49 protein-coding genes and 2 pseudogenes (2 of these 51 cut by a window edge) are annotated in these 57,384 nt (G+C 62.1%); 27 read left to right on the forward strand and 24 right to left on the reverse strand.

Annotation, left to right across the window (positions count from 1 at the left end):
• The 5 genes from CLU85_RS11410 to phbB all read left to right on the forward strand — a co-directional run.
• Positions 1-1,326: the 3' portion of an alpha/beta hydrolase gene (locus tag CLU85_RS11410; protein WP_100412493.1), read on the forward strand. 375 nt of this gene lie to the left of the window's left edge; the window shows 1,326 of its 1,701 coding nt (coding positions 376-1,701); its start codon lies beyond the left edge, outside the window; the stop codon is at positions 1,324-1,326.
• Between the two features lie 70 nt (positions 1,327-1,396).
• The gene (locus tag CLU85_RS11415) at positions 1,397-2,575 is read left to right on the forward strand and encodes an acetyl-CoA C-acetyltransferase (protein WP_100410364.1); all 1,179 of its coding nucleotides are present in this window, start codon (positions 1,397-1,399) and stop codon (positions 2,573-2,575) included.
• A 259-nt stretch (positions 2,576-2,834) separates the two neighbouring features.
• Entirely contained in the window at positions 2,835-4,226 is a 1,392-nt protein-coding gene (locus CLU85_RS11420) for a methyl-accepting chemotaxis protein (protein ID WP_100410365.1), read from the forward strand.
• Positions 4,227-4,289: 63 nt separating this feature from the next.
• A complete protein-coding gene (locus tag CLU85_RS11425) occupies positions 4,290-5,072 on the forward strand; it encodes an EAL domain-containing protein (protein WP_100410366.1) in 783 nt (260 codons plus the stop codon).
• A 275-nt stretch (positions 5,073-5,347) separates the two neighbouring features.
• Entirely contained in the window at positions 5,348-6,085 is a 738-nt protein-coding gene (gene phbB / locus CLU85_RS11430; protein ID WP_100410367.1) for an acetoacetyl-CoA reductase, read from the forward strand.
• 500 nt (positions 6,086-6,585) lie between these two features.
• On the opposite strand, the gene CLU85_RS11435 is transcribed toward phbB, so the two are convergent.
• From CLU85_RS11435 to dapC, 6 genes are all read right to left on the reverse strand, one after another.
• Positions 6,586-8,625, reverse strand: a complete 2,040-nt coding sequence (locus CLU85_RS11435; RefSeq protein WP_100410368.1) for an ABC-F family ATP-binding cassette domain-containing protein — start codon at positions 8,623-8,625, stop codon at positions 6,586-6,588.
• A gap of 99 nt (positions 8,626-8,724) precedes the next feature.
• The gene (prmB, locus tag CLU85_RS11440) at positions 8,725-9,660 is read right to left on the reverse strand and encodes a 50S ribosomal protein L3 N(5)-glutamine methyltransferase (protein WP_100410369.1); all 936 of its coding nucleotides are present in this window, start codon (positions 9,658-9,660) and stop codon (positions 8,725-8,727) included.
• Positions 9,657-10,850, reverse strand: coding sequence for a succinyl-diaminopimelate desuccinylase (gene dapE / locus CLU85_RS11445; protein WP_100410370.1), 1,194 nt, complete (start codon positions 10,848-10,850; stop codon positions 9,657-9,659). The genes prmB and dapE overlap by 4 nt, the downstream gene beginning before the upstream one ends.
• 26 nt (positions 10,851-10,876) lie before the next feature.
• Positions 10,877-12,040 (reverse strand): PilT/PilU family type 4a pilus ATPase, encoded by a 1,164-nt coding sequence (locus tag CLU85_RS11450; RefSeq protein ID WP_100410371.1) that lies wholly within the window; start codon positions 12,038-12,040, stop codon positions 10,877-10,879.
• Positions 12,041-12,111: 71 nt separating this feature from the next.
• Entirely contained in the window at positions 12,112-12,945 is an 834-nt protein-coding gene (gene dapD / locus CLU85_RS11455) for a 2,3,4,5-tetrahydropyridine-2,6-dicarboxylate N-succinyltransferase (RefSeq protein ID WP_100410372.1), read from the reverse strand.
• Positions 12,946-12,972: 27 nt separating this feature from the next.
• Positions 12,973-14,178 carry a succinyldiaminopimelate transaminase gene (gene dapC / locus CLU85_RS11460; protein WP_100410373.1) on the reverse strand — a complete coding sequence of 402 codons (1,206 nt, stop codon included), beginning with the start codon at positions 14,176-14,178 and terminating at the stop codon, positions 12,973-12,975.
• A gap of 101 nt (positions 14,179-14,279) precedes the next feature.
• On the opposite strand from dapC, the gene CLU85_RS11465 reads away from it, so the two are divergent.
• On the forward strand, positions 14,280-15,842 hold the full coding sequence (locus CLU85_RS11465; RefSeq protein WP_369858193.1) for a methyl-accepting chemotaxis protein: 1,563 nt from the start codon (positions 14,280-14,282) through the stop codon (positions 15,840-15,842).
• A 91-nt stretch (positions 15,843-15,933) separates the two neighbouring features.
• Here the strand turns inward: CLU85_RS11465 and rsxB are convergent, their stop codons facing one another.
• From rsxB to CLU85_RS11480, 3 genes and pseudogenes are all read right to left on the reverse strand, one after another.
• Positions 15,934-16,620 carry an electron transport complex subunit RsxB gene (gene rsxB, locus CLU85_RS11470; RefSeq protein ID WP_232727794.1) on the reverse strand — a complete coding sequence of 229 codons (687 nt, stop codon included), beginning with the start codon at positions 16,618-16,620 and terminating at the stop codon, positions 15,934-15,936.
• A complete protein-coding gene (gene phaZ / locus CLU85_RS11475) occupies positions 16,617-18,242 on the reverse strand; it encodes a polyhydroxyalkanoate depolymerase (protein WP_100410375.1) in 1,626 nt (541 codons plus the stop codon). Before phaZ ends, rsxB begins: the two co-directional genes overlap by 4 nt.
• A gap of 208 nt (positions 18,243-18,450) precedes the next feature.
• Positions 18,451-19,535 (reverse strand): annotated as a pseudogene (locus CLU85_RS11480) (GTP pyrophosphokinase family protein).
• 235 nt (positions 19,536-19,770) lie between these two features.
• Here CLU85_RS11480 and CLU85_RS23555 point away from each other — a divergent pair.
• Positions 19,771-22,560, forward strand: coding sequence for an EAL domain-containing protein (locus CLU85_RS23555; RefSeq protein WP_100412495.1), 2,790 nt, complete (start codon positions 19,771-19,773; stop codon positions 22,558-22,560).
• On the opposite strand, the gene dusA is transcribed toward CLU85_RS23555, so the two are convergent.
• Both dusA and CLU85_RS11495 read right to left on the reverse strand, forming a co-directional pair.
• A complete protein-coding gene (gene dusA, locus CLU85_RS11490) occupies positions 22,553-23,590 on the reverse strand; it encodes a tRNA dihydrouridine(20/20a) synthase DusA (RefSeq protein WP_100410376.1) in 1,038 nt (345 codons plus the stop codon). The two genes, CLU85_RS23555 and dusA, sit on opposite strands and share 8 nt — an antisense overlap.
• A 240-nt stretch (positions 23,591-23,830) precedes the next feature.
• Positions 23,831-25,015, reverse strand: coding sequence for an alkane 1-monooxygenase (locus tag CLU85_RS11495; protein ID WP_369858196.1), 1,185 nt, complete (start codon positions 25,013-25,015; stop codon positions 23,831-23,833).
• A gap of 328 nt (positions 25,016-25,343) precedes the next feature.
• Between CLU85_RS11495 and CLU85_RS11500 the strand changes: the two genes are divergently transcribed.
• Positions 25,344-25,931, forward strand: a complete 588-nt coding sequence (locus CLU85_RS11500) for a lysophospholipid acyltransferase family protein (protein ID WP_100410377.1) — start codon at positions 25,344-25,346, stop codon at positions 25,929-25,931.
• Positions 25,932-26,023: 92 nt separating this feature from the next.
• Here CLU85_RS11500 and CLU85_RS11505 read toward each other — a convergent pair whose 3' ends face one another.
• The gene (locus CLU85_RS11505; RefSeq protein WP_100410378.1) at positions 26,024-26,476 is read right to left on the reverse strand and encodes an Lrp/AsnC family transcriptional regulator; all 453 of its coding nucleotides are present in this window, start codon (positions 26,474-26,476) and stop codon (positions 26,024-26,026) included.
• A 167-nt stretch (positions 26,477-26,643) separates the two neighbouring features.
• On the opposite strand from CLU85_RS11505, the gene CLU85_RS11510 reads away from it, so the two are divergent.
• Entirely contained in the window at positions 26,644-27,765 is a 1,122-nt protein-coding gene (locus CLU85_RS11510) for a saccharopine dehydrogenase family protein (RefSeq protein WP_100412497.1), read from the forward strand.
• 40 nt (positions 27,766-27,805) lie between these two features.
• On the opposite strand, the gene CLU85_RS11515 is transcribed toward CLU85_RS11510, so the two are convergent.
• Complete coding sequence (locus tag CLU85_RS11515) at positions 27,806-29,668, reverse strand: long-chain fatty acid--CoA ligase (protein WP_100410379.1); 1,863 nt, start codon at positions 29,666-29,668, stop codon at positions 27,806-27,808.
• Between the two features lie 279 nt (positions 29,669-29,947).
• Here CLU85_RS11515 and CLU85_RS11520 point away from each other — a divergent pair, with 279 nt between their 5' ends.
• The gene (locus CLU85_RS11520; protein ID WP_198509176.1) at positions 29,948-30,760 is read left to right on the forward strand and encodes a tetratricopeptide repeat protein; all 813 of its coding nucleotides are present in this window, start codon (positions 29,948-29,950) and stop codon (positions 30,758-30,760) included.
• 96 nt (positions 30,761-30,856) lie between these two features.
• Here CLU85_RS11520 and CLU85_RS11525 read toward each other — a convergent pair whose 3' ends face one another.
• Positions 30,857-31,498, reverse strand: a complete 642-nt coding sequence (locus CLU85_RS11525; RefSeq protein WP_100410381.1) for a GntR family transcriptional regulator — start codon at positions 31,496-31,498, stop codon at positions 30,857-30,859.
• Positions 31,499-31,617: 119 nt separating this feature from the next.
• On the opposite strand from CLU85_RS11525, the gene scpA reads away from it, so the two are divergent.
• The 7 genes from scpA (at position 31,618) to bioB (ending at position 41,407) form a co-directional block, all read left to right on the forward strand.
• Positions 31,618-33,786 (forward strand): methylmalonyl-CoA mutase, encoded by a 2,169-nt coding sequence (gene scpA, locus CLU85_RS11530; protein WP_100410382.1) that lies wholly within the window; start codon positions 31,618-31,620, stop codon positions 33,784-33,786.
• Positions 33,787-33,809: 23 nt separating this feature from the next.
• Complete coding sequence (gene meaB / locus CLU85_RS11535; protein ID WP_369858314.1) at positions 33,810-34,808, forward strand: methylmalonyl Co-A mutase-associated GTPase MeaB; 999 nt, start codon at positions 33,810-33,812, stop codon at positions 34,806-34,808.
• 35 nt (positions 34,809-34,843) lie between these two features.
• A complete protein-coding gene (locus CLU85_RS11540; RefSeq protein WP_100410384.1) occupies positions 34,844-36,376 on the forward strand; it encodes an acyl-CoA carboxylase subunit beta in 1,533 nt (510 codons plus the stop codon).
• Positions 36,377-36,531: 155 nt separating this feature from the next.
• Positions 36,532-38,580, forward strand: a complete 2,049-nt coding sequence (locus CLU85_RS11545) for an acetyl/propionyl/methylcrotonyl-CoA carboxylase subunit alpha (protein WP_100410385.1) — start codon at positions 36,532-36,534, stop codon at positions 38,578-38,580.
• Positions 38,581-38,739: 159 nt separating this feature from the next.
• Entirely contained in the window at positions 38,740-39,213 is a 474-nt protein-coding gene (locus CLU85_RS11550) for a VOC family protein (RefSeq protein WP_100410386.1), read from the forward strand.
• A gap of 20 nt (positions 39,214-39,233) precedes the next feature.
• Positions 39,234-39,602, forward strand: a complete 369-nt coding sequence (locus CLU85_RS11555) for a hypothetical protein (RefSeq protein ID WP_100410387.1) — start codon at positions 39,234-39,236, stop codon at positions 39,600-39,602.
• 758 nt (positions 39,603-40,360) lie between these two features.
• Positions 40,361-41,407, forward strand: a complete 1,047-nt coding sequence (gene bioB / locus CLU85_RS11560; RefSeq protein ID WP_100410388.1) for a biotin synthase BioB — start codon at positions 40,361-40,363, stop codon at positions 41,405-41,407.
• Between the two features lie 52 nt (positions 41,408-41,459).
• Here bioB and CLU85_RS11565 read toward each other — a convergent pair whose 3' ends face one another.
• The 8 genes from CLU85_RS11565 to CLU85_RS11600 all read right to left on the reverse strand — a co-directional run bounded on the left by CLU85_RS11565 (position 41,460) and on the right by CLU85_RS11600 (position 48,899).
• Complete coding sequence (locus tag CLU85_RS11565; protein ID WP_100410389.1) at positions 41,460-42,650, reverse strand: two-component system response regulator; 1,191 nt, start codon at positions 42,648-42,650, stop codon at positions 41,460-41,462.
• Positions 42,647-45,700: a response regulator gene (locus CLU85_RS11570; RefSeq protein WP_100410390.1), complete on the reverse strand. Its 3,054-nt coding sequence runs from the start codon at positions 45,698-45,700 to the stop codon at positions 42,647-42,649. Before CLU85_RS11570 ends, CLU85_RS11565 begins: the two co-directional genes overlap by 4 nt.
• Positions 45,701-45,732: 32 nt before the next feature.
• Entirely contained in the window at positions 45,733-46,263 is a 531-nt protein-coding gene (locus CLU85_RS11575) for a molybdopterin-dependent oxidoreductase (protein ID WP_232727796.1), read from the reverse strand.
• A 154-nt stretch (positions 46,264-46,417) separates the two neighbouring features.
• Positions 46,418-46,777 carry a carboxymuconolactone decarboxylase family protein gene (locus CLU85_RS11580; RefSeq protein ID WP_100410391.1) on the reverse strand — a complete coding sequence of 120 codons (360 nt, stop codon included), beginning with the start codon at positions 46,775-46,777 and terminating at the stop codon, positions 46,418-46,420.
• Positions 46,778-46,842: 65 nt separating this feature from the next.
• Positions 46,843-47,034, reverse strand: coding sequence for a DUF2892 domain-containing protein (locus CLU85_RS11585; protein ID WP_100410392.1), 192 nt, complete (start codon positions 47,032-47,034; stop codon positions 46,843-46,845).
• An 85-nt stretch (positions 47,035-47,119) separates the two neighbouring features.
• Complete coding sequence (locus tag CLU85_RS11590; protein WP_100410393.1) at positions 47,120-47,500, reverse strand: rhodanese-like domain-containing protein; 381 nt, start codon at positions 47,498-47,500, stop codon at positions 47,120-47,122.
• Between the two features lie 43 nt (positions 47,501-47,543).
• Entirely contained in the window at positions 47,544-47,990 is a 447-nt protein-coding gene (locus tag CLU85_RS11595; RefSeq protein ID WP_100410394.1) for an OsmC family protein, read from the reverse strand.
• Between the two features lie 48 nt (positions 47,991-48,038).
• The gene (locus CLU85_RS11600) at positions 48,039-48,899 is read right to left on the reverse strand and encodes an MBL fold metallo-hydrolase (protein ID WP_100410395.1); all 861 of its coding nucleotides are present in this window, start codon (positions 48,897-48,899) and stop codon (positions 48,039-48,041) included.
• A gap of 102 nt (positions 48,900-49,001) precedes the next feature.
• Between CLU85_RS11600 and CLU85_RS11605 the strand changes: the two genes are divergently transcribed.
• From CLU85_RS11605 to CLU85_RS11645, 10 genes and pseudogenes are all read left to right on the forward strand, one after another.
• Positions 49,002-49,349 (forward strand): helix-turn-helix transcriptional regulator, encoded by a 348-nt coding sequence (locus CLU85_RS11605; RefSeq protein ID WP_100412499.1) that lies wholly within the window; start codon positions 49,002-49,004, stop codon positions 49,347-49,349.
• Entirely contained in the window at positions 49,343-49,774 is a 432-nt protein-coding gene (locus tag CLU85_RS11610) for a YeeE/YedE family protein (protein ID WP_100410396.1), read from the forward strand. Before CLU85_RS11605 ends, CLU85_RS11610 begins: the two co-directional genes overlap by 7 nt.
• Before the next feature lie 33 nt (positions 49,775-49,807).
• Positions 49,808-50,260: a YeeE/YedE family protein gene (locus CLU85_RS11615; protein WP_100410397.1), complete on the forward strand. Its 453-nt coding sequence runs from the start codon at positions 49,808-49,810 to the stop codon at positions 50,258-50,260.
• Between the two features lies 1 nt (position 50,261).
• Positions 50,262-50,618, forward strand: coding sequence for a TIGR01244 family sulfur transferase (locus tag CLU85_RS11620; RefSeq protein ID WP_100410398.1), 357 nt, complete (start codon positions 50,262-50,264; stop codon positions 50,616-50,618).
• Between the two features lie 17 nt (positions 50,619-50,635).
• A complete protein-coding gene (locus CLU85_RS11625) occupies positions 50,636-52,381 on the forward strand; it encodes a SulP family inorganic anion transporter (protein WP_100410399.1) in 1,746 nt (581 codons plus the stop codon).
• 119 nt (positions 52,382-52,500) lie between these two features.
• Positions 52,501-52,815, forward strand: a complete 315-nt coding sequence (locus CLU85_RS11630) for a DUF5710 domain-containing protein (RefSeq protein ID WP_100410400.1) — start codon at positions 52,501-52,503, stop codon at positions 52,813-52,815.
• A 143-nt stretch (positions 52,816-52,958) separates the two neighbouring features.
• Positions 52,959-53,183, forward strand: a pseudogene (locus CLU85_RS23630) (VC1465 family Xer recombination activation factor); the annotation flags it as partial.
• A 242-nt stretch (positions 53,184-53,425) separates the two neighbouring features.
• Positions 53,426-53,926 (forward strand): hypothetical protein, encoded by a 501-nt coding sequence (locus CLU85_RS23380; protein WP_232727798.1) that lies wholly within the window; start codon positions 53,426-53,428, stop codon positions 53,924-53,926.
• Positions 53,927-53,959: 33 nt separating this feature from the next.
• On the forward strand, positions 53,960-54,298 hold the full coding sequence (locus CLU85_RS11640) for a hypothetical protein (RefSeq protein ID WP_100410402.1): 339 nt from the start codon (positions 53,960-53,962) through the stop codon (positions 54,296-54,298).
• Positions 54,299-54,775: 477 nt separating this feature from the next.
• A complete protein-coding gene (locus CLU85_RS11645) occupies positions 54,776-55,573 on the forward strand; it encodes an SDR family NAD(P)-dependent oxidoreductase (protein WP_100410403.1) in 798 nt (265 codons plus the stop codon).
• Positions 55,574-55,649: 76 nt separating this feature from the next.
• Here CLU85_RS11645 and CLU85_RS11650 read toward each other — a convergent pair whose 3' ends face one another.
• Positions 55,650-57,059, reverse strand: a complete 1,410-nt coding sequence (locus CLU85_RS11650; protein WP_100410404.1) for an MATE family efflux transporter — start codon at positions 57,057-57,059, stop codon at positions 55,650-55,652.
• Positions 57,056-57,384, reverse strand: partial view of a MaoC family dehydratase gene (locus CLU85_RS11655; RefSeq protein WP_232727799.1) — the 3' portion only. It continues 190 nt past the right edge of the window; only the last 329 of its 519 coding nucleotides appear in the window; its start codon lies beyond the right edge, outside the window; its stop codon occupies positions 57,056-57,058. The genes CLU85_RS11650 and CLU85_RS11655 overlap by 4 nt, the downstream gene beginning before the upstream one ends.

Here is a 57,384-nt window from a genome sequence, read left to right on the forward strand (position 1 = left end):
GGCATCGATCAATGGATGGCCGCCATGGCGCCCAGCAATTTTCTGGCCTTCAATGCCGAAGCGCAGAAAAAAGCCATTGAAACCAAGGGCGAGAGCATTGCCAAAGGCATGCAGAACCTGCTGCACGACATCACGCAGGGCCATGTATCAATGACCGATGAGAGCCTGTTTGAAGTGGGGCGCAATGTAGCCACCACCGAAGGCATGGTGGTCTATGAAAACGAGTTGTTCCAGCTGCTCGAATACAAGCCGCTCACCGCCAAGGTGTACGAACGGCCTTTTCTTCTCGTGCCGCCGTGCATCAACAAGTTCTACATTCTCGACCTGCAGCCCGAGAACTCTCTCATTCGTTACGCCGTCAGCGAAGGCCATCGCACCTTTGTGGTGAGCTGGCGCAACCCGGACGACAGCCTGGCCCACAAAACCTGGGCCGACTATGTGGAAGACGGAGCCATGGCGGCCATCGATGTGGTGCAGAACATCACCGGCGCAGAGCAGATTAATGCGCTGGGTTTTTGCGTCGGCGGCACCATCCTCTCCAATGCGCTGGCGGTGTTGGCAGCGCGCGGCGACGAGCCCGTGGCCAGTGCCACCTTCCTCACCACGCTGATCGACTTCACCGACACGGGCATCCTGGACGTGTTCATTGATGAAGCCTTCGTCAAGTTCCGCGAGATGCAGATGGGCCAAGGCGGCCTCATGAAGGGGCAAGACCTCGCGTCCACCTTCAGTTTTCTGCGGCCCAACGACCTGGTGTGGAACTACGTGGTGGGTAACTACCTCAAGGGCGAAACACCGCCGCCGTTCGACCTGCTTTACTGGAACAGTGACAGCACCAACCTGCCAGGGCCGTTCTACGCCTGGTACCTGCGCAACTTTTATCTCGAAAACAACCTCGTCAAGCCGGGCAAGCTGACCGTGTGCGGCGAAAAGCTGGACCTGAACCGGCTCACACTGCCTGTCTACATCTATGGCTCTCGCGAGGACCATATCGTGCCCGCCACGGCGGCCTATGCGTCCACCCAGGTGCTACCGGGCAAGAAGCGGTTCGTGATGGGGGCTTCGGGCCATATCGCTGGCGTGATCAACCCGCCTGCAAAGGGCAAACGCAGCCACTGGACGCGCACCGATGGCAAGTTCCCCGCCACACTGGACCAATGGCTGGAGGGCGCCACCGAGCATCCCGGCAGCTGGTGGACCGACTGGTCGGGCTGGCTCAAGGGCCATGCGGGCAAACAGATCGCTGCGCCCAAAGGCTATGGCAAAGGCACAAAGTTCAAGGCTATCGAGCCTGCGCCGGGCAGCTACGTCAAGCAGAAATCCTGATACGCAAAAGTCCTGATATTCAGCACTGCGAGAATTACTCAGCAACTACCCCCAACCACAAGGACATTCCATGGAAGACATCGTCATCGTTTCGGCCGCTCGCACTGCTGTGGGCAAGTTTGGTGGTGCGTTGGCCAAGACGCCCGCCAGCGAGTTGGGCGCCATCGTGATCCGCGAAGCCATCGCGCGCGCAGGCCTGTCGTCCGACCAGATCGGCGAAGTCATCATGGGCCAGGTGCTGGCGGCGGGCGTGGGCCAAAACCCTGCGCGGCAGGCGTCCATGAAAGCCGGTGTGGCCAAGGAAACCCCGGCGCTCACCATCAACGCGGTGTGTGGCTCCGGCCTCAAGGCCGTGATGCTTGCAGCCCAGGCAGTGGCTTGGGGCGACAGCGAGATCGTCGTGGCTGGCGGTCAGGAAAGCATGAGCCTGGCCCCCCACGTGCTGCCCGGCTCCCGTGACGGCCAGCGCATGGGCGACTGGAAGCTCATCGACACCATGATCGTGGACGGCCTGTGGGACGTGTACAACCAGTACCACATGGGCATTACCGCCGAAAACGTGGCCAAGCAGTACGGCATCACCCGCGATATGCAGGACGCTCTGGCCTTGGGCAGCCAGCAAAAAGCCGCTGCCGCGCAGGATGCGGGCAAGTTTGCCGACGAAATCGTCGCCGTGAGCCTGGCGCAAAAGAAGGGTGACCCGATCCTCTTCAATGCCGATGAATACCTCAATCGAAAAACCAGTGCAGAGGCCTTGGCAGGGCTACGCCCCGCATTTGACAAGGCCGGCAGTGTCACAGCAGGCAACGCATCGGGGCTGAACGATGGCGCCGCCGCCGTGGTGGTGATGAGTGCCAAGAAGGCTGCAGCCCTGGGCCTCAAGCCGCTGGCCCGCATTGCCGCGTTCGGTACCAGTGGCCTGGACCCGGCCACCATGGGCATGGGTCCTGTGCCTGCATCGCGCAAAGCCCTGCAGCGCGCGGGCTGGAATGCCGCTGATGTGGATCTGTTCGAGTTGAACGAAGCTTTTGCAGCGCAAGCCTGCGCTGTGAACAAAGAGCTGGCCATCGACCCCGCCAAGGTCAATGTGAATGGTGGCGCCATCGCCATCGGCCACCCCATCGGCGCGTCTGGCTGCCGCATCCTGGTGACACTGCTGCATGAGATGCAGCGCCGTGACGCCAAGAAGGGCTTGGCGGCGTTGTGTATTGGCGGCGGCATGGGCGTGTCGTTGGCGCTGGAGCGCTAAGCCAGGGCCCAGTTTTGGGATGGTTGGAGTGATGCCCTTGCCGCGTTGTTGTTGATTGACGACGTTGCTGGCGACAGCGAAGAGGCCGCATGAAGATGCGGCTTTTTTTTGCCTAGCTTAAGGTTGCGAATAATTGGTCGTGAAATTACTCAATGGTTTAAAATTTATACATTCTGGTTAATTTTTGATCTCAATGTCTATTTTTTCTGCGCCCGCACCTGATTTTCCAGGGAGCGCCGGTGGCCCAAATCCTGGCGCCTTGCTGGGTGACCGCGTCATCCTGGCTGCCATTGGGCTGAGTTCGCTCGCGGCCATCGCCCTGGGCTTGCAATTTGTTGATTCGGTGCTCGCGTTGACCGCAGTGGTGGTGCTGGGCGCGATTGCCGTTGTGGCCTACGCTGTGGCTCCAGGCACCCTGGCGTCGCGTCTGGTGTTGTCGTTTGTGCAGGTCAGTCTGGTGGCGCTGCATATCCAGCTGGCCCGGGGCATGCTGGAGTTCCATTTCGGTGTGTTTGTGACGCTGGCGCTGCTGTTGGTGTACCTGGACTGGCGGCCCATTGTCTGGGCGGCTGCATTGTTTGCGGTGCACCATGTGGTGTTTGACCGTCTTCAGGCGGCGGGGGTCGGCCTGTACTGCATCACCACCCCCGACCTGGCCCAGGTGATGTTGCACGCGTTGTACGTGGTGATCCAGACGGTGCTGGAGGTCATCCTGGCCGTGAAGATGGGCCGTACGGCGCAGGAATCTGCCGAGCTGCAGCGCCTGACCGCGTCGCTGGCGCATGGCGACCGCATCATGCTGGACATGTCGCACATGACCGTGCGCACGCCAGGCGGGCGAGCGCTCAAGGAGGCTTTGGTCCGGATGCACGAGACCGTAGCCACCGTGCAGCAGGCCGCAGCTGGCATGGCCGTGGCGTGCGAAGAAATTGCCAGCGGAGCGCAGGACCTGTCTGTACGCACCGAACATGCAGCCGGTAGTTTGCAAGCCACGTCTGCCAGCATGGAGCAGTTGACAGGAACCGTGGGGCAGACAGCCGCTGCGTCGGCCCAGGCCAATACGCTGGCGGTGTCGGCTGCGGGCGTAGCCCAGCGTGGGGGTGAGGTGGTGGGCCAGGTGGTCCGCACCATGCGCGATATCAACGAGGGCTCGGCCAGGATTGCTGACATCACGGGCGTGATTGACTCCATCGCGTTCCAGACCAATATCCTTGCGCTTAACGCTGCGGTGGAGGCGGCACGTGCCGGAGAACAGGGGCGCGGGTTTGCGGTGGTGGCTACCGAAGTACGCGGGCTTGCCCAGCGCTCGGCGCAGGCTGCGCGCGAGATATCGGGCCTGATCAGCGCATCGGTGCAAAAGGCGTCGCAGGGCGGGCAACTGGCTGATGATGCGGGCCGCACCATGGCCGAGATCGTGGGGTCGGTCCAGCGTGTCAGCGCGATGATGGGCGAGATCCATACTGCCGCGAGGGACCAGTCTTCGGGCATAGCCCAGGTCAACCAGTCGGTCGGCCTGCTCGACCAGATGACGCAGCAAAATGCCGCGCTCGTCGAGGAGTCTGCTGCCGCTGCCGCCACCCTCAAAGGCCAGGCCGACCGGCTGGCCGAGGCGGTGGCGGTCTTTGTGCTCCAGGCGCAGACGCCGCGTTAGGGCCATGGGCTCCGTAGCACTCCGAGGCTGCGGCTTTGGAATGATGCGTTACCATGTTTTCCCATGACAGCGACCATTTTTGCCCAACCCTTCGAACCTGTAGGCTGCCAATCCTGTCGCGACAAGACGCAGCTTCCGTTCGATTTCACGATGGCGTTCCAGCCCATCATGGACCTGGGGTTGGATCGCCCGTTTGCCTACGAGGCGCTGGTGCGCGGCGTGGATGGCGAGTCGGCCGGGACGGTGCTGTCGTGGGTGGATGACACAAACCGCTACCGGTTTGACCAGGCGTGCCGGGTGAAGGCGATTGAACTGGCGTCGCGCCTGGCGCTTGCGAGCCTGCCGGACTGCAGGCTGAGCATCAACTTCTTGCCCAATGCGGTGTACCGGCCCGAGACGTGCATCCGCGCCACCATGGAGGCGGCCGAGGAGTTCGACTTTCCGCACAACCGCATCATGTTCGAGGTGACGGAGGGCGAGCAGGTCACCAACGGCGCACACCTCAAATCCATCTTCAACGAGTACCGACGCCAGGGCCTCATCACGGCCATCGACGACTTTGGTGCGGGTTACGCGGGGTTGAACATGCTGGTGCAATTCCAGCCGCACGTGCTCAAGATCGACATGGAGCTGATCCGCAACATTGACCAGGACCCCGTGCGGCAGGCGATTGTGTGTGGCATTGCACTGGTTTGCCAGCGCTTGTCCATTGACATCGTGGCCGAGGGCATCGAAACCGCAGCGGAGTCCGCCTATTTGCGATCGGTGGGCATCCGCTATCAGCAAGGCTATCTGTTTGCCAAGCCGGGCTGGGAATCGCTGCCGCTGGCACCAAGCCACGCTTGATCCTCAACGGCCAGATCGCAAGACTGGCTACGCCACCCCAAGCGCACCCACTGTACTGACGGGGTGCAGCTGCGCCTTTTCGCTGAACCGCTGCCCGAACTGAGTGCGCGCGACGGCACCAATGCGGGGACCTGTCGGTAAGCACCCATTGCGTCAGCGGTGTGACGCACGTGGATGTATCAAAAAGGAAAGGGCTTCAGTGTTTTCCTTCAAGGCGGGGCTTGATTTCTTCGGTAGAGTGGGTGCTGAGCAAATCACTAACAAGGAGAAATCACATGAGCCAGAAAGTCGCGTACGTCACCGGCGGTATGGGTGGTATTGGTACCGCCATTTGCCAGCGCCTGCACAAGGAGGGTTTCAAGGTCATCGCTGGCTGCGGTCCTACCCGTGATCACGCCAAGTGGCTGGCAGAACAAAAGGCCCAGGGCTTCACGTTCTATGCATCGGTGGGCAATGTGGGCGACTGGGACTCGACCGTCGAAGCCTTTGGCAAGACCAAGGCCGAGCACGGAACCGTCGATGTGCTGGTGAACAACGCCGGCATTACGCGCGACAGGATGTTCCTCAAAATGTCGCGTGAAGACTGGGATGCGGTGATTGAAACCAACCTCAACAGCATGTTCAATGTCACCAAGCAGGTGGTGTCCGACATGGTGGAAAAGGGCTGGGGCCGCATCGTCAACATCAGCTCGGTGAATGGTGAAAAAGGCCAGGCGGGTCAGACCAACTACTCTGCGGCCAAGGCGGGTATGCATGGTTTCTCCATGGCCCTGGCGCAAGAACTGGCCACCAAAGGCGTGACGGTGAACACCGTGAGCCCCGGCTACATCGGCACCGACATGGTCAAGGCGATCCGTCCCGATGTACTCGAAAAGATCGTGGCCACGGTGCCGGTCAAGCGCCTGGGCGAGCCGAGTGAAATCGCGTCGATCATTGCCTGGCTGGCTTCGGAAGAAGGCGGCTACGCAACCGGCGCTGATTTCTCGGTCAACGGCGGCTTGCACATGGGTTGATGCCTTGGGCCAAACAGGCCCTCATCAGCCTTTGGAAAAACAAAAACCCCGCAATGCGGGGTTTTTTGTTGGGAGGAGCAAGAGGGAAGGGGCTGCCGGGAACCTTTCTTCGGTCAGATCAGGCAATGGGCCATACGATAAAAATACTAGACATACATTGGTACGTTTCGTGCTTTACGGTGTTGGCGGGCACTGAGTGAACCTGCGAATGAAGATGACGGGCTGCCGCGCCTTCAGAAGCGGGCCGGGGAGCGCTTGCGATCGCGTTCGTCTTCGGGCCAAGCGGACAAAATTGCGGTGGTATTCATACTGAAAAACTCCTGTGATGTACCAACAACGCGGTCAATACACAGTCCGTTGACAGCGTTTCGCAAAAAAATGCAACCGCAAGTGCCCCTATGTTTACAATCTAATTTGCTATCTAATTAGAAGCATTAACCGCTTTGCTACAAAGCGATTAAGCCTAAAAACGATGGCGTCCTTTACAGGAATTTACACCTTTAGCTGGCGACGGCCACCGAAATTTCTTCGAGCGCAGAAGAAATTTCCAGCCAGCGCTCCTCCAGTCGGGCCGTTTCGTCACTGCCTGCCTTCAGGCGTCGACCGCACTCGGCAATCTCGGCGGAGGGCAGAGGCTCGGTCAACTTTTGCTCCAGCGCGGACCGCTCGGCCGCCAAAACCGCCAAACGCTTGTCGATCTGCTCCAGCTCGTTCTTGAGGGGTCGGGTCTTTTCCGCCTGTTGCTGGCGTGCCTGGGCATCGACCTTGCGCTGCTCGCGCCCATCCCGTGACGGTGATGCCGCAGGAGCGGGCGCGGGCACTGGAACGGCGATAGGGGCTGGATCTGCCACCGGCACCGGCGCAGCGGTCGCTTGCGATCCGGATGACATCTGGGCCTGCTCGGCGAGGCGCGCTTCTTCACGCAGGCGCTTGGATTCTTCGAGCAAATAGCGCTGGTAATCGTCCAGATCGCCATCAAAGGGCCCTACGACACCCCGGCCCACCATCCAGAAGTCCTCGCAGACCGAACGCAGCAGCGCGCGGTCGTGGCTGACCAGCATGACGGTGCCATCGAAGTCGTTGAGGGCCATGGCCAGGGCCTCGCGTGTTGCCAAATCCAAGTGGTTGGTTGGCTCGTCCAGCAGCAGCAGGTTGGGGCGCTGCCAGACGATCATGGCGAGCACCAGGCGGGCCTTTTCGCCGCCACTCATGGTGCCTACGGCCTGCTTGACCATGTCGCCCGTGAAGTTGAAGCTACCCAGGTAGCTGCGCAGGTCCTGCTCGCGGCTCGGCTGTTTGGCGTCGGGGCCCAGCTCCTTGGCCAAGCGGATCATGTGCTCCAGCGGGTTGTCGGCCGGGCGCAGCACGTCCAGTTCTTGCTGGGCAAAGTAGCCGATGTTCAAGCCCTTGCCTTCGGTCACATTGCCGCCCAGGGGCTTCATGGTGCGCGCAATGGTTTTGACCAGGGTGGACTTGCCCTGACCGTTGGCGCCCAGGATGCCGATGCGTTGGCCTGCCAGCACCGAGCGGTTGACGCCCGTGAGGATGGTGGTGGGCACGCCCTCGTCATCCACGTAGCCAAACGATGCATCGCTGATCGCCAGCATCGGATTGGGCAGGTTGGCGGGTTCCTTGAATTCGAAAGTGAAATCGGCCTCGGCCAGAACGGGGGCGAGTTTCTCCATGCGATCGAGCTGTTTGACGCGGCTTTGTGCCTGTTTGGCCTTGCTGGCCTTGGCCTTGAAGCGGTCGATGAACTTCTGCAGGTGGGCCATTTTCTCTTGCTGCTTGGAGAAACTGGCTTGTTGCAGCTCCAACTGCTGGGCGCGCAATTCTTCAAACTTGCTGTAGTTGCCACCATAGCGGTTCAACTCGCCTTGCTGGATTTGCAGGGTGACGTTGGTGATGGCATCCAGAAACTCGCGGTCATGGCTGATCACGATCATGGTGCCCGCGTACCGCTTAAGCCAGGCTTCGAGCCACACCAGTGCGTCCAAGTCCAAGTGGTTGGTGGGCTCGTCCAGCAGCAAAAGGTCGCTCGGGCACATCAGTGCGCGTGCCAGTTGCAGGCGCATGCGCCAGCCACCCGAGAAGCTGTTGACCGGGTGTTCCAGCTCGCTCACGCGAAAACCCAGGCCCAGAATGAGCGCCTGTGCACGTGCGACCGCATCATGGGCACCGGCGTCATGAAGGTCCGAATAGGCATGGGCGATGGCCATGCCGTCGTCGCTGGCCTCCGCTTCTGCCAGCTGACGCTGTACCTCGGCCAGGCGCGTGTCACCTTCGAGCACAAACTCGGTGGCCGACTGGTCGGTTTCCGGCATGTTTTGCGCGACCTCGGCCATGCGCCAGCTTGCGGGGATATAAAAATCTCCACCGTCTTCATGCAGCTTGCCGCTCAAAAGCGCAAACAGGCTGGATTTGCCCGCACCGTTGCGGCCCACAAGCCCGACGTTTTCGCCGGGGTTGATGGTGCCGGAGATATTGTCGAGCACAACTTTGGCGCCTCGCCGCAAGGTGACGTTTTTAAGGGTGATCATTCGGAGTTCAGAAAAAAGCGCACCCGCGCGAGGCGGGTGGCTGGAAAAAACTGGAGCCAGTGCCTTTGCCGCCGAGGCAAAAGGCTGTGGCGAAACCCTCTATTGTGCCGTGAGCCGGGATTGGGCGGTCAAAGCTTGCCGAGTGACCAGTAAAACCTGGTCTTCGCCGGCACTGGTATCGAGCCAGAATACGGGCAGTTGAGGGAAGGCGGCCTCAAAGTGGGCGCGTTCGTTGCCGATCTCCAGCACGATCACTGCATCCTCATTCATACAGGTGGGCGCAGCGGCAAACAACCGGCGCACGAAGTCCATGCCATCGTTGCCGCCCGCCAGCGCAAGCTCGGGCTCGGCTTTGTATTCCGCTGGCAAAACAGCCATGCTGGCCGCATTCACATACGGCGGGTTGCACAGGATCAGATCCCACGGGCCGGGCAGGGCGTCGAGGCCATCCGAGATTTGCAACTGGATGCGATCCTGCAGGCTGTGCTTGTCCACGTTGATGCGCGCCACAGCGAGAGCGTCTGCAGAGATGTCGGCACCCGTCACCTGTACCTCGGGCCAGGCCATGGCGGCCAGCACGGCCAGGCTTCCGTTGCCCGTGCACAGGTCTAGCACCTGGTGCGTGTGGTCGCTCAGGTACTCGTCTGCACCGCCATCGGTCAGCAACTCAGCAATGAAGCTGCGCGGCACAATGGCTCGCTCATCGACATAAAACGGCACCCCTTGCAGCCAGGCCTCTTGTGTGAGGTATGCGGCAGGTTTGCGGGTACGAATTCGTTCTTCGAAAAGTGTAGCAACCAGCGCTTTATCTGCGGGCGCTACAGCCTGATTGGCTATTGAGTCCGGGGCCTGCGACAGATCGCTGTCCAGCGGCAAACCCAGACGCCACAGGACAAGCCAGGTGGCCTCGTCATGCGCGTTGGTGGTGCCATGGCCAAAAGAAACACCGGCAGAGGTCAGGCACTGCGCACCGGACTCCACCAGGGCACGCACAGTGTCGCCCGTTGGCGTGAGGGGCTGTTGCTGCGCGCTCATGCCGACACCTTGCCCGACGCGACGGCCTGCATCTGCAGATTTTCCAGCGTGCGGCGGTAAATGTTTTTGAGTGGCTCGATGTCCGCCACCACCACATGCTCGTCGATCTTGTGGATGCTGGCATTGGGGGGGCCCAGTTCGATCACCTGCGGGCACACCTGGGCGATGAAGCGGCCATCGCTGGTTCCGCCAGTGGTGGAGAGTTCGGTGGTCAGCCCGGTTTCGGCGTTGATGGCCTGCTGTACCGCGCTGACCAGCTCGCCAGGGGTGGTCAGGAAGGGTTGCCCCCCCAGCGTCCAGCGCAGGTCGTACTCCAGACCGTGACGGTCCAGTAGCGCGTGAACACGCTGCTGCAGTCCTTCGGCGGTTGATTCCGTGGAGAAGCGGAAGTTGAAGTCAATCACCACCTCGCCAGGGATCACATTGGTGGCGCCGGTGCCTCCGTGCACGTTGCTGATTTGCCAGCTGGTGGGCGGGAAGAAGGCATTGCCGTTGTCCCACAGCGTGGTCGCCAGCTCAGCCAGCGCCGGCAGGGCCTGGTGAATGGGGTTGCGTGCCAGCTGCGGGTAGGCGATGTGGCCCTGGATGCCGCGCACGGTGAGCTTGCCGCTGAGCGTGCCGCGCCGGCCGTTCTTGATCATGTCGCCCGTTTTTTCGACAGAAGTGGGCTCGCCCACGATGCAGTAGTCGAGTTGCTCGCCACGCGCTTTGAGCTGCTCGATCACGACCTTGGTGCCATCCACCGAAGGGCCTTCTTCATCACTGGTCAAAAGAAAAGCCAACTGAACCAGCGGCTCGGGCGTGGCCGCAAGAAATTCTTCTACTGCCACCACAAAGGCGGCAATCGAGGTCTTCATGTCGCTTGCGCCACGGCCGTAGAGCTTGCCGTCCCTGTGGGTGGGCACGAACGGATCGCTGCTCCATTGCGCCAACGGTCCGGTAGGCACCACATCGGTATGGCCAGCAAACACTACTGTTTTGATAGCTGCTTGTGCATGTGATGCCTGCGCTACAGGCCGTTTTGCCCACAAATTGCTGACGCGGAAGTCCGCGGGGCCGCTGTCCAGTCGCTCGCACACAAAACCCAAGGGTGCCAGTCGACTGGCCAGCAGATCGAGGCAGCCCGCATCCTCGGGCGTGATGGAGGGAAGGGAGATGAGCTGTTCGGCCAGGTGCAGGGTGCGGGACATCGGGTCTGAATAAAGGGGAGAAAAGGTCAAGCGGCGGGCTTGACGTCGAGCACGATCTCGGTGAACGAAGGCTGATCGTCGGGCGCATCACGGGCTTCCTTCTGCGCCTTGGCCGCATTGGCTGCCAGGGAGAAGTCGTTTTGCAGACGCCACATGAGGTTGGTGGGCGAATCGGCGTAGGCCAGGCCTTCCTTGCGGTCGATCTTGGATTCCATGATCAGGTGGGCCAGCGCCTCTTCGAAGGTCTGAGAGCCTTCGGCCATGGATTTTTCCATGGCTTCTTTCACGCCACCGAAGTCGCCTTTTTCGACCAGCTCGGACACCAGCTTGGAGTTGAGCATGACTTCGACCGCTGGCACGCGACCACCATCGGATTTGCGAACCAGCCGTTGCGATACAACGGCCTTGAGTGCGGAGGCCAGGTCACCCAGCATGGTGGGGCGCACTTCGACGGGGTAGAACGACAGAACGCGGTTGAGCGCGTGGTAGCTATTGTTGCCGTGCAGCGTGGCCAGGCACAGGTGGCCCGACTGGGCATACGCAATAGCGGCAGACATGGTCTCGCGGTCGCGGATTTCGCCGATCAGAATCACGTCAGGGGCCTGGCGCAGCGCGTTCTTCAGGGCCGTTTGCAGCGACTGTGTATCGCTGCCGATCTCGCGCTGGTTGACGATGGATTTCTTGTTCTTGAACTGGTACTCAACCGGGTCTTCAATGGTGAGAATGTGGCCCGTGAGGGCTTCATTGCGGGTATCGATCATCGATGCCAGCGTGGTGCTTTTGCCTGAGCCCGTGGCACCAACCACCAGGATGAGCCCACGCTTTTCCATGATCAGGTCGCGCAGTACCGGTGGCAAACCCAGGGAGTTGAACTCCGGAATCTGCTGCGAGATAAAGCGGATCACCACCGCATAGCTGCCACGTTGGCGCATGGCGCTGACACGGAAGCGGCCTACGCCGCTCAGTGGCACACCCATGTTGAGTTCGCCGGTTTCTTCCAGCTCTTCGATGCGGTCTGGGGGCACCACTTCGGACAACAGATTGCGGGGAGCGTCGGGCGGCAGGATCTGGTTGTTGATCGGCACGCATTCGCCGTTGATCTTGATCAGCGCCGGGGCGTTGGCCGACAGATAGACGTCGGAGGCCTTTTTCTCCGCCATCAGGCGAAGAATTCGTTCCATCGTACTCATGGTGTTTCCCTCTTGTTCTCGGTATCTGTCGGTGGGACAGGCGGTGGTGCCTGCCCCGGTTATCGCGTCAATCAGTCGCGCAGCAGATCGTTGATGCTGGTCTTGGAGCGCGTCTGTGCATCTACCTGCTTGACGATGATGGCGGCATACATGCTGTAAGGCGCGCCATTGGCCGCGGTCTTGGGCAGGTTGCCGCTGACCACCACCGAACCCGAAGGCACGCGGCCGTAGCTGATTTCACCTGTGGCGCGGTTGAAGATCGGGGTGCTCTGGCCCAGGTACACGCCCATGCCAAGCACCGAGTTTTCTTCGACGACCACGCCTTCGACCACTTCGGAGCGGGCGCCGATGAAGCAGTTGTCTTCAATGATGGTGGGGCCTGCCTGCAGCGGTTCCAGCACGCCGCCGATGCCCACGCCACCCGACAGGTGGACGTTGGCGCCGATCTGGGCGCAGGAGCCCACGGTGGCCCAGGTATCGACCATGGTGCCCTCGCCCACATAGGCGCCGATGTTCACGTAAGACGGCATCAGAATCGCGCCCTTGGCGATGAAGCTGCCACGGCGGGCCACGGCAGGAGGCACGACGCGAACGCCGGTGGCCTTCATTTCTTCTTCGGACAGGTGCGCAAACTTGGTCTGCACCTTGTCGTAGAAGCCCAGGTCGCCAGCCTTGACGACTTCATTGTCCTTCAGGCGGAACGACAGCAGCACGGCCTTCTTGATCCACTGGTGCACCGTCCACTGACCCACACCTTCGCGGGTGGCAACGCGCAGCTTGCCGTTGTTCAACTCGGCGATCACGTGCTCGACAGCGTCCTGTATTTCCTTGGGGGCGGCTGCGGGCGAGAGGCTGGTGCGGTTGTCCCAGGCGTTGTCGATGAGGGTTTGCAGTTGTTGGGTCATGTTGTTGTCAGTCTCTATGTCTGTCTATCAGGCAGTACGGGATTGGATGAATTGCACGATGCGCAGTGCGGCTTCCACGCATTCTTCGGTTTCGGCCACCAGGGCCATGCGCACGCGCTGGGCGCCGGGGTTGCTGCCCTGGGCCTCGCGGGCCAGGTAGCTGCCGGGGAGCACGGTGACATTGTATTGAGCCAGGAGCGCCCGCGCGAACTCGGCATCATCCATGCCCAGCGCTTCGGGGACCTTGGCCCACAGGTAAAAACCAGCATCCGGCAAGGAGACTTCCATGACACCTGCCAGCAGCGGCGTGACCTGGGCGAACTTCTTGCGGTAGCGTGCGCGGTTTTCCACCACATGCTGTTCGTCGCCCCAGGCGGCAATGCTGGCGGCCTGGATGACGGGGCTCATGGCGCTGCCGTGGTAGGTTCGGTACAGCAAAAATGCCTTGATCAGCGCCGCATCGCCGGCCACAAAGCCGCTGCGCATGCCGGGCACATTGCTGCGCTTTGACAGGCTGGTAAAGGCCATCAGGTTCTTGTAGTCGCTGCGGCCCAGCTGGGCCGCAGCCTGCAGGCCGCCCAGCGGGGGCTCGTCGCGGAAGTAGATCTCGCTGTAGCACTCGTCCGAGGCGATCACAAAACCAAAGCGGTCGCTCAGCGCAAAAAGCTTCTGCCATTCGCTCATCGGCATGACAGCGCCGGTGGGGTTTCCAGGGGAGCACACAAACAGCAGTTGCGTGCGCTCCCACACACTGTCTGGCACCGTGTCCCAGTTCACCGCGAAGTTCCGGGCAGGATCACTGGGGGCGTAGTAGGGCTGGGCACCCGCCAGCAGCGCGGCGCCTTCATAGATTTGATAGAACGGGTTGGGGCACACCACCAGCGCTTGTCCCCGGGATGGGTCGATGACCGTCTGGGCAAACGAGAACAGCGCTTCGCGCGAGCCGTTCACTGGCAGTACCTGGGTGCCTGGGTCTAGCGCCAATGCGTAGCGCTGTTGCAGCCAGAGGGTGAACGCTTCGCGCAGCTTGGGTTCGCCCGCCGTGGCGGGGTAACTGGACAAGCCGCCAAGATTGTTACAAAGTGCATCTTTGATGAATGGGGGCGTAGGATGGCGCGGTTCGCCCATGCCCAGGCTGATGGGGCTGTAGGCCGCAGGGGGTGTCACCCCCGCAAAGAGCTGTCGCAGCCGCTCGAACGGGTAGGGCTGGAGGTGGGAAAGCAGGGGGTTCATGGAGCGACATTATGGGCGAATGGCACTGGTGAAGAAGCCCCGCGCTCATACCACTATCCGAGTGGGCCGCAGTGCCGAAGAGGCACACAAAATGGCTTGGGATGGGCCTGTCAACCCAGCGTAAGAGCGCAGACATAGCATCCGCGATGCTGAAAAAAAGACAAGGGAGACAAAAGATGCCAGGATTTTTACCACTGCGCCCAGGACTCTGGTGGATGCGCAGATGGCACCTGCCGGGTAAATTGCTCACGCTGGGCCTGCTGATGGCGGCTGTGTTGTTGGCGGCTGTTGCGGGAGCGCCCGGGTGGGTTGTGGTGATGGGTGTTCTGGTCCTGCTGTATGCGCTGTTGGCGTTGTACCTCAGCCTATCGTCCGATCTCGCCGGCCTGGCGCACGCCATGAAGCAGACCACCAATGGTGATCTGAGCGCGCATGTGACCACCCATGGCCAAGATGAGATTGGTGCGATGGCGCAGTCATTGGACCGGATGGTGCTCACTTTGTCGTCGATGGTTGCCGACATTCGCAGCAATGCCGCCCTGGTGGCACACGCAGGGCAGAGCCTGGCGCAGGGCAACCGCTCGCTGGCAGAACGTACAGAACAGCAAGCCGCCAACCTGGAGCAGACGGCCGCCAGTGTGGAACAGTTGTCGTCTGCTGTCCAGAACAACGCCCAGACCGCCCGCAGCGCCGATGCGCGTGCTGCAGAGGTCCGCAAGGCTGCAGATGCCGGGGCCGAGGCCATGACGCGCGCCGTGCAATCGGTTGAGGCGATTCAGCAGGGAGCGCGGCGCATGACCGAAATCATTGGCGTCATCGACAGCATCGCTTTCCAGACCAACATCCTGGCCCTGAATGCTGCCGTTGAAGCCGCACGGGCTGGCGAACAAGGCCGTGGCTTTGCGGTGGTGGCGGGCGAGGTGCGCACCTTGGCCAAGCGTTCAGGCGACGCGGCGCGCGAGATCCGTGAGTTGATTGGTGCGTCCGTCAATCAGGTCGAGGCCAGTGCCGGCCTTATCCGTTCAGCGGGTGAGGGCATTGCCAACATGGCGGGTGGTATCCGCAGCGTAGCGGCCAGCATGACCGAAATATCCGGCTCCAGCGCCGAACAAAGCACTGGCCTGAGCGAGGTAAGTTCGGCCGTGCAGCAGCTCGACCAGATCACCCAGCACAACGCGCAGATGGTGGGCCATGCCGTTCACCAGGCCGAGGCCTTGGAACACCGGGCATCGACCTTGTCGCAGGCCGTTTCGGCGTTTCGTTTGCAACAGGGTACGGCCGATGAGGCCGTGACAATGGTCCAGAAGGCCGTTGCCTTGCACAAGACCACCTCGAAAGAGCAGTTCCTGCGCAGCGTGACGGACAAGAGCCAGCCCTACTACGACCGGGATATGTATGTGTTCGTGCTCGACACCTCCGGGACCTATCGGGCGTTTGGTGGCAATCAGGCCAAAGTCGGAACGCGCGTGCAGGACATTCCCGGTATCGCGGGCGACCGGCTGGTGAGTGACATCGTTACGCAGGCAGATCACGCGCCGGGTTGGGTGGAATACGACATCAACAACCCTTCGACGGGGGCGGTCCAGACCAAGATGTCGTACGTGAGCCGGGTGGGAGATCTGTATGTGGGCTGCGGGGTTTACAAGTCCCTGGCCGCGCGGTAGTTCGCGTCAGGTTAGCGCTGAGGACAGCGAAGCCGGTGTCGTAGTCGGGCCGCGATGAGTGACTGCGACGGGCGGTGCTCTGCCGTCCGCATCAGATTTGGCCGTGGTTTCTGCGTTGTCTTGCGCGTTCCATGGCAGCGGCAATGGCCGCTTTGCGCGCATCGGCACTCTCCGCCGCCACGATGGCCGCAGGCGCATTTGCGTTGTCAGCTTCGTTTGCCACCGTGTCATCCGTGTCCACTTCCAGCGGAATACGCTGAAGGTGTTGGAGATATCGGTCACGGGCCTGCTGGGCAAGTGGGGGTGACCATGCCGCCCAGCCCGTAGCCGCCCCGGTGACGTTGTCCAGTTGGATGCAGTCCACAGGGCATACCGGGATACACAGCTCGCAACCCGTGCAATAGGGCTCGATAATTGTGTGCATCATCTTGTTGGAGCCCACGATGGCATCCGTGGGGCAGGCCTTGATACACAGCGTGCAACCGATGCACCAGGCCTCGTCAATGAACGCGACAGCCCGTGGCCCTTCGATACCGTGCTCTTCACTCAGGGGCACAGGCGTGTGGCCGGTGATGGCGGCCACACGCGCAATGCCCTCTGTGCCACCTGGCGGGCACTGGTTGATGGCCGCCAGCCCATCCGCAATGGCTTGCGCATAGGTAGCGCAGTCAGGATAACCGCAGCGCGTGCACTGCGTCTGAGGCAACACCGCATCAATCCGCGCTGCGAGATCTGTCGATGCAGTCCGTGGCGTGCTGGCTTCTTGGGAGCGAATCAAGCCTTGCGTGCCTTGCTGCTGGTGCGGCTGCGAGGGCCAGCCGGTGCTGCCGTCACAGCAGCAGCTTTGGCCGTGCCAAGATCGGCCTTGACAGGCTCTGCGGCACCCGTGGCCGCTTGCGTTGCTGCCTCAGGCTTGACCCAACGCGTTGCCACTGCAGGGGCTGCTGTGGTCTTTTTTGCGGTGGCCCGGACGGGAGTTGCAGGCACTTTGACGGCTGTCGGGGCTTTGGTGGCTACTTTTGCCACCTTCACCACGGGTTTGGCCGCAGGGGCCTTGGCCCGCACGGGGGCTGCAGCCGTTTCGACCACCGTTGCGACCGTGGTCGTTACTGCAGGCTCGGCGCTCTTTTTCTGTGGCACTTCGTGCTCAAGGATGAATTGGCGCACCTTGGGATACACCAGATCGCGCCAGCGGCGGCCGCTGAAGATGCCGTAGTGGCCGGCTCCCTTGGCCTCCAGGTGGCGCTGTTCCTTGCGCACAATGCCGCTGCACAGGTCATGAGCGGCTTCGGTTTGACCGGAGCCTGAGATGTCGTCCAGCTCGCCTTCCACGGTGAATAGCGCGGTGGTGGTGATGTCTTGCGGGCGCACGCGCTCGATCTTGCCTGCGGGCGAACGCACATCCCAGGTGCCATGCACCAATTTGTAGTCCTGAAACACGGTCCGGATGGTTTCCAGGTAGTAGTCTGCATCCATGTCCAGCACCGCGTTGTACTCGTCATAGAACTTGCGGTGGGCCTCGACGCTGGCGTCGTCGCCCTTGATCAGGTCCTTGAAGTAGTCGTAGTGGCTTGTCGCGTGGCGGTCTGGGTTCATGGCCACAAACCCTGTGTACTGGAGAAAGCCGGGGTACACGCGGCGACCAGCGCCCGGAAACTTCTCCGGCACCCGGTAGATCACGTTGTTCTCGAACCACTCGAAGCTGCGGTTGGTGGCCAGGTTGTTCACTGATGTGGGGGACTTGCGGGCATCAATAGGCCCGCCCATCATGGTCATGGTCAGCGGGGTTTTCTCGCCACGGCTGGCCATCAGCGACACAGCAGCCAGCACAGGCACGGTGGGTTGGCAAACGCTGATCACATGGCAGTTGCCATATTCGCCTTGCAGGTGGCGGATGAACTCCTGCACGTAATTGACGTAGTCATCCAGGTGAAACTCACCTTCGGACAGAGGCACCAGACGTGCATTTTTCCAGTCGGTGATGTAGACCTTGTGGTCCTTGAGCATGGTGCGCACGGTGTCACGCAGCAAGGTGGAGTAGTGCCCTGACAGCGGCGCCACGATCAGCACCACGGGCTGGGTTTTGAGCTTGGTCAGCGTGGCGGGGTCGTCCGAAAACCGCTTGAAGCGGCGCAGCTCGCAAAACGGTTTGTTGACTTCGATGCGCTCGTGGATCGCCACGCCCACACCATCAACGTCCACGGTATGAATATCAAACGTCGGCTTTTCGTAGTCCTTGCCCAAGCGGTAGAGCAGATCGTAGCCAGCGGCCATGCGTTGTGCCGCAGAGGTCTGGCTCAGTGGCGACACCGGATTGCTGAACAACTTGGAAGCCGCCTGCGCAAAGTCCGTGAAGGGCTCCATCAAGGAGCGTTGGGTTTCGTAGATGTGATACAGCATGGGGCGAAACTCCGTTTTGTTGCAGTGCAATATAGCAGCACTTGGTAACAAGCGCATGGAGTAAAACCACCAATGCCAAGTCGCCTATGCGACAGGTTTTCGGGCGCATTCGGCGGCGACATTCATCAAATATGCCGAGCTGGTGTTCGCTAAATTGATAGCAACAGGTGCTTTTCAATGAAGCGCTGGCTGCGGGTTTTGCTGCAAGCTATTGGGACTTGGGCTCGGCATTTTCGAGCAGCCACGCCTCAAAGGATTCGCGGGCCGAGTTGCGCAGTGCCGGACGGAACACGGTCTTGTTGTTGAGGTAAAGGCAGTGGCGGATCACGGTATATGGGTTGAAGCTGCCCTGGGGGTTCTGCTCTTCGAAATGCTGCTTGTAGCGTTTGACAACGCCCACGGTTTCGCGCATCAGCGCGTTGAAGCGCGCGCGTGTCATGCGGGGGACCAGCCCTGGATGTCATCCACAAAACCATCGACCTTGGAGGGCTCGAACTCGAAATCCTTGAAAAAATGCGTGGCGATCTTCAGGAAAGTGAATGCATTGAGTTCGCTGCTGCTCCCCTGCGTCTTGTTGGGTGATTGCGCATCTGCGGTAGCCCCCAAGGCGGGTTCTTCGGTTTCGTCGGGGGCCTGCAGCAACTCGGCCTCCGTGGCATCCCGAATCTGGCGGAACTCCCGGTCGGCCAGTTCAAACAGGGCGGACAGCACATTGATGCGCCGCTTGAGCTGACCGGGAATCGATTTTTTGTATTTGATCTTGTGATCCAGCACGCTCCACGAGTCCTGGATGATGGTGCGCACCTGCAGCTCAAAGGGCCATTGGGCATACGCCGCATGCTCTGGCAGTTCGCGCTCGGCGGTGCCGAGCCGGAGATCCAAGTGCAAGCCCTTGTAGCCGAACGATGCTTCGGTGCTCTCCACTGCAGTCACCTTGTCGGTGACATCGATCACCGCGAAATGGGCGCGCACGATCTGGGCAATTTTCTCCAGCTCGTCCTCGTACAGGCATACCACCCGTACCCCGATGAGGTCGGTGATATAGCTTCGGATGTCGTAGGGTGTGTTGCTCTCTTCCAGTGCAGGGCGGTACTTGCGGACAAATTTGCGGATGCATTCCTCGGCATCCTTCACGCGGCCCTCGACCTTGGCGATATCTACGCCGCCCGCCTGAGTCACGGCGGTGGCAACCATGCCCGTGATGGCCATACAGGCGGCGTCGAGGGTCACTGCCTGCTGCTCATACAGGGCGCGAAATTGGGATGCTTCCAGGTCGAAGTCAAGCGATGCCATACCGGGTCTTTGGTGGGTTGCGGAAGGTGGGTGGCGGAGCGTTGTGTGGATTGTGTGTGCAGGTGGCGGGAGCATATCCCGCGCGAAGGAAGGTTCAGGCATGCGCTCCGTGTTTCGGTGCGGAGTGTGCGCGCAAATGCCCCTTTGCAGTGCGGGACAGATGCTCATAATGGTGCAGTCTTGGCAATCGCCGCAACGCATGTCTTTGGACTGCGCAAACACCTTTCAGGACGCAATGACACCACATCCCCATGACGGCAATGCCCCATCCGCAGCCAATGCGCAGGCGGCATCACGCCTTGTGGCGGTCAAAAGGGCAACCAGCCACCGCTGGTTGCCGGTGGTGCTCCCCCCGTTGATTGCGCTGCTCACACTGGGTTTGACCTTTCTCTACTGGCAAAGCGAAGAGAACAGCACGCGGAACCGGCGCGAGCAGAATTTTGAGGCGGCCGCCGGCCAGATTGCCTACAACCTCAAGGACCGGATGGCCACGTACGAAGTGGTTCTGCGTGGTGTCAAAGGGTATTTCGAAGGGTCCGAGCGCATTGACCGGGAGGAGTTTCAGGCCTACGTGGGTGCCTTGCAGCTGCGCGAGACGCGGCCCGGCCTGCAAGGCGTGACGCTCATCCTGCGACTGCCTGGTACCGCGCTGACGGCACATACCAATGACATGCGCCAGCGCGGTTTTGCCCAATACACCGTGCGTCCTCCCGGGGAGCGTGAGGTCTATGCGCCCATCACCCATATCGAACCGCTGGATGACAGCAACCTCAAGGCGTTGGGGTTTGACGTGCTGACCATCCCGGTTGCCAAGGAGGCATTGGACCGCGCCAGCGACACGGGTGAGCTGGCGCTGTCCGGTCGGTTGACGCTCATGCAAACCGGTAACTCGGGGCTTGTGATGTACCTGCCGATCTACGACGCAGCCGCAAACACCCAGACCATGGAAGGCCGACGCAAGGGGATCGCGGGATGGGTGTCCGCTCCGTTTCGCATGGCGGACGTGATCGGCGGGATGTCGCGAGAGTTCGATACCGACATCGGTCTGCAGATTCTGGACAGCACAAGCGGAACCCGGGCGGCCGATGCATTGCTCTTCAGCGACGCCGCACAGGCCGCCCCGGTGCCCGGTGGCGGTCTTCAGACTACCCGCGAGCTGGAGATCGGCGGGCGCCGCTGGACGCTGCAGATGACCCCTCAGCCTGCCTTTGCACTGCGCTTCAAGAACGAAGGCCATCATCCGGTCGCCCTGATGGGCACGGTGCTGAGCCTCATCCTGGCATGGTTCACGTGGTTGCTGGCCACTGGGCGCGAGCGGGCCTTGGGCCTGGCACGCGACATGACGGCCGAATTGCGTGCCACGCGTGACGACCTGGAGAGCACGCTCAACGCCATTCCCGATCTGCTCTTCGAATTGGGGCTGGACGGTTGTATTCACCACTACCGCTCGGCCCGATCAGACATGCTGGCCATTCCCCCGGAGATGTTTCTGGGCCGCTTGATGAGCGATGTGGTCCCCGCCGAAGCCGCCGCAGGCTGCCTTGAGGCGCTGGAGGCCGCGCACCGCACGGGATACTCGACAGGCCACCAATACCGCCTGGAGCTGGATGGCATCACGCACTGGTTTGAGCTGTCGATCGCCCGCAAAGAAAGCGCCGCGCCTGGCGATGAGCCCCGGTTCATCGCGCTGTCTCGCGACGTCACAGAACGCAAGCTGGCCGAGGCACGCACGCACCAGTTGGCGTATTTCGATGCACTCACCGGCCTGCCCAATCGGCGCATGCTGCTCGACCGCATGGAGCATGCATTGCACAACGCCCAGAAGGCTGCGCAGGTGGGGGCGGTGCTCTACATAGACCTCGACAACTTCAAACAGATCAACGATGCGCGGGGGCACTCACTGGGCGATGCTTTGATCGTGCAGGTGGCTCAGCGTCTCACCCAGCAACTGCGCGCCGGCGACACCGTGGCGCGCCTGGGTGGCGATGAGTTTGTGGTGCTGGTACACAACGTGGCATCCGACATGGAGTCGGGCGGACGGGCGGCGCTGTTGGTGGCCGAAGAGATCCGCGTGGTGCTGGAAGCGCCCTACACCATCGACACGCACCTCTACAGCACCACGGGCAGTATTGGCATCACGCTGTTCCCCAAGCGCGGCGAGGGGGTGGAAGACCTGCTGCGCGAAGCCGACACCGCCATGTACCGCGCCAAGGACCTGGGCCGCAACCGCATCCGCTTTTACGAGGCGGCCATGCAGGCCGACGTGCAGGAGCGCCTGGCGTTGGAACAGGACTTGAAGAAAGCCCATGCCCAGGGCGAACTGGCCGCGTTTGTGCAAAACCAGGTGGATGCCGCAGGCAACGTGGTTGGGGGCGAGCTGCTGATGCGCTGGAACCACCCCACGCGGGGCAATGTGCCACCCAGCCGCTTCATTCCTGTCGCTGAAGCCTCGGGCCTCATCTTGCGCATGGGCGACTGGATGATCCAGCAGGCCTGCGAAACCCTCGCGCACCTGCAGGCATCGGGGCGCGAGCTGTCGCTCTCGGTCAATGTGAGCCAACGGCAGTTCCGCCAGGATGATTTTGTGGAGCGCGTGCGCCACATGCTGGCCCACACCGGCGCCAACCCGGCCCACCTGATCCTGGAAGTGACGGAAAGCCTGCTCATCGAGAACCTGGAAGACACCATCGCCCGCATGACCGAAATCGTGCAACTGGGCGTGCGGTTTTCCATCGACGACTTTGGCACCGGCTATTCGAGCCTGGCCTACCTCAAGCGGCTGCCGCTTTTTGAACTCAAGATCGACAAGAGTTTTGTGGACGATACCCCGGACGACCCCAACGACACGGCCATCGTGCAGTCCATCATCTCTGTGGCCCGCCACCTGAACCTGCGTGTGGTGGCAGAGGGGGTTGAGACCCGCGCCCAAGCGGATTTTCTGGTGGACAGCCGGTGCGATTGCCTGCAGGGCTACCTGTTTGGGCGGCCGGAGCCGCTGGCCGGGTGGCTGGCGCGGGTCACGTAGCCGCAGCGGCCTGCATGGGGGCCTCTGGCGTTGGCTCCAGCGCAGCGCTCGCATACGACTGCATCGCCAATGCATGCACCTCCCGCGCGGGTCGGTCCTTGAGCAAATGGTTGCTCCACACCTGGCGCCAGATGCGGGCGCCGGGCAGGCTGTGGCGCAGGCCCAGCATGTGGCGGGCGATGTGGGCCCAGGGCGTGCCGTACAGGGCCGCTTCGCGCTCCATGTATTCGACCATCGCCAGCTCAACTTCCTCGCGCGTCAGAGGGCAGGGGGTGCCGCCGTAGTAGAGAGGGTCCCAGCGGGCCAGCCACCATGGGTTGTGGTACGCCTCACGACCAATCATCACGCCATCGAGGTGCTCCAGTTGCTCTTGCACCACCGCATCGGCGGTGATGCCGCCATTGATGGCGATGGTGAAATGCGGAAACTCGGCCTTGAGCTGGTGGACCACCCCATACCGCAGCGGTGGGATGTCGCGGTTTTCCTTGGGACTCAGGCCCTGCAGCCAGGCGTTGCGCGCATGCACGATGAACACGGTGCACCCGGCATCGGCCACGGTGCCGATGAAGTCGCGCACAAAGCCATAGTCCTCGATTTTGTCGATGCCGATGCGGTGCTTGACGGTGACGGGCACATCCACCACGTCCTTCATGGCCTTCACACAGTCGGCCACCAGCTGGGGCGATTTCATCAGGCTGGCACCAAACGCGCCGCGCTGCACGCGGTCGCTGGGGCAGCCGCAGTTGAGGTTGATCTCACCGTAGCCCCATTGCGCGCCCAGGCGTGCGGCCTCGGCCAGCTTGTCGGGCTCGTTGCCGCCCAGTTGCAGGGCCACGGGGTGCTCTTCGGCGTTGAAGCGCAGGTGCCGTTCGGTGCCGCCATGGATGATGGCGCCCGCGTTCACCATCTCGGTGTAAAGCAGGGTCTGGCGGGTCAGCAGCCGATGAAAGTAACGGCAGTGGCGGTCGGTCCAGTCCATCATCGGGGCGACGGACATGCGCCAGGGGCTCAGGGTGGGTTCCACGGGCAAACTAGAAAACGGAGAGGTTGGGGGTGGCCGCGGGAGCACTCGTGGGGTGAGCGGTCGCCAGCAGGGCTGTCACCGGAAAGCGCTGATTATCCCACCGACCCTGCGGTCAGCACCAGCGTGTGGTTATGAATAAAAACGGCCGCTAGCGCATATCCTTAAAGCACTGGCAGCTATAAAAAATGAAGCATTCGCAGGGCCCGGGCCGGTGTGCTGTGCTTTGCGGTTGCGGTTGTCATCCGGTCACGCCACTGGCGGCGCGACATCTCGCAGGCCATAGCGCCCCACCACCTGCGCGCGTTGGCACGGGTCGATGTTGATGTGGCTGGCATCGCGGCCCACCATCGCCAGCAGGCGCGGGTCCATCACGCGGCGCCACAGAGGCGGCACGTAGGCCAGGGTGAACATGCCGAAGTAGCCGATGGGCAACTGGGGGGCTTGCTCAAAATGCCGCAGTGACTGGTAACGGCGCAGCGGGTGGGCGTGGTGGTCCGAATGCCGTTGCAGATGGAACAGCGCCCAGTTGGAGAACGCGTGGTTGCTGTTCCACGAGTGCTGCGGGCGGCAGGGCTCGTAGCGGCCACTGGCATCGCGTGCGCGCAGCAGACCATAGTGTTCCACATAGTTGGCCGATGTGAGCTGAAAGTTGGCCCAGAACGACGCCACCCATAAAAACGGCAGGATGAACACACCCAGCCACAGGGCGAGCGCGCCCCACAGCAGCGCTGTGACCAGCGCGGGCTGCAGGATCTCGTTGTGCCAGGACAGCAGCGGCTGGTGTTGCCGTACAAGCCGGTCTTTTTCGAGTGCCCAGGCGCGACGCAAGGCGCCTGGCATTTCACGCAGCACAAAGCGGTAGATGGACTCGCCCATGCGTGACGATGCCGGGTCGGTCGGGGTGGCTACATCGCGGTGGTGGCCCCGGTTGTGCTCGATGAAAAAATGCCCATAGGCCGTGGGGGCCAGCACCAGCTTGGCCAGCCAGCGCTCTAGCGCGGTGTTTTTGTGGCCCAGTTCATGCCCGAGGTTGATGCAGAAGCCACCCACTGTGCCCGTGGTCAGCACCATGGCCAGCACGCCATGCCAGGGCAAAGGATGGGTTGCCACAAACCAGGCGCTGAAGATGAAGGCCGCCCACAGCACAGGCACCAGCAGGTAGGTGATGCGGCGGTAGTAGCGGTCGCGCTCCAGCGCGGGCACTGCGGATTCGGGCGGGTTGCTCTGATCCACACCCAGCAGCCAGTCCAGCAATGGGGCGACGATGTAGAAAAAGGCCACCGGCGTCCACAGCGCCAGCGGCTCGCCCGTCCACCACATCAATGCAGGGCCCGCGCCCACGGTGCAGGGCACCACCAGCGACAGCAGCCACGCGTACCGTTTGCGATCACGGTAGGGCGGGTCGTCACAGGGGGCTGTGTGCTGCATCATGGTCGTGAGCGGCGCTGAACGAAAAGAACAGGAGCCGTGCACAGATTCTGAGCAAGCAGCGGGTAAAAGCCAGCTTTATTTGGCAGACGACACGGTGTGCAGGGGATGGATAAAAATGCCGGAGAGCGCCTGTCTGGCTTGCACAACATGCGATCTGAAGCGAATATTTCCGCCCACCTTGGGCGGCCGTGACGGCGCAGGTCCTTTGCCTTGTCTCAAGGTGGGGCATAGGCCCCATCGGCGATACTTGCGGCGCTTTTGATGCCTGCGCGGCGACTGGCGCAGCGCCCGGTCTTGCCCTGCGGGCTGTTCTGTACACCGCCTTCCCATGCACCACACCATTTTTGACACGCCGGTAGTCAACACGCTCCTGCGCGCTTTATCGCGTTTCACCTTGCACATCACTGGCTGGCGGGTGGAGGGCGTCTTGCCCGCCCATGCCGCCAAAAGCGTGTTGATTGCCGCGCCCCACACCAGCAACTGGGACCTGCCGTACACGCTGATGCTGGCGTTCTCGCTGCGGCTGCGGGTGTACTGGATGGGTAAGCAGAGCCTGTTCAAGGCGCCGTTTGGGGGCGTGATGCGTTGGCTGGGCGGCATTCCGGTGAACCGGGAGCAGTCGAGCAACCTGGTCGCTATGTCAGCCCAGGCCATGCGCAATGCGGTCGGGCCCATGCAGCTCATCGTGCCGCCCGAAGGCACCCGGGGCAAAACGCGGCACTGGAAGACGGGTTTCTATTTCATCGCCCAGCAGGCGGGGGTGCCCATCGTGCTCGCCTTTGTGGACTACGGCCGCAAGGTGGGTGGCCTGGGGCCGGTGTTTGAGCCGACCGGTGATCTGGACGGCGACATGGCGCGCATCAAGGCGTTTTATGCGCCCATCCAGGGCAAGAATCCGACGCAGTTCGAGGCCTGAGTTTGGGGTTGAAAATTGGATGAAATTGGCCTCTAGCGCTTTTATATAAAGCGCTAGTAGCTATCATAAATGGAGTGAATATGGGGCGGCACTCACGCGCCCACACTCCGGCGATCGATCTTGCGGCTGAGCACGATGCTGGTCTGCGTCTGGTGCACGCCGTCGAGCTGGCCCACCTTGTCGAGCAGCGCGTCGAGTTGTTCATGGCTGGTGCAGCGCAAGAACACCAGGTAGTCAAACGGCCCGCTCACGGCGGACACCTCTTCAACTTCGGTCATGGCCTCCAGCGCGCGCAGCACGGTGGGCGCTGTTTTGGGCAACACACTGATGGAGCACCACGCGCGCACGGTGCTGGCATCCAGCCGAGCGCCCAGCCGCACCCCATACCCCGCCACAACGCCCGAGCGCTCCAGCCGCGCGATGCGCGCCACCACGGTCGTGCGGGCCAGCCCCAGTTGGCGGGCCAGTGTGGCCGTGCCCTCGCGGGCGTTGGCCTGCAGCAGGCTGAGCAATTGGCGGTCGGTGTCGTCCAGGGGCTGGGTCATGGGCAGGTTCTCAAGAGTCACTGCGACGATCATATTCGCCGTAATGACAAAACAAAATGTGATTTTTGACGTTTTTCACGCTACACATTGGCAGCTTCCTTGCCTAGCATCAAGGCATCTACCACTTGTCACTGCTTCACGCGGTGACCACCACCGGGAGCGCCGCCATGACCCATCTTTCCACCCCCTCCAACACCACCACCCGCCACGCCATTACCATCCTGGGCGCGGGCCACATCGGCTTTGCCATGGCGCTGCTGCTGCAGCAAACGGGCGACTACGACACCCTGGTGGTGGACCGCGATCCGGTGCGATTGGCAGAGGTGGCCACCTTGGGGGTATCCACCCGGCTGGCCACGGACAACGCCAGCCTGCAAGCCGCCATCGGTGGCCGTTTTGCCGTGCTCAACGCTCTGCCGTTTCACTGCGCCGTGCCCGTGGCCACCCTGTGCGCGGCGGCAGGCGTGCACTACTTTGATCTGACGGAGGATGTGCAAAGCACCCAAGCCATTCGCGCACTGGCGGCCAACGCCCGCAGCGTGCTCATGCCGCAATGTGGCCTGGCACCGGGCTTCATCGGCATCGTGGGCCACGACCTGGCCCGGCGTTTTGACACCCTGCACTCGCTGCGCATGCGCGTGGGTGCGCTGCCGCGTTATCCGCAAGGCGCGCTGCGCTACAACCTGACCTGGAGCACCGAAGGCCTCATCAACGAATACTGCAACCCCTGCGAGGCGATAGTGGACGGGGTGCGCACCACCGTGCCCGCGCTGGAGGGGCTGGAGACCTTTGCGCTCGATGGCGTGGAGTACGAGGCCTTCAATACCTCGGGCGGCCTGGGCACGCTCACCGAAACGCTGGCGGGCAAGGCGCGGCAGGTGGATTACCAGTCCATCCGCTACCCCGGCCACAACGCGATCCTGAAACTGCTGCTCAACGACCTGCGCCTGCGCGACCGGCGCGATCTGCTCAAGGACATTCTGGAAACGGCCATCCCCACCACGGACCAGGATGTGATCGTGGTGTTTGCCACCGCTTCGGGTCTGAAAGGCGGACGGCTGGTGCAGGAGTCTTACTCGGCGCACATCGTGGGCACCGAGCTGGCGGGGCACCGGTTGAGCGCCATTCAGCTCACCACAGCGGCGGGTATCTGCACGGCGCTGGACCTGGTGGCTGACGGGCGTTTGCCGCAGCGCGGCTTCGTGGGCCAGGAGTCCGTGGCGCTGGCGGACTTCCTGGCGAACCGGTTTGGGGTGGCCTACGCCGGGGACGAAGCGTCGGTGCATTGACGACAGGGCCGTGCCGCATCGACCCCTGCAGGGCCCTGGCTCAGCGGCCCCCAGGCTTTTGGTACATCCCCTCGATGGGCTGCGCAAAAAACGTCATCAGGTTGTTGCGCTTGAGCTTGAGCGTGGGGGTCATGAAGGTGTTTTCAATCGTCCACGGTTCGAGTGTCAGGTGAATGGCGCGTGGGACAGCATAACGGGCAAAGCTGGCGGTGTTCTTCTCGATGCGGGCCAGCACGGCGCGGTGCACGCTGGGTTGGTTCAGGCTGTCGGCCGCTTGCGGGTTCAGGCCCAGGTCAGCGGCCAGGCGCTGCCATTCGTCGGTCTTGAGAACCGCCACACAGGCGATGAAGGGGCGGTTTTCGCCCACCACAAAGGCTTGCTCCAACAGCGGATCGGCCAGCAAGGCCAGTTCCAGGTCGCCGGGCGGGATCTTTTCACCGGTTGAAGTAACGATGATTTCCTTGATACGCCCTCGGATGTAAATGCGGCCGTTCACGATGTCAGCTTGGTCACCCGTGCCCAACCAGCCGTCGGCGCTCAGGATCTTGGCGGTGTCTTCGGGGCGTTTCCAGTAGCCCTTCATCACGATGGGGCCGCGCACCTGCAGCTCGCGGTTGTCGCCAATGCGCACCTCCACGCCCGACAGGGCCTTGCCCACGCAAGCGGGATCGTTGTCGCTCAGTGCGTTGACCGCTACCACGGGGGCCGTCTCGGTCATGCCGTAGCCTTGCACCAGGGGCAGGCCCAGGCCCAGAAAGCACTTGGCGATGGTGGGCGACAGCGGGGCGCCACCGCTCACGGCGACGCGTACGCGGCCACCAAATTGCGCCAGCAGCGGCTGGGCCACCAAGGCCCGCAATACCGGCCAAGGCAGGGCCGCCATCCAGCCGGCGGCCCGGCTGCTGTCGTCTGGTGTGGGAGCAGGCAGGCCCTGGGCGGCACAAAAGCGCGCCCAGCCCTTGTTTTGCGCCGCTTCATACAGCTGCATCTTCCAGGGCGTGGGGGATAGTTTTTCGAGCAGCTTGGCGTGGATGCGTTCGTAGATGCGGGGCACCGACACCAACACCGTCGGACGCACGGTTTTCAGATCTTCGGCCAGCAAAGGGACCGACCGTGCATAGGCCACGCAGCTGCCTGCGGCAATGGGCAGGTAGTAACCGCCCGTGCGCTCAAAGGTGTGCGACAGCGGCAGGAATGACAGGAACACATCGTCCAGCGTGGGCGCGATGCGGTCGAGCGACGCCTTCACGTCGCTGACCACATTGCGGTGCGTCAGCATCACCCCTTTGGGTTTGCCGGTGGTACCCGAGGTGTAGACGATGGCGGCCAGGTCATCCGCCTGCGGCGCCTGGGGCGTGGGGGCACTGCCGGCGTGCGCTGCACCCGCAAGCCACTGCGCCAGCGAACCCACAGCAGGCTCGTCGCCAGAACCTGCCGTGGCTTTGAACGTCGATGTGTCGTCGTCGGTGATGACCACTGCGCGCAAGGCCGGGAACGGTGTGCCCACGGCCCGGATCTTCTCCCACTGCTCGGCCTGGCCCAGGATGAGCATCGAGGCTTCGCAGTCGGCCAGGATGTAGGCAATGCTGCCAGGGTTGTCGATCGCATGCAGGGGCACAGGCACACAGCCCGTGGCCAGCGTGGACTGGTCGGCACACATGGCGTTGAGCCCGTTGGGCAGCAAGATGGCCACGCGCGCCGCAGCAGGCAACTGCAGGGCCAGCAGCGCTTGTGTCCAGGCGTCAACACGCCGCGTAGTGTCGGCCCAGGTCAGGCTGACCCAGGTGTGGGTGTGTGGATCAAAGGCGCGATAGGCCTCCGAATCCGGGGTGCGGGCGGCGCGGTAGGCGAGAAGCTGGGGCAGCGTCTGGACGCTGGCGATATCGGGAGGGGAGGGGGTCATCAAACTCTGTAAGGGTCGCGCGAAGCAGCTTGCGCAGTGTCTCGAAAAAGCCTGGGAATCATATCCAGCACCAGCGCAATCCCACGCTCGCGGTTTGCGTGGTTTGTCAGAAATGGTGTGTTCCTGTTTGCGCAATGGTGAGTGCGCGCGCCACTTGGCAGGCACTGTCGCAGTCCGAAACACCACCCCACCTTTAGAATTTTCTCCATGGGGATGCGGCCTTGCCTTTGCCGGGGCGCGGGATGGCCATTCACCATTGCAGAAGTACAAGGGGAGCCTATGAAAATGAACCGTCCAAAAATTCTGAATATTCTTTTGGCCGCACTGTTGCTGGCTCTGGTCTTCTTTGCTTGGAGCAATGCGACACGTTATGGAAACCGTGCCCAAAAAGCCGAAAACTATGTGCTGGCGAAGATGTGGTACCTCATTGCTGCTCACACCGGGGATGCCGCAGCGCAGAACAATTTGGCGGGCTTTTACGCGGAGGGGAGGGGAGGCGGCCGCAACGACAGGTTGGCAGTCAAGTGGTTTGAGCAAGCGTCAGCAGCCGGGGTCTCTGCAGCCAAGTTTAATTTGTCCAATTTTTACGAAGAAGGACGGGGTGTGCCCCGAAATATTCACAAAGCCACGGCGCTACTGGAGGAGCTGGCAAAAGAAAGAGATGCGGTGGCTGCATTCAACCTGGGGCATATCTATGCAACGGGGCGTGATGACTTTCCCCAAGATATGGAAAAGGCCATTGGCTGGTACGAGAAATCTGCGCACATGGGCTATGCGTCAGCACAGTACAACCTGGGAGCCATCTACGCCCAAGGCACTGGCGGCGTCCCCAAGGATTTTGCTCTTGCGGGCCAGTGGGTTCTGAAGGCAGCGCAGAAAAATCACAGCAAAGCCCAGATGGACTATGGCTTCATGCAACTGGCCGGGATTGGGGTCACTGAAAACCGAACAGAGGGCATTCAATGGCTGACAAAGGCTGGCAACGACCCGGCTACTTTGAAACTAATGAAGGAGCGACTCGCGCTGATCTGCGCAAGCGCACCGGGCGCAGTGGAGAAAGAGCCTTGCACCGGGTGGATGAAGGGTCGCTAAAAACAGGGAAATGAAGTACGTGCCTATTTGACAGGCTGCGCTTTGGGGGTCAAAGCGCAAACGATCCAAAATCAAAAGGCTTCCTTGGCGAGCGGCTCAATCCGGAGTCGCCGCTTCCAGTCCCTGCGCAAAATGCGCTTGCATGGCCTTCACGGTGGCCTTGCCATCGCGCGCCACCATGCCAGCCAGGATGGCGCGGTGCTCGTTCAGCGAGTCTTCAATGCGCCCCTGCTTGAGTAGCGAGTTGTGGCGGTTGAGTTTCATCACTTTGCGCAGGTCGGCCACCATCTGACTGCGCCAGCGGTTGTCGGCCAGCTCCAGCAGCAGCATGTGAAACCGCTCGTTCACCGCAAAAAACCGCTCGCGCTCGGCTGCGGCGGCTTCCAGTTCGGCGTGCAGGTCCTGCAGCTCTTTCAGTTGTTGTGGGGTGGCGGTGGTGGCCACCACGCCTGCCGCGTCGCTCTCCAGCAGGCTGAGCAGGTGGTACACGTCGCGCAGGTCTTTTTCGCTCATTTCGGTCACATAGGCGCCACGGCGCACCTTCATCGTGACCAGGCCTTCGGCCGCCAGCACCTTCAGCGCCTCGCGCAGGGGGGTGCGGCTGATACCGAACTCCTCGGCAATCTTCAATTCGTCGATCCAGCTACCGGGCTCCAGCTCGCGGCGGAAGATGCGCTGGCGCAATTGCTCGGCCACTTCTTCATAGAGCGCGCGGGGAGTGAGGGTGAGGGCAGACATGGGTGGATTGTAAGCGGGCAATAATATTTTGAATCAATAATTATAAATGATGTAAACTCGCCACCACATCGGGGCATGCCCTGAGACCGTCCAACGCCATCTTCGGAGAAGCCCTCGCCATGAGTGACACCCCCCACAACAACGCCCCCGAGTTCGCTGCGTCTTCCTTGGAAGCATGGGCCAAGGCGGCCGCCAAGTCGGCCCCCGGTGGCGATGTGAATGCCCTGAACTGGGTCACGCCAGACGGCATCACCGTCAAGCCGCTGTACACCGCCGAAGACACGGCCAGCCTGCCGTACGCCAACACCTTGCCGGGCTTCGAGCCCTACCTGCGCGGCCCGCAGGCCACCATGTACGCCGTGCGGCCCTGGACGATTCGCCAATACGCAGGCTTTTCAACCGCCGAAGAGTCCAACGCTTTCTACCGCAAGGCCTTGGCCGCAGGTGGGCAGGGCGTGTCGGTGGCGTTTGACCTCGCCACCCACCGGGGCTACGACTCGGACCACCCGCGTGTGACGGGCGACGTGGGCAAGGCCGGCGTGGCGATCGATTCGGTCGAAGACATGAAGATCCTGTTCGACCAGATCCCGCTCGACAAGGTCAGCGTTTCGATGACCATGAACGGCGCGGTGCTGCCCGTGCTGGCCGGCTACGTGGTGGCGGCAGAAGAGCAGGGCGTGAGCCAGGACAAGCTCTCCGGAACGATTCAGAACGACATTCTGAAAGAGTTCATGGTGCGCAACACCTACATCTACCCGCCCAAGCCCTCGATGCGGATCATTGGCGACATCATTGGCTACACGGCCAGGAACATGCCCAAGTTCAACTCGATCTCGATCTCGGGCTACCACATGCAGGAAGCCGGCGCCAACCAGGCGCTGGAGCTGGCCTTTACGCTGGCCGACGGCAAGGAATATGTGAAGACGGCCATCGCCTCCGGCCTGGACGTGGACGAGTTCGCACCGCGCCTGTCGTTCTTCTGGGCGATTGGCATGAACTTCTATCTTGAAGTGGCTAAGATGCGCGCCGCCCGCCTGCTGTGGTGCCGCATCATGAAGGAAACCGGGGCCAAAAACCCCAAGAGCCTGATGCTGCGCACCCACTGCCAGACCTCGGGCTGGTCGCTGACTGAGCAAGACCCCTACAACAACATCGTGCGCACCACCATCGAAGCCATGGCGGCTGTGTTTGGCGGCACGCAAAGCCTGCACACCAACGCGCTCGATGAAGCCATTGCGCTGCCCACCGAGTTCAGCTCGCGCATTGCGCGCAACACACAGCTCATCATTCAGGAAGAGACACACATCACCAACGTGGTCGACCCCTGGGCCGGCAGCTACATGATGGAAAAGCTGACCCAGGACATGATGGATGCCGCCTGGAAGATCATCGAAGAAGTCGAGGCCATGGGCGGCATGACCCAGGCCGTGGACAGCGGCTGGGCCAAGCTCAAGATTGAGGCCGCCGCCGCCGAGAAGCAGGCGCGCATCGATAGCGGCAAGGACGTGATCGTCGGCGTCAATAAGTACAAGCTGGCCAAGGAAGACCCGGTCGACATCCTGCAGATCGACAACGTCAAGGTGCGCGACGGCCAGATCGAACGCCTGAAAAATATCAGGGCGAAACGCGACCCAGCGCTTGTGCAGCAAGCGCTCGATGCGCTCACTTCTGCAGCAGAAGACGGCAGCGGCAACCTGCTCGACCTGGCCATCAAGGCCGTGCGCCTGCGCGCCACGGTGGGTGAAGTGTCGGATGCGCTCGAAAAAATCTACGGGCGCCACCGCGCCGATACGCAAAAGGTGACCGGTGTGTATGCAGCCGCCTATGACTCGGCCGAAGGCTGGGACAAACTCAAGACCGAGATCAACGCCTTTGCCGAAGACCAGGGCCGACGCCCCCGGGTCATGATCGCCAAACTGGGCCAGGACGGCCACGACCGGGGCGCCAAAGTGGTGGCTACGGCCTTCGCCGACCTGGGGTTTGATGTGGACATGGGCCCGCTGTTCCAGACGCCCGAGGAATGCGCCCGCCAGGCGATTGAGAACGACGTGCACGCCGTGGGCGTGAGCACGCTGGCCGCCGGCCACAAGACGCTGGTGCCCGCCATCATCCAGTCCCTCAAGGACCAGGGCGCGGACGACATCATTGTGTTTGTGGGTGGCGTGATTCCGGCGCAGGACTATGAGCACCTGTACGAAGCGGGCGTGAAGGGCATCTACGGCCCCGGTACGCCGATTCCGGCCAGCGCCAAGGACGTGCTGGAGCAGATTCGCAAGGCGGTGGCGTGACCCCAGGCGCGTTGTTGGAGGGCATGTTGCATGGCAATCCTGCCGTGCAGCGCCGCGCCCTATCCAAAGCCATCACCCTGCTGGAATCGACGCGGCCGGACCACCGTGCGCAAGGTGACGCGTTGCTCACGCAGCTGCTGCCGCACACCGGCAAGGCGTTTCGCCTCGGTATCAGTGGTGTGCCGGGCGTGGGCAAATCCACGTTCATCGAAGCGCTGGGCCTGCACCTGATCGGCCTGGGCCATCGTGTGGCGGTGCTCACCATCGACCCGTCGAGTACGGTGTCGGGTGGCTCCATCCTGGGCGACAAGACGCGCATGGAGCACTTGTCGGTGCACGAGAAAGCCTACATCCGACCCAGCCCATCGAGCGGCACGCTGGGCGGCGTGGCAGAAAAAACCCGCGAGGCCATGCTGGTCTGCGAGGCCGCAGGCTACGACGTGGTCATCGTCGAAACCGTGGGCGTAGGCCAGAGCGAGATTGCGGTGGCGGGTATGACGGACATGTTCGCGTTGATGCAGCTGCCCAACGCGGGCGACGACCTGCAGGCCATCAAGAAGGGCGTGATGGAGATTGCCGACCTGGTGGTCATCAACAAGGCCGACATCGACAAGAACGCCGCCACGCGGGCCGAGGCGCAAATCACTTCCAGCCTGCGCCTGCTGGGCATGCATGGCAACCCCGACCACGCCACGCATGGCGCGCTGTGGCAGCCGCGCGTGCTGCAGATCAGTGCGCTTCTGGGACAGGGCGTGGATGCATTCTGGGCCGCTGTAACGCTGTTCCGCGAGATGCAGACCGCCAACGGCCGGCTGGCCTTGCGCCGCGAAAAGCAGTCGCTCGCCTGGATGTGGGAGCGCATCGACGCGGGCCTCAAGCTCGCGTTTCGCCAGCACCCACAGGTCAAGGAACTGCTGCCCCAGTTGCAGGCTGACGTGGCCGCAGGGCGCATCGCGGCGTCCACTGCTGCAAGAAATTTGCTGCTAGCGCAAGCCAGTCAAGCGCAAGCAGCTATCAAATAAATAGTAAACACCAACCGATTCACCAAAGGACGACCATGCAAGACATCCTGGAACAACTGGAGAAAAAGCGTGCCCTGGCACGCCTGGGCGGCGGGCAAAAGCGCATTGATGCGCAGCACGCCAAGGGCAAGCTCACCGCGCGCGAGCGCATTGAGCTGCTGCTGGACGACGGCACGTTCGAAGAATGGGACATGTTTGTCGAGCACCGCTGCACCGACTTCGGCATGGAGGACAACAAGATCCCCGGCGACGGCGTGGTCACAGGCTACGGCATGATCAACGGCCGCCTGGTGTTCGTGTTCAGCCAGGACTTCACGGTGTTCGGCGGTGCCTTGAGCGAAACCCATGCTGAGAAAATCTGCAAGGTGATGGACCAGGCCATGAAGGTGGGCGCACCGGTCATCGGCCTCAACGACTCGGGCGGCGCGCGCATTCAGGAAGGTGTGGCCAGCCTGGGCGGCTATGCCGATGTGTTCCAGAAGAACGTGCTGGCCAGCGGCGTGGTCCCCCAGATCAGCATGATCATGGGCCCCAGCGCCGGTGGCGCCGTGTATTCGCCCGCCATGACGGACTTCATCTTCATGGTGAAGGACAGTTCGTACATGTTCGTGACCGGCCCCGACGTGGTCAAAACCGTGACGCACGAAGAAGTCACGGCCGAGGAGCTGGGCGGCGCCATCACCCACACCACCAAGAGCGGTGTGGCCGACATGGCCTTCGAGAACGACGTGGAGGCGCTGATGATGCTGCGCCGCCTGTACAACTACCTGCCGCTCAACAACCGCGAAAAAGCCCCGGTGCGCCCCAGCAACGACCCGGCCGACCGCATGGACCTGAGCCTGGACACCCTGGTGCCCGCCAACGCCAACCAGCCCTACGACATGAAGGAGCTGATCGTCAAAACCGTGGACGACGGCGACTTCTTTGAGCTGCAGCCCGAATACGCCAAGAACATCGTCATCGGCTTTGCCCGCATGGAAGGCCAGACCGTGGGCATCGTGGCCAACCAGCCGCTGGTGCTGGCGGGTTGCCTGGACATCAAGTCCAGCATCAAGGCGGCGCGTTTTGTGCGCTTTTGTGATGCGTTCAACATCCCCGTCATCACCTTTGTCGATGTGCCCGGCTTCATGCCCGGCACCTCGCAAGAGTACGGCGGCATCATCAAGCATGGCGCCAAGCTGCTGTACGCGTACGCAGAGTGCACCGTGCCCAAGATCACCGTCATTACCCGCAAGGCCTACGGCGGCGCGTACGACGTGATGAGCTCCAAGCACCTGCGCGGCGACGTGAACCTGGCCTGGCCCAACGCCGAAATCGCCGTGATGGGCGCCAAGGGCGCGGTGGAAATCATCTTCCGCGAAGACAAGAACGACCCCGTCAAGCTGGCTGCGCGTGAGGCGGAATACAAAGAGCGCTTTGCCAACCCGTTTGTGGCCAGTGCGCGCGGGTTTATCGACGATGTGATCCTGCCGCACGAGACACGCAAGCGCATCTGCCGCTCGCTGGTGATGCTGCGGGACAAGAAGCTGGAGAACCCCTGGCGCAAGCACGGCAACATTCCCCTTTGAGCGGCACTGCCACAGCCCTTGGGGCGTCGTTGCCAGACCTTGTCGTAGCGCTGCTACTGCCTGCGGTCCGGCGCCTAGCCCCAACCGCTTCGCTGGGCTGTGCCAGCACCTAACCCAACACGTTTCGGGTAAGAGCCCTTGGAAAGAGACACAACATGTTCACCAAAATTTTGATTGCGAACCGAGGCGAGATTGCTTGCCGCGTTATCGCCACCGCCCGCAAGATGGGCATCCAAACCGTCGCCGTCTACTCGGACGCCGACAAGGAAGCCCGCCACGTGAAGCTGGCCGACGAGGCTGTGCACATTGGCGCTGCGCCCAGCCGCGAGTCGTACCTGCTGGCCGACAAAATCATTGCCGCCTGCAAACAGACCGGCGCGCAGGCCGTGCACCCCGGCTATGGCTTCCTCTCCGAAAACGAAGCCTTTGCCAAGCGCTGCGAAGACGAAGGCATTGCCTTCATCGGCCCCAAAGCGTTTTCGATTGCGGCCATGGGCGACAAGATTGCGTCCAAGAAGCTGGCAAACGAAGCCAAGGTCAACACCATCCCCGGCTACAACGACGCGATTGCAGGCCCCGAGCAGGCGGTGGAAATCGCCAAGGGCATTGGCTACCCCGTGATGATCAAGGCGTCGGCCGGCGGTGGTGGCAAGGGCCTGCGTGTGGCGTTCAACGACAAGGAAGCGTTTGAAGGTTTCACCAGCTGCCAGAACGAAGCCCGCAACAGCTTTGGCGACGACCGCATCTTCATCGAGAAGTTTGTGCAGGAGCCGCGCCACATCGAGATCCAGGTGCTGGGCGATAGCCATGGCAACGTGATCTATCTGAACGAGCGCGAGTGCTCCATCCAGCGCCGTCACCAGAAGGTGATCGAAGAGGCGCCATCGCCTTTCATCTCAGATGCCACGCGTAAGGCGATGGGCGAGCAGGCCGTGCAGCTGGCCAAGGCCGTGAAGTACCAATCAGCCGGCACGGTGGAGTTTGTGGTCGGCAAGGACCAGGACTTCTACTTTCTGGAGATGAACACCCGCCTGCAGGTGGAGCACCCGGTGACGGAATGCATCACCGGCCTGGATTTGGTGGAGCTGATGATCCGCGTGGCGGCGGGCGAGAAGCTGCCGCTCACGCAAGCCGATGTGAAGCGTGACGGCTGGGCCATTGAGTGCCGCATCAACGCCGAAGACCCGTTCCGCAACTTTTTGCCATCCACCGGCCGCCTGGTGCGCTTTGCGCCACCCGAGGAATCCATGTTCCAGTCCGATACGACCAAGAAGCTGGGCGTGCGGGTGGACACGGGTGTGTACGAAGGCGGCGAGATCCCCATGTATTACGACTCGATGATCGCCAAGCTCATCGTGCACGGCACCGACCGCAACGATGCGATTGCCAAGATGCGCGCGGCGCTCAACGGGTTTGTGATTCGCGGCATCAGCAGCAACATCCCGTTCCAGGCTGCGCTGCTGGCGCACCCCAAGTTTGTGACGGGCGACTTCAACACCGGCTTCATTGCCGAGAACTACGGCAAGGGCTTCCACGCCGAAGATGTGCCGCACAGCGATCCGATGTTTTTGGTGGCGCTGGCTGCGTACATGAACCGCCGCTACCGCGCCCGCGCTTCGGGCATCAGCGGGCAACTGGCCGGGCACGAGGTGAAGGTGGGCGAGCAGTTTGTGGTGGTCACGCTGGGCGCCGAGGGCCAGAACCAGCACCACGAGGTGACGGTGTCTGACTTTGAAGACAAATCGGGCTCTAGCGCCGTATCTGTAAGCGGTACCAGCTATCAAATCAGTAGTAACGCCACGCTGGGCCAGATCCGCGTGCAGGGCGCTTGCAACGGCCAGGGCTTCACGGCCCAGGTGGAGCGTGGCGTGGGCAAGAACCCGCTGGCGCTGCGCATTGCGCACAACGGCACGCAGATCGATGCGCTGGTGCTGTCGCCGCTGGGCGCCAAGTTGCACAAGCTCATGCCGTTCAAGGCGCCGCCGGATCTGTCCAAGTTCCTGCTCTCGCCCATGCCTGGCTTGCTGGTCGATGTGGCGGTGCAGCCCGGCCAGAAGGTGCAAGCCGGTGAAAAGCTGGCCGTGATCGAAGCCATGAAGATGGAGAACATCCTCTTTGCAGCTCAGGACGGTGTGGTGGGCAAGGTGCTGGCGGGCAAGGGCGAGTCGCTGGCGGTGGACCAGGTGATTCTGGAGTTTGTCTGACCTTGCGCCCCGGACGATGGACGCTAAAGGGCCCTGGCGCCCTGTCTCGTCTTCGATGGGGTGTTTTATGTAGTTTAGGCCGATAGCGCAGGTGCTATGTGCGCCTAAAGCTATCAAATTTATAGTGAATGAGTGTGTAGAGCGCGGAGAGTGACTTCCATGACAGCCAGCAACAATCGTCCGTTCAGGGTCCTGGGCATCCAGCAGGTCGCCATTGGCGGCACCGACAAACAGCGCATGAAAACCTTGTGGGTGGACATGCTGGGCCTGGAACAGACCGGCACCTTCCAGAGCGAGCGCGAAAACGTGGACGAAGACATCCTGGCCATGGGCAAGGGCGCCTTCAAGGTCGAGGTGGACATCATGCAGCCGCTGGACATCGACAAAAAACCCGCCGTGCACACCACGCCGCTCAACCACATCGGGCTGTGGATCGACGATCTGCCCAAGGCGGTCGAGTGGCTCACGGCCAAAGGCGTGCGCTTTGCACCGGGTGGCATCCGCAAGGGTGCGGCGGGTTTTGACATCACTTTCTTGCACCCCAAGAGCAATGACGAGTTTCCGATCGCGGGGGAGGGCGTGCTGATTGAACTGGTGCAGGCGCCCGCAGACGTGATTGCGGCATTGGGCTGAGCCCGGCCCAACAGGCCCCTGTGCAAGCGCCCATACAGCGCCTTTTCTGCGGCCTGGTAATCGCCGCATTGGGTTGCGCCGGGGCCATCGCGCCCCGTGGGGCCCAGGCAGGCGGCGGCACGGGCAGCTATCCCCTTGGCTGGTCGCGCCCCGGTGAGGTGCTCGAATACCGATCCTGCGGTTGCGCCGATGCCTGCTGGGTCGCCCAAGTGAAAAACCGCCAGACGCGACAGACGCTGGCGGCCTTGCGTTGCGATTGCGCCAAGGCCTACGCCACGGTCGGTGCGCGGGGTCGTGAGCGGGTGTACGCCGAAACCTGCGCCGCATTTGAAGCGGGCGACAAATCCACCGCCATCCAGCAATCCCTGGAAGCCCTGTTGGACCGATAGCGCCGGTTGCCGGTTGGCACGGGTCTCGCGCAAGACCTCATGTGCCTCGTTATGCTTTTGGACGGCCGCCACATGCTTTTTGTGGGCCGTATTTTTCCTCTCTCTCTCTTCTCTAGGGGCCTTGTGGCGAAAGCCCGGCGCGGGCACCGCTGTTGACGCCTGCGGCTGTCGTCGTTGCGGGTTGGTGCCGATGCGCCAGAACCTTTGCCTGGCAGTGGCATCTGTCTGGGTGCGTCAGGGTCTTGCCGCGGCCGCGATCGGGCATTCCCCGTTAATTTTCGTCTTCCGGCCGTCTTTTTGCAGGCATCTGCGTCGCTAATACCCGTGATCTTCTGAGCCTTCGACTGCGGGTTGCCAACGGTTTGCCAACAAATGCTTGTGGTTAACCGCAGCAAGAAACTCCGTCCACTTTTGTGCACGCAAAGCCCGGCAATTGCGGCCAATGCGCGGGCTTCTGCGGGCAAAAATTCGGGCGATTGGTGGGTGTTATTGCAGCGTTTTGGTTGGCACTTTTTGTGACCCTTTGGCGTGCATTTGCACCGATTCCTGCATCAGAATCCGGCCACCGCAGCAGCGCTCCGCCAGTCACCCACTCAGGTCAAAGTGGCGCGTTGAGTTTTAGTTACCAGCAACATCGACCCAGCGCGGCCTCTGGTGAGACCGCCACCCGAGGTCTGCGCAATGCGCAATGCGCAATGCGCAATGCGCAATGCGCACTCGGGCGTGGCAGATGTTGTGTCTTGAAGGGAATCAATCACATGACGACAACGCTGGCGCCAGCCGCTGCTCAACCCGTACAACTGCATCGCCGCCCGGCAGCCTCTGTGGCGCAGCAAGGCCCCTGGTCGGTGGACGCGATCCAGGCCTTGCTCGACAAGCCCTTGATGGACCTCCTTTTTGAAGCCCAGACCGTACACCGCCAGCATTGGCCAGCGGGCGACATCGAGCTGGCCACGCTGCTGTCGGTCAAGACCGGCGGCTGCCCCGAAAACTGCGGCTACTGCCCCCAGGCGGCCGAGTTCGACACCGGTGTGAAGGCCGAGAAACTCATGGAGGTGGAAGAGGTGGTGCGTGCCGCCCAGGCTGCCAAGGACGCCGGTGCCACCCGCTTTTGCATGGGCGCCGCCTGGCGTGCGCCCAAGGACCGCGACATTGAAAAAGTCAGCGCCCTGATCGGCGCTGTGAAAGGCCTGGGCCTGCAGACCTGCGCCACGCTGGGCATGCTCGAATCACACCAGGCGCTCGCGTTGAAGGATGCGGGGCTCGACTACTACAACCACAACCTGGACACCGCTCCCGAGTACTACACCGATGTGGTCAGCACCCGCGCGTATCAGGACCGGCTGGACACGCTGCAGCATGTGCGCAGCGCCGGTATCAGTGTGTGCTGCGGCGGCATTGTGGGCATGGGCGAGGCGCCCGTACACCGTGCAGGCCTGATTGCGCAGCTGGCCAATCTGCAGCCGTACCCCGAGTCGGTGCCCATCAACAGCCTAGTGCGGGTGCCCGGCACGCCTCTGGCTGACAGCGAGCCCATCGAACCGTTCGATTTCGTGCGCATGATCGCCGTGGCCCGCATCACCATGCCCAACGCCCGGGTGCGCCTGTCCGCAGGGCGCCAGCAGATGGGCGAAGCCGTGCAGGCGCTGTGCTTCATGGCGGGGGCCAACTCGATCTTTTATGGCGACAAGTTGCTGGTAACAGGCAACCCCGATGTGGATGCCGATGTACAACTGCTGGCCAAGCTGGGGCTGAATGGCCACCGCACTACAACCACCGACGCAGAACCGTCGCATCCCGGTTAATGCCCCCGGTCCGTGGCTTGTCCGCTGCGGGTGTGCTCCCCAGGACGGGGGATCAGAGCGGCTCTTCGCGTGAGGTCAGCTCGATGCGTTCTGTCGGCAGGTCGGCGGCAAGACGATCCACTTGAGCGAGCCGTGCAGGCTCGGCATCGGCAAAGCGCTGGGCGATGTTCCGAAACTCCTCGGACAAGGTGAGGAAGGCATCGACCATGTCGGGGTCGAAGTGGCTGCCCCGGCCGTCGCGGATGATTTCCACAGCCTGTTCGTGCGAATACGAGGGTTTGTAGACGCGCTCGGAAATGAGCGCGTCGTACACATCGGCCACCGCCATCAGGCGGGCGGACAGCGGGATGTTGTTGCCCGCCAGGGCTTCCGGGTAGCCAGAGCCGTCCCATTTTTCCTGGTGGCTGTAGGCAATTTCTTTGGCGTAGCGAAAGAAGGGGTTGTCTTGCGTGGTTCCGCTCTCGGCCGCGATGATGGCGTCGCGCCCCAGGGTGGTGTGCGTCTTCATGATCTCAAACTCTTCCGGCGTGAGCTTGCCCGGCTTGAGCAGGATCCGGTCGGGTATGCCCACTTTGCCGATGTCGTGCAGCGGGGCAGACTTGAAGATCGTCTCGATGGAGGCGTCTGTCAGCTCGTCCTTGAACCGTGGGTGGTCTTGCAGATGGCGTGCCAGCGCCTCCATGTAGTGCTGCGTGCGGCGGATATGGTTGCCCGTTTCGTTGTCACGCGTTTCTGCGAGCGAGGCCATGGCACGTATGGTGGCGTCCTGCAATTCGGACATGGCGCGTGTCCGGTTGGCAACCTCTTGCTCCAGAAACTGGTTGTGCTGCGCAAGGTAGTCCCGCGCGCGCTTGAGCTGCAGGTGATTGCGCACACGGGCCATCACGATGGCGGGGTTGATGGGTTTGGTGATGTAGTCCACCGCGCCCAGTTCCAGGCCGATGCTCTCGTCTTCAGAGGCGCTCATGGCCGTGAGAAAGATCACGGGGGTGTTTTCGGTCTCCGGGTTGAATTGCAGACGGCGCAACACTTCGTAGCCGTCCATGTCCGGCATCATGATGTCCAGCAGGATCAGGTCGGGTTTGCTGTCACCCGCCACGATCTGCAGCGCCCGTTCGCCGCTGGGGGCCAGTTTGACCTTGTAGTCTGTGCGCAGAAGGTTGCTCATCAGCGACAGGTTGTCGGGCGTGTCGTCGACAACCAGCACCGTGCACTTACCGCTCAAATCCAGGGGGCTATTCATGAACTGGGTTCTCCATGTTGTGTGGGTGGGTGGACGCGGGCTGTGCGCAAGGCGGCCAGCGCATCCACAAAGTCATAGCTGTCGAGTGCCCGCTTCATGTCGTTAAATGCAGGGCCGAGCAAAGCCCTCAGGGCAGGTGTCTCGTCCTGAAACAGCTCAACGGCATCGGAGTCGTCGTCGGCCAGCAGAGTCTCCAGTCGCGCCAGTAGCTGCTGTGCTGCAGCGGCATGGATGGATGCACCAGCTGCACCGTCGGTGCCGGGTTCTTCTTGGGGGGGCAGTTGGGTTTGCAGCGCCGCTATCAAGGCTTGGCATGCGGTGTCCACCGGTTCAAGCAGTGCCTCGATGGTGGAGGTGGATGCGTTCTGGCCAATGGCCTGCTCCACGGAATGGGCCAGTTCTGCCAGTGCCGCAGCACCGATGGTGCCGGCAGTGCCTTTGAGGGTGTGCATGGCACGCTGGGCGTCGTCGGGCTGATGTGCAGCGAGCGCCGCACGCGTGGTGTCCACGGCCGACGCTTGTCCTGCCACAAATTTGCGCAACAGCCCTTCGTAGGCGGGGCGCTTGTCGAGCACACGCCGCAGGCCGGCCGCAACGTCCAGCCCCTCAATGCGCCGCAAGGCATCCAGCGGCGAGGCGGGTTCAGGCGTGGCAACGACGGGCAGGGCCTTCGGATGGGGGTTTTGTGTGACCGGATCCCCTGGTGCCATTGTGCGGGGCCTGACCCATTGCAGCAGGCTGGAAAACAACGCGTCGGGGTCGATGGGTTTGGCGATGTGGCCGTTCATGCCGGCCTCCAGGCAGCGGTCGCGGTCGCCACTCATGGCGTTGGCGGTCATCGCCAGCACCGGCAGCTGGGCCCAGGCCGGGTTATTGCGCAACAGGCGCGTGGCCGTAAGGCCGTCCATCACGGGCATTTGCATGTCCATGAGCACGATGTCGTAGCGTGTGCGCGCCAGCATGTCGAGTGCGACCTGTCCGTTGTCGGCCACGTCCACCACCAAACCAGCGCCCATCAGCAGCTCGGCACCGACCTGCTGGTTGAGGTCATTGTCATCCACCAGCAGCACCCGGGCACCCTGGATCGGGGCCATGTCGCGGGCCCGCATGGAGGTGCTGGCAGGTTGCGCAAGGGGCGCAACGTGGCCACCAAGAACCCGCATGGCCGTGTCAAACAACTGGGATGGACTGACCGGTTTGGTCAACATCCACGCCATGCCGGTGCGCTCCAGCTCGGGTTGGATGTCGTCGCGGCCTGCGGCCGTCACGATGACGCTGTGGGGCGGGTGGGGCAACAGGGCGAGCTGACGGTGTGTTTCAAATCCGTCCATGCCGGGCATTTTCCAGTCGAGAAACGCAATCTGGCAGGGGCGGCCAGCCTGGTCAGCGGCGCGCGCTTTTGCCACAGCCTCTTCGCCCGAGCCGGCCGTTGTCACGGCGAAGCTCATGCTGCCCAACAGGCCACTCAGTATCTGCCGCGCCTGCTCGCTGTCGTCCACCACCAGCACATGGCGGCCGCGCAGATCGGGCTCGGGTAGCAAGGGCTGGTGCGGAGCGGCACCCAGGCCGAGCCGGGCCGTGAACCAGAACGTGCTGCCCTCACCCGGCGTGCTGTGCACCCCCACGTCGCCTCCCATCAGGCCCGCGAGTTTTTTGGAGATGGCCAGGCCCAGCCCTGTGCCGCCGTATTTGCGGGTGGTGGATGTGTCGGCCTGCTCGAACGAGCGGAACAGCCGCGACTGCTGCTCTTCAGTGAGCCCAATGCCCGTGTCCTGCACTTCAAAGCGCATCAGGATGCCGTCCGCATCGCGCGAAATTTCGCTCACCCGCACGATGATTTCGCCTTCATCGGTGAATTTGACGGCGTTGTTGGCATAGTTCACCAGGATCTGCCCCAGGCGCAAGGGGTCGCCGCGCAGGTGATCGGGCAGGGCGGGGCCCACATCAAACAGCAGCTCCAGGCCTTTGCTCCCCGATTTGCCACTGATGAGGTTGGCCACGTTGTCAAGCACACCGCGCAGCTCGAAATCCACCACCTCCACCTCGAGCTTGCCCGCCTCGATCTTGCTGAAATCCAGAATGTCATTGATCAGGCCCAGCAGGTGCTGGCCAGACCGCTGGATTTTTTCGACGTAGTCTCTTTGGCGAGGTGAGAGATCGGTCCCCAGCGCCAAATGGCTCATGCCGATGACCGCATTCATGGGCGTGCGGATCTCGTGGCTCATGTTGGCCAGAAAATCCGACTTCATCTGGGAGGCATCTTCGGCCTTGGACCGAGCGATTTCCAGCTCGTCCTCATGCTGGCGCAGCGCCACGTTCAGCTGCTGCAATTGAGCCGTGCGTTGTGCGACTCGGGCCTCCAGCGCCTCTTCGTTGCGTTGGAGGGCTTCGACCAGATCGGCCTGGGCCGCCATGGCCAGGGAGTTGGCTTTCTCGCGCTTGAGAAACTGGCGCGCCATGGCAAACGCAAGCAAAAACGTGAGAACCGCCTGGAAGGCGGTGAGCCCGGTGGTCAGCAGGGTCTGGCGCTTGACTTCGGCGTTGCGGGTATCGCCCAGTAGCGCAGACACGCGGGATGCGTTCAGCGACACCTCTTGCACGGTATCGCGCAGGGTATCCAGCTCGGTGCGCAAAAGTCGCATGTTTTTCCGGCTGGAGGGCGGGTCCACACTGGCTCCAAAGTAGTTGTCGCCCGCCGCCACAAACTTCTGCAAGTCGGCCAGGGCCTTTGCATAGATGGGTTCGTCCTGCATCAGCGTGCGCGAGGTACCGGTCTCCAGCGCACTGAAACGGCTCAGGAAAAGGTCATAACGCAGCTCCACCCGGTCCATGCCGATGCTGGATGGATCCAGTTCAAACTGGTGCAACGCGTGGTCGAGCTTTTCATATTCCACATTGAGCTGCAGAAACGACCAGAGCGCGTTGACATCGCCGCGCCGCATCACTGCCTCCACGCTGCGGTACTGGTGGTACTGCACTGCCGCAATGGCCACATACGCCAGCACGAGGCCCGCAATGATCAGCCGCAGGATGTGTTTGCTGCGCAGCATGCGTGGGGTGTCTGGGGACGGGCTGCGCCGGGTTAGCGGATCCGCAAGGCGTTAAGCTGCCAGGCTGCGCGGTTGTAATACAGCTCGCTGCGCAACTCGGCCTTGGTGTCAAAAGGGTAGACGATGAACAGCGGCCCCTTTTCGCGAATGGGCATGGGCCGGTTGTTCATCAGGCGGGCCACGATCACGTCGTGGCGGGTGGCGTCATCCGCAGGGATCTCGGTCTTGTAGTCGTTCAGCGCCACCGCGGTGATCTTGCTGCCCTTGGCGCCCACGGCGGCCAGCACGTCGCGCAGCAGCGGGCCAGTGAAGGTGACAGCATTGGGATACCAGGGTGTTTGTGTGGAGAAGGTGTGCTGGGGCAGCTTCTCCAGCATCTTCATGTCGAACTGTGCCTGAGAGCCATTGTTGGTCTGGCTGATCGCTCCGTCGACGGTGAGGACCACCGGGCCCGCGGGTTTGTCCAGCGCGTGGGCGCCCAAGGCCAGCAGCGCAAAGGCACTGATAGCAATGCCACGAACCCAATCGGCACCCCAGCGCGCATCGGAAAGACTTGCAGGCATCGCATATCCCCCCTTATTTGCAACAGTCTCATGGATAGATGCTCAAAATGTAAACCGATTTTCAGCAGCCGGTTGCTGTTTCGGGATGTGAGGTGTGTCGCGCACGCACCATGCTGCGTGAAAGGGGGCGAATGGCTTGCCTGCGGGTGTGTGGTCAGGTGTTGCTGCCGACTGCGGCCATGGTGTCCCAGGCCTTCAGCGCTTCGGCCGTGTACATGAGGGCCGGGCCACCCCCCATATAGACACACACAGCCAGCATTTCTTCGAGTTCGGTGCGGGTGGTGCCGAGTTTTTGCAGCGCCTTGACATGAAAGCCAATGCAGCCAGAGCAGCGCTGTGTCACGCCGATCGCCAGGGCAATGAGTTCCTTGTGCTTGCTGCTCAAGGTGCCCTCGGCCATGGAGGCCTGCGCCAACTGCGCAAACCCGCGCATGGCGTCTGGTTGTGCCTTGCGGAAGGTCCCCAGGCTTTCATTGATGCCCTGGATCAGGCCTGCGTGGTCGAATGTACTCATGGAATATGTCCTTGTTCTGAGTGCGATGGGCACAGGCGATGGTTTGCTCTGCGCCCGCCGAACGGCTATTTTTTGAGGGGGCAGGAGTTGATGCCCAGCAACGTGTAGGCCGGGCAGAAGCGGAACAGGCCTGTGGCCAGGGGGACTACGCCCAGCCAGCCCCACCATCCGACGGTGCCGGTGGCAGCCAGTGCTATCAGCACCAGGCCTGCCACGATGCGCAGTACACGGTCCAGAGTTCCAACGTTGAAGTTCATGATGATTCCTTCGGGTTACGCAGCGGCCCCCGAACGGGGGCCTTTTTTGCACAAAAAGGCGATGTATCCAGGATGCATCGCCGGGTCAATCGAATGAAGGGGCGGTCGGTGACGCCACAGGCTTGCCGGCGGCAACCCAGGCGTCAAAGCCGCCCGCGATGGATTGCACCTGCAGGTAGCCCATGTCCTGCATGGACCGGGCAGCCAGGGCCGCGCGGCCACTGGTTTTGCAATACACCACCACCTTCAGATCACGGGAGGTGAGTGCGGGTGTGCTGGTGAGCCGGAACTCCAACACCCCGCGAGAGGCGTGGATGGCGCCGGGGATGTGGCCTGCCTGATATTCATCGGCCTCACGCACATCGATCAGCACATCGGCCCCACGAATCGCTTCTTCGGCGTGGTCCATCGGGATTTCATGCACCTGGGTTTTGGCCGTGGCCACCAGATCGTGGGCTGTTTTCATGGGAGTCTTTTCAATGCGTAAGAGGAGGGCGGGCCCAGCGAGGTCATTTGAGGACCAGGTTGTCAGCGTCCACCACCTTGAGGGCGATGGGGATGCCCTGGCCCACACTCTGGGTCACGGTGCAATAGCTCTCGAACTGGCTAAGTACCCGGTCCAGGTGCTCCAGCTGCGCGGCGGGCACGCCCAGGTGCAAAGTGGCGTCCATGCGCAACACGCGCAAGCGACCTTCAGGGTTGCGTCCCACTTCAGCCACGACCGTGGCACGCAATGGTTCGGGGGCCTGTTTGAACTTGCGCAACGCAAACAGCAGCGAATCGCTCAGGCAGTTGCCCACGGCTGCACACAGCAGTTGTACGGGCGATGGCCCCGTGCCGGAGCCCATCGGCGCCGGTTCATCGCCGATCAGGTTGGGAACGGCATCGCCAAACCGGATGTCAAAACGATAGTCTTGTTGCTGCGTGAGTTCTACGGTGACCTGTTCATTACTCATGAAAACCTCCGGGTGTTCTAACGTTGGGGGCGGTGGCGCGGGATGGGGTCATAGCGCGTTCACCGGAATCTTGAGATAGATCACGCCGTTCTCTTCCGCCGGTGGCATGGCCCCGGCCCGGATGTTGACCTGCACTGAGGGCAGGATCAGAACCGGCATGTCCAGCGTGTCATCCCTGCGGGTGCGCAACTGCACAAATGCTTCTTCGGTGACGCCGTCGTGCACATGGATGTTGCGCTCGCGCTGGTCGGCCACGGTGGTTTGCCATGCCACAGCCCTTTCTGCGGGGGGGTAGTCGTGGCACATGAAGAGTCGGGTCTCGGCAGGCAGGCGCAGTAGTTTTCGGACCGACTGGTACAGCGTGTGAGCATTCCCGCCAGGAAAGTCGCAGCGCGCGGTGCCCACATCGGGCATGAACAGGGTGTCGCCCACGAACACAGCGTCTCCCACCTGGTAAGCCATGCACGCGGGGGTATGGCCCGGCACAGCCAGCGCTTTGGCTTCAAGCGGGCCAATGTGGAACACCTCGTTGTCGTGTAGCAGCCGGTCGAACTGGCTGCCGTCCGGGCGGAACTCTGGCTCCAGATGAAAGACAGCCTTGAACACGTCCTGCACCTGCGTGATGGCGGCACCGATCGCAATCTGACCGCCCAGTTTGTTGCGCAAATAGTGCGCTGCAGACAGGTGGTCTGCGTGCGCATGGGTTTCCAGAATCCACTGCACGGTCAAGTCCTGGCTTTGCACAAACTCGATCAGTCGCTCTGCGGAGTGCGTGCGTGTACGGCCCGATTTGGGGTCGTAATCCAGCACCGAATCCACCAAGGCGCAGTGGCCGCCGGGCTGATCAAAGACGACGTAACTCACTGTCCAGGTGGCGTCGTCAAAGAAGGCTTGTATCTGGGGCTTCATTGGTTGGTCCTCGTGTTTCAATTTCTATGTTGATAATTTATTGACTTACAGATTGTTTGTCAATAGAATATAAACAACTTAATCGAAATGGAGCGCAATGCCATGCTCACAGAGACACCTATTGACCTTGAAAGCCTGCGCCGATCGGCCGACAGCGCCTGCCGCCTCATGAAGGTGCTCTCCAACCCCGACCGTCTGCTGCTGTTGTGTCAACTCAGCCAGGGCGAAAAGAGGGTGGGGGAGCTGGAAGAGCTGGTGGGCATCTCGCAACCCACCTTGTCGCAGCAACTGGGTGTATTGCGAGAGGAAAGCCTCGTCAACACACGCCGCGAGGGCAAAAACATCTACTACGAGATCGCCAGCCCGCAGGCCCTGGCCGTGATGAATGTACTGTTTGAACAATTCTGTGGGCCGTCCCTCGGTGCCGCCAAGGAGAACCTCCCATGCTGATCGACTGGACCCATTTCACGCCCTGGGCTGCCATGGCCGGTGGCGTCATGCTGGGCCTTGCCTCGGCGCTGTTTGTTTTGCTCAATGGCCGCATTTTGGGCATCAGCGGCATTGTGGGTGGCTTGCTGCGCCCCAGGGTGGGCGATGTCGGTTGGCGGGTGGCCTTTGTGCTGGGAATGCTGGTGGCCCCTGGTTTGTACTGGCTGGTTGCCGGCCCTGCGCAGCCGCGCATTGATGCTGGCTGGGGCATGGTGGTACTGGCGGGCCTGCTGGTGGGGGTCGGCACGCGCTATGGCTCGGGCTGCACCAGTGGCCACGGTGTGTGCGGGCTATCGCGCATGTCGCCCCGCTCTCTGGTCGCCACGCTGGCTTTCATGGGCGCAGGCTTTGTCACCGTCTTCCTTATTCGGCACGTGTTGGCTTGAGCCACGCAGTCCCTCATCGGAGCATTGATCGCTATGAAAAACAGAATCTCGGAATTTGTGGTGGGCCTGATTTTTGGCCTGGGTCTTATCGTCTCGGGGATGACAGACCCTGGCAAGGTCTTGGGCTTTCTTGATCTTGCGGGCCTGTGGGATCCGTCACTGGCCTTTGTCATGGGCGGCGCCATCGCGGTGGGCATTTTTGCGTTTGCCGTGGCCAAGAAACGCACGACCAACTTTTGGGGCGGCGCCATGCACTTGCCCGCCGCCCGCGATATTGATCGTCGCTTGCTGGTTGGCAGCCTGATCTTTGGCGTTGGATGGGGCATTGCCGGGTTTTGCCCTGGTCCTGCCATCGTTTCCGCTGGTGCAGGCCAGCCCAAAGCCATCGTGTTTGTGATCGCCATGTTGGCGGGTATGTGGCTGTTTGAGCTCGCCGAAGGCCGTCGTGCACACCGCGACTCCAACACTGAGGCCGGGGTCCACTGATATGCCACTGCAAGTCGTCGCATTGACTCCGGACTTTGCCGTGTCGCCCCAACTGTCGGCAGATGATTTCGCCTGGGTGTCCGCACAAGGGTTCAAGACCGTCCTCAACAATCGCCCAGACGGGGAGGGCGGTGGCGCACAGCCCCTCAGCAGTGGTCTGGAGAAGGCCGCCAAGGCGGCGGGGTTGCAGTATGTGTATCTACCGGTGGTGAGTGGCGCCATGACCCCGGCGCAGATACAGACCATGCGCGATGTGCTGGCGACATCCGCCAAGCCCATGCTGGCGTTCTGCCGATCTGGCGCACGGTCGGCCCAGTTGTTTGGCCTGGCGCAATCGCAGGACAAAGAGCTTTCCTGACAAGCACAGAGGTCACCATGAAGATTTGGCCTGATTGGGTCCGCACTTACCAAAAGTCCTGGTTTTCGGGCGATGTGGTTGCAGGCGTGATTGTCACAGTGATGCTCATTCCACAAAGCCTGGCCTACGCCTTGCTGGCGGGGTTGCCGCCCGAGGTGGGGTTGTACGCGAGCATTCTTCCCATCATGGCGTACGCCTTGTTGGGGTCGAGCATGACGCTTGCGGTGGGCCCGGTGGCGGTTGCCTCGCTGATGACGGCCAGCGCGCTGCAGCCCTTGGCGTCGACGGGATCGGCGGACTACGTTGCCCTGGCCATGCTGCTCTCGCTGTTATCGGGCGGCATGCTGTTGCTGTTTGGTGCGCTCAGGCTGGGTTTTTTGGCCCACTTTCTGAGCCATCCAGTCATCAGCGGGTTTATTTCGGGTTCAGCGATTCTGATCGCAGCAGGCCAGATCAAGCATCTGCTGGGCGTGAAAGCAGGCGGCTCCAACGTTCTGGAAACCCTGCTTCAGTTGGCACAGGCCGTGCCGCGCACCAATGGAGTGACACTGGGCATCGGGGCCGCGAGCGTCTTGTTCCTGGTACTGGCGCGTAAGTCCCTCGCGCCTTGGCTCGTCCGTGTCGGGGCTACGCCGAAATTGGCGGACATCGCCTCCAAGCTCGCGCCCATGCTGGCGGTGGTTGTTTCTACGGCACTGGTGGCGGCATTGCGCTGGGATCAAACTGCGGGTGTGAGCATCGTGGGTGCCGTGCCACAAGGCCTTCCCGGATTGGCCTGGCCCAGCGTGCCCTTCTCGGCTGTCGGCCAACTGTGGTTACCGGCCTTGCTCATCTCTTTGGTGGGTTTTGTGGAAAGTGTGTCGGTAGCGCAGTCTCTGGCCCTCAAGCGCCAACAGCGCATCGACCCCAATCGCGAGCTTCTGGGTTTGGGCGCGGCCAATGTGGCCAGTGCCTTGTCGGGCGGCTTTCCGGTCACTGGCGGGTTTGCGCGATCCGTTGTCAACTTCGCTGCTGGAGCCAACACGCCCTTGGCGGGCGTGATTTCTGCCGTGCTGATGGGCGTCGTGATCGCTGCCTTGACGAGCTTGTTTCATTACCTGCCCCACGCGGTGCTGGCGGCCACCATCATTGTGGCGGTGGTGTCGCTGATCGATGTTCAGACCCTGCGTGAGGCTTGGCGCTACGACAAGGCCGATGCCATGTCTTTGCTGGCAACCGCTGGTGGCGTCGTCGGCTGGGGCGTGGAGGTGGGCATTCTGATGGGAGTTGCCTTGTCATTGGGCACGCTGGTGTGGCGCAGCAGCCATCCCCATATTGCCGTGGTGGGGCGCGTACCGGGCACAGAGCACTTTCGGAATGTTGCGCGCCATCAAGTGGTCACCGAGCCAGGCTTGATCGCTGTGCGTGTGGATGAAAGCCTGTACTTCGCCAATTCGAACGTACTGCAAGACACCATCGAAGCATTGGTGCTCGCCCATCCTGAGACGCGACACGTGCTCTTGGTGTGTTCTGCGGTCAATCAGATTGATGCCACCGCGCTGGGTACGTTGACCGATCTGGAACGCAGCCTGACGCAAAGGGGCATCGTACTTTTATTGGCCGAAGTCAAAGGCCCTGTCCTCGATCGTTTGGAACACACAGCCTTGGGCCAACAACTGCAGGGGCGGGTGTTCTTGAGTACGCATGAGGGCTTTGTGTTTGCTCATCAAAATGCTGGCGCGCAACGCAGTCGTCTTGAGGCGGTAGCTGCCTCTCCGGCCTGATAATCGAAGGCCGGGGCCAACGGGGCCGCCTTTTGAGGCGGCGCCGGTATCCAGGTGCTCCAATATCTGCCAAATATCTGCAACGCCCCTGTTCAAGACCAGGCAAGAGACTACCCACCATGCGCATCAACCTGACCACACCCTTCGGAGACAAGGATGCTGCCAAGGCCCTCGGCGCACGCTGGGACTCAGCCCGAAAGATCTGGTACGTGGTGAATCCCCAGGATCTCACTCCATTCATGCGCTGGATTCCCAATCTGGATGCAGCGAGGGATGAGGCTGCCAACGGAGTATCTGTTCCGCCCATTGCGCCGACCAGTACCAAGGCAGCCACCGCAGGCAAGGCCAGTCTGGTGACGGGACCCACGGATGTGGTGGCCCCGTGCGACTGTGACGTGTTGCCTTGGGCAGACTGCGCTCATACGCTGGGGTGATGCAGGAGCGTGAGGCGAAAAGTGATTCCATTTTTGGAACTTGTAATTTAACATAATATACATCGTATCTAGTTAAATATCGCCAGGGCCATCGTCGCCATGACCCTGACACCCGCGCCCAGCTTGCGTTTCGGTTCAAAGCCATGTACCGCAACCTGGGCCTGGATCTGCCCGGTTGCGCGAAGCTTCTTCACGTCACTGAGCGCACTTTGCATAACTGGGAGTCTGGCAAACACGACATCCCGTTTGCGGCCTACAAGCTGCTGCGGCTGCTCAACCGCATGGAGCTGCCCGGCGACTCCTGGGACGGCTGGTGCTTTCATGGCGGCAAGCTGTGGACGCCTGAGGGACGACAGCTCACGGGCAAGGATGGCTCCTGGTGGTCGTTGTTGGTTCGTCAGGCTGCCATGTTCGTGGAGCTGGTGCAGGCGCCAGACCGGGACAGCCGTAGGCGGCACGGTCTGGAGGACGCGCCAGCGTCCGGGCTTGTCTCAGTATCAACAAGTTGTACGAGTGCCAAAGTTGATATCACTGATGATATCAAATTGACATCAAATCTCGCTGATCCTATGATCTTGCCGTCATATCAGATTGATTACGGATTGATATCATGTCCTACCCCCTCCGCCTTCCTCCGAACCTTGAAGCAGCAGCCCGAGAGCGGGCCGCAGGCATCGGGATTAGCTTCAACGCCTTCCTTTGTGTCTGTGTCGATGCCTATGTCAATGGCGCAGCCAAACCCGCCATTGAGGCCAGAGCGCCCAGGGCTGCAAGCCAAAGAGAACAGCTCAAGGACCGGCGTAACGAAGCTGAGTTCCAGTCCATTGCCGACGAGCTCGATGAAAACGGCCAGTCTGGAGAGGACAGCACGGACTGGAGGTTCTTTGATCCGGACCCGGAACTTTGGCCCTTTGTCGATCCAGACCCCCAATGGGCCAAGCGCAGAGACGAAATCCTTGAAAGGTATGGCGACGCTGTCGAAACCGGGACCAAAGCACTTGAGCGGGAATACTGGGCCACACGGCAACGCCCTGCCTATGAGCAACCAGGAACCCAAGGCCAGTCAGCGCCAAAAAAGCACCGCTCCAAGCAGCGCACAGGTCGGGACTGACCCTTCGTATCGACAGTTTGCAGGGGGTGCCCGATGAGCGCCCCGCACACCTTCGCCCCGGAGAAACTCCCCGCAGACTGCTGGGACTGGATCACCCGGGAGGACGCTACCCGCCATGTCCTGGCTGCGTTTGAGATGGCACGCCGGGAATGCTTCCCGCCCACCGGTGAGAGATTCAGGGATGGTGAGGGCCGGGCATGGTCGGGCCGGGAGACCTTCGCCAACGATCTGGCCGACTGCTTCGCCATGCGCATCAAGGCCATGGCCCACGGCTACGGCCTGGGAGACTTCGCCCCCGAAGCCAAGCGCCTGACCCTGTGGGGACAGCGCGGCAACGCCTGCGCGCCAGCTCAGGAGGAGCCTGCGCCATGAGCCGCTTCACCGACGACATTTACCGCCATTGGCTGCGCCAAAACAGCCAGGGCACGCCCCGCCGCGCAGCGGCAGGGGATGCCCGGGGTATGGGGCCGCGCCCCATGTCCAGCCTGCCCCGCCCAACGTACCCCACGGCACAGGGCGCAGCGTCCCCAGGGCGCCTGAGCCCGTCCGGGGCGCAACCCCCGCACTCCCCCGCCCTGGCTGGGCTTGAGCCCGCCCACGGCGACCCGCCGCGTGGCGCTGCCGCTGCAAACGACGGCACTTATTCGCGCCATGAAAAACAGAATTCAGCGGCGGTCGATTATGTGGACAACCTTTTTTTAAAACAGAATGAAGATTATTATCCTGGGGGGTCAAGATAATGCCTTATACATCGTATCTACTAGAGTAAGCGCAGAAGCACAATGCATGCACGCGCCTTTTGCGTACCCCAAGGCCTCTCGACGGCCCAAGCCGCTACCATCCTTGTCCATGACCCTTACAACCCAAACTCCTTCTAAGTCCTCTATCCATTTTGGCCACCAAGGTCGCGTCTGCATTGTCACTGGCGGTGCGCAAGGCATCGGCGAGGCTTGCGCTCGGCGGTTTGCTGTCGAGGGCGCCAAGGCCGTGATTGTGGATGTGGACGATGCGCGCGGTCAGGCGTTGGCGCAGGAGCTGGGTGCGTTGTATGTGCGCTGCGATGTGGGCGACAAGGCCCAGGTGGATGCGCTGGTGGCGCAGACGCTGGCAGCTTATGGCCGCATCGATGTGCTGGTGAACAACGCGGGCATCTTTCGGGCCGCTGACTTTCTGGAGGTCACCGAGGCTGACTTTGATGCCGTGCTGAGGGTCAACCTCAGGGGTTCGTTCCTGGTCGGCCAGGCCGTGGCGCGGGCCATGGTGGCTTCGGGCGGCGGTTCTATCGTCAACATGAGTTCGGTCAATGGCGTGCTGACCATTCCCAATATCGCGAGCTACAACGTCAGCAAAGGGGGTGTGAACCAGCTCACACGGGTGATGGCTCTGGCATTGGCCGACAAGAACATCCGCGTAAACGCTGTGGCGCCCGGAACGATTGCGACCGAGCTGGCCGCCAAGGCGGTGCTGACCAGTGACGAAGCCAAAAGCAAGATCATGAGCCGCACGCCCATGAAGCGGCTGGGCGAACCGTCGGAGATTGCCGATGTGGTGGCCTGGCTGGCCAGCGATGCCGCCAGCTATGTGACCGGCGAGATCGTGACAGTGGATGGCGGCCGCATGACTTTGAACTACACCGTACCGGTTTGACCCACTGAAATACTATTGAATTGATAGCTGCTAGCGCTTAATGGAAAAGCGCTAGCGGCCAATTTGACTCATATTCTCAGGACTGCGGCATCCGCTGCAACAACCCAGCCATCCTGCGCGGCCAGCCCACCGCGCCAAACCATGCGCCACCTGCCACCGCCCAGGCATTGACCACGCCGTACAACACCAGTGCTACGGCTTGGGCGGCAAACACGGCCGCCAGGCCGCCGCCCCAGCGCAGTGCCAACCAGCCACCCGTCACGGCCACCACCAGCCGGACGATGTTGCCGATCACAGGCCAGAGCAAGCGCCCTGCCCCTTGCGAGGCAAAGTACAAAACCAGGCCCAGACCGAAAAAGCCATACACGGGGCCCACCGTACGCAGATACAACGCACCCGCCTCCACCATGGTGGGGTCGCTGTTGAACAACGACAACCACGCACCCGGAAACGCAGCCGCCCATAAGCCGATGGCCTCTGCCATCACAAAGGCGATGGCTGCACCGATCCAGGTGGCGCGCAGGGCGCGTTCACGCTGGCCTGCGCCAATGCAGGTACCCACCATGGCCACCAGCGGCGCGCCCAGGCCGAACACCAAGGGCACCAGCAGATATTCCAGCCGTGACGCGGTGCCATACCCGGCAATGGCCGCCGTGCCAAAGCCGCCGACCAATGCGGTGGTCACCCCAATCGCCACGTTGGTGGCCACGGTCGACACGGTGCCCACCAGACCCACCCGCAAAATGTCTTTGAACAACACCCAACGAAACCGGATGTGGGCCAACGATGGCTGCAGCAGGCTGCGCGGCGACCACAGATACGCTGCCAGCACCAGGCTGCCGACCAGGTAATACGCCATCAGCGCAATCGCCCCGCCCGCAATGCCCAGGCCAGGCACCGGTCCCCAGCCAAAAATAAGCAGCGGCGACAGAGGCACCAGCACAAAGGCGCCCAGCACGGTGACATAGGCCGGCATCGCCATGTTGCCCGTGCCGCGAATCACCGCCGACAGCGTGTTGAACAGCCACACCAGGAACGCGCCCGCAAACACCCAGTTGGAATAGACCAGTGCGGCATCTAGCGCCCCGCCCGTGCCCCCCATCCGGGTGTAGAGCCAGCGCCCTCCTCCCACCACGCCCACGGTAAAGACCAGCGAGAACGCTGCCGCAATCGCCAACGCATGCAACACCAACGCATCGGCATCTTCGCGCCGCCGCGCGCCCAAAGCACGGGCGATGGCCGACGCAATACCACCGCCCATGGCCCCCGCAGACGTCATCTGCATGAGCATGACCACCGGGAACACCAGCGCCATGCCCGCCAGCGCATCGGTGCCCAGCTTGCCGACAAAGTACGTCTCGATCAGGCCGACACCCGCCTGCGCCAGCATCACCAGCACATTGGGCGCGGCCAGGCGCAGCAGCGTGGGCGCAATGGGCGCCTCCAGCAGCATGCGGGTGCGCGGGTTCAGGGCCTCGGTGGTCATGCGGCCGCCACAGCGCCAGTGCCAGGTTGGCGCGGCACCACGATGCGCACGGTGGATACCTGCAACACGTCGCCATGCTGGTTGCGGGTTTCGCTGCGCACGGTGACCATGCCCCGGTCCGGTTTGGACTTGGACGGGGCAATCTGCACCACCTCGCTCACCACATGCAGCACGTCGGTCGGGCGCGTAGGCCGGGGCCAGCTCAGTTCGCCCCCTGCCCCCACGATGCCGCCCGCAATGGGCAGTCCACTGGTTACCTGCAGCCGCATGGTGATGGCCGCTGTGTGCCAACCGCTGGCGGCCAGGCCGCCGAAGAGCGTGGCGC

Source organism: Acidovorax sp. 69 (assembly GCF_002797445.1).
Classification (GTDB): domain Bacteria; phylum Pseudomonadota; class Gammaproteobacteria; order Burkholderiales; family Burkholderiaceae_C; genus Acidovorax.

Coding starts and splice junctions, on each gene's coding strand:
- CLU85_RS11415 (WP_100410364.1), top strand. CDS start 1,397: ATGGAAGACATCGTCATCGTTTCGGCCGCTCGCACTGCTGTGGGCAAG.
- CLU85_RS11425 (WP_100410366.1), top strand. CDS start 4,290: ATGACAGCGACCATTTTTGCCCAACCCTTCGAACCTGTAGGCTGCCAA.
- phbB (WP_100410367.1), top strand. CDS start 5,348: ATGAGCCAGAAAGTCGCGTACGTCACCGGCGGTATGGGTGGTATTGGT.
- CLU85_RS11435 (WP_100410368.1), bottom strand. CDS start 8,625: ATGATCACCCTTAAAAACGTCACCTTGCGGCGAGGCGCCAAAGTTGTG.
- prmB (WP_100410369.1), bottom strand. CDS start 9,660: ATGAGCGCGCAGCAACAGCCCCTCACGCCAACGGGCGACACTGTGCGT.
- dapE (WP_100410370.1), bottom strand. CDS start 10,850: ATGTCCCGCACCCTGCACCTGGCCGAACAGCTCATCTCCCTTCCCTCC.
- CLU85_RS11450 (WP_100410371.1), bottom strand. CDS start 12,040: ATGAGTACGATGGAACGAATTCTTCGCCTGATGGCGGAGAAAAAGGCC.
- dapD (WP_100410372.1), bottom strand. CDS start 12,945: ATGACCCAACAACTGCAAACCCTCATCGACAACGCCTGGGACAACCGC.
- dapC (WP_100410373.1), bottom strand. CDS start 14,178: ATGAACCCCCTGCTTTCCCACCTCCAGCCCTACCCGTTCGAGCGGCTG.
- CLU85_RS11465 (WP_369858193.1), top strand. CDS start 14,280: ATGGGCCTGTCAACCCAGCGTAAGAGCGCAGACATAGCATCCGCGATG.
- phaZ (WP_100410375.1), bottom strand. CDS start 18,242: ATGCTGTATCACATCTACGAAACCCAACGCTCCTTGATGGAGCCCTTC.
- CLU85_RS23555 (WP_100412495.1), top strand. CDS start 19,771: ATGACACCACATCCCCATGACGGCAATGCCCCATCCGCAGCCAATGCG.
- CLU85_RS11495 (WP_369858196.1), bottom strand. CDS start 25,015: ATGATGCAGCACACAGCCCCCTGTGACGACCCGCCCTACCGTGATCGC.
- CLU85_RS11500 (WP_100410377.1), top strand. CDS start 25,344: ATGCACCACACCATTTTTGACACGCCGGTAGTCAACACGCTCCTGCGC.
- CLU85_RS11505 (WP_100410378.1), bottom strand. CDS start 26,476: ATGACCCAGCCCCTGGACGACACCGACCGCCAATTGCTCAGCCTGCTG.
- CLU85_RS11510 (WP_100412497.1), top strand. CDS start 26,644: ATGACCCATCTTTCCACCCCCTCCAACACCACCACCCGCCACGCCATT.
- CLU85_RS11515 (WP_100410379.1), bottom strand. CDS start 29,668: ATGACCCCCTCCCCTCCCGATATCGCCAGCGTCCAGACGCTGCCCCAG.
- CLU85_RS11520 (WP_198509176.1), top strand. CDS start 29,948: ATGAAAATGAACCGTCCAAAAATTCTGAATATTCTTTTGGCCGCACTG.
- CLU85_RS11525 (WP_100410381.1), bottom strand. CDS start 31,498: ATGTCTGCCCTCACCCTCACTCCCCGCGCGCTCTATGAAGAAGTGGCC.
- scpA (WP_100410382.1), top strand. CDS start 31,618: ATGAGTGACACCCCCCACAACAACGCCCCCGAGTTCGCTGCGTCTTCC.
- meaB (WP_369858314.1), top strand. CDS start 33,810: ATGTTGCATGGCAATCCTGCCGTGCAGCGCCGCGCCCTATCCAAAGCC.
- CLU85_RS11540 (WP_100410384.1), top strand. CDS start 34,844: ATGCAAGACATCCTGGAACAACTGGAGAAAAAGCGTGCCCTGGCACGC.
- CLU85_RS11545 (WP_100410385.1), top strand. CDS start 36,532: ATGTTCACCAAAATTTTGATTGCGAACCGAGGCGAGATTGCTTGCCGC.
- CLU85_RS11550 (WP_100410386.1), top strand. CDS start 38,740: ATGACAGCCAGCAACAATCGTCCGTTCAGGGTCCTGGGCATCCAGCAG.
- bioB (WP_100410388.1), top strand. CDS start 40,361: ATGACGACAACGCTGGCGCCAGCCGCTGCTCAACCCGTACAACTGCAT.
- CLU85_RS11565 (WP_100410389.1), bottom strand. CDS start 42,650: ATGAATAGCCCCCTGGATTTGAGCGGTAAGTGCACGGTGCTGGTTGTC.
- CLU85_RS11570 (WP_100410390.1), bottom strand. CDS start 45,700: ATGCTGCGCAGCAAACACATCCTGCGGCTGATCATTGCGGGCCTCGTG.
- CLU85_RS11575 (WP_232727796.1), bottom strand. CDS start 46,263: ATGCCTGCAAGTCTTTCCGATGCGCGCTGGGGTGCCGATTGGGTTCGT.
- CLU85_RS11580 (WP_100410391.1), bottom strand. CDS start 46,777: ATGAGTACATTCGACCACGCAGGCCTGATCCAGGGCATCAATGAAAGC.
- CLU85_RS11585 (WP_100410392.1), bottom strand. CDS start 47,034: ATGAACTTCAACGTTGGAACTCTGGACCGTGTACTGCGCATCGTGGCA.
- CLU85_RS11590 (WP_100410393.1), bottom strand. CDS start 47,500: ATGAAAACAGCCCACGATCTGGTGGCCACGGCCAAAACCCAGGTGCAT.
- CLU85_RS11595 (WP_100410394.1), bottom strand. CDS start 47,990: ATGAGTAATGAACAGGTCACCGTAGAACTCACGCAGCAACAAGACTAT.
- CLU85_RS11600 (WP_100410395.1), bottom strand. CDS start 48,899: ATGAAGCCCCAGATACAAGCCTTCTTTGACGACGCCACCTGGACAGTG.
- CLU85_RS11605 (WP_100412499.1), top strand. CDS start 49,002: ATGCTCACAGAGACACCTATTGACCTTGAAAGCCTGCGCCGATCGGCC.
- CLU85_RS11610 (WP_100410396.1), top strand. CDS start 49,343: ATGCTGATCGACTGGACCCATTTCACGCCCTGGGCTGCCATGGCCGGT.
- CLU85_RS11615 (WP_100410397.1), top strand. CDS start 49,808: ATGAAAAACAGAATCTCGGAATTTGTGGTGGGCCTGATTTTTGGCCTG.
- CLU85_RS11620 (WP_100410398.1), top strand. CDS start 50,262: ATGCCACTGCAAGTCGTCGCATTGACTCCGGACTTTGCCGTGTCGCCC.
- CLU85_RS11625 (WP_100410399.1), top strand. CDS start 50,636: ATGAAGATTTGGCCTGATTGGGTCCGCACTTACCAAAAGTCCTGGTTT.
- CLU85_RS11630 (WP_100410400.1), top strand. CDS start 52,501: ATGCGCATCAACCTGACCACACCCTTCGGAGACAAGGATGCTGCCAAG.
- CLU85_RS23380 (WP_232727798.1), top strand. CDS start 53,426: ATGTCCTACCCCCTCCGCCTTCCTCCGAACCTTGAAGCAGCAGCCCGA.
- CLU85_RS11640 (WP_100410402.1), top strand. CDS start 53,960: ATGAGCGCCCCGCACACCTTCGCCCCGGAGAAACTCCCCGCAGACTGC.
- CLU85_RS11645 (WP_100410403.1), top strand. CDS start 54,776: ATGACCCTTACAACCCAAACTCCTTCTAAGTCCTCTATCCATTTTGGC.
- CLU85_RS11650 (WP_100410404.1), bottom strand. CDS start 57,059: ATGACCACCGAGGCCCTGAACCCGCGCACCCGCATGCTGCTGGAGGCG.